Origin of the sequence: Xenophilus arseniciresistens (assembly GCF_028023875.1) — a bacterium.
GTDB classification, from domain to species: Bacteria; Pseudomonadota; Gammaproteobacteria; order Burkholderiales; family Burkholderiaceae_C; genus Xenophilus; species Xenophilus arseniciresistens.
Genome location: NZ_JAQIPB010000013.1, coordinates 1 through 55,032, shown reverse-complemented (window position 1 = coordinate 55,032; position 55,032 = coordinate 1). Strand labels below are relative to the sequence as shown.

Here is a 55,032-nt window from a genome sequence, read left to right as displayed (position 1 = left end):
GCATCGCCGACATGCGCGCCGACCCGGTGGGGCGCAACAGCCGCATGGGCGTGTACACCAACTTCGTGAACCTGCTGGACTATGCGGCCATCGCCGTGCCCAGCAGCCTGCGGCCCGACGGGCTGCCCTTCGGCATCACCTTCGTGGGCCAGGCCGGCAGCGATTTCGCGCTCGCCGCGCTGGGCCAGCGCTACCACCACGCCAGCGGCCTGCCACTGGGTGCCACGGGCCAGCCGCTGCCAGCCACCGAGGCGCTGCCACAACCCCCTGCCGATGGCGACTGCGTGCAGGTGGCCGTGGTGGGCGCGCACCTGTCGGGCATGCCGCTCAACAGCCAGTTGCTTGAGCGGGGCGGGCGCCTGCTGCGCAGCACCCGCACGACGGCCGACTACCGCCTGCATGCGCTGCCGGGCACCACGCCGCCCAAGCCGGGGCTGGTTCGCGTGGCCGCGGGCGAGGGCGCTGCCATCGAGGTGGAGGTGTGGTCGCTGCCCGTGGGCCGCTATGGCTCCTTCGTCGCGCTGATCCCGGCGCCGCTTGGCATCGGCACGCTGAGCCTGGCCGACGGCTCGGCCGTGCAGGGCTTCCTGTGCGAAGCCTCGGCGCTGGCCGGTGCGCAGGACATCAGCCATCACGGCGGCTGGCGGGCCTACATGGCGCAGCGCACGGCCTGAGCGCCGCACCCGTCGATCAATCCCTCCACCAGGATCCCCATGACCCAAGAAATCAACCTGCCCGATGTGCTGGCCGAGCTGACCGAGGTGTTCGCGCAGTACGAAGAGGCGCTCGTGAACAACAAGGTCGAAGTGCTGGACGCGCTGTTCTGGAACAGCCCGCACACGCTGCGCTATGGCGTGGCCGAAGTGCAGTACGGCCATGCGGCCATCCAGGCCTATCGCGCCGCCCAGCCTGCACAGGGCCAGCCCCGCACGCTCACGCGCACGGTGATCACCACCTATGGGCGCGAGTACGGCACTGCGAACGTGGAGTTCCAGCGCGAGGGCGAAAGCCGCATCGGCCGCCAGAGCCAGACCTGGCTGCGCCTGCCCGAGGGCTGGCGCGTGGTGGCGGCGCACGTGAGCCTGATGGGCTGAGCCCCCAGGCACGCAATTTGCGTCCCTTCTTGTATCCAAGTTAGGTCCGGTGCTTTGTGCACCGATCTGAATCGAGCCCCCATCCAACCCCTGTCTTCCCGGAGAACGCCATGTCCATGACCCCGCTGACCCGTCGCGCATCGCTGAAATCCATTGCCGCACTGGGCGCCGCAGGCACCCTGGGCGGCCTGCACGGCCTGGCCGGCGCCCAGGCCAAGGGGCTGACCGTGGGCGTGATCTACGTCGGCCCGCGCGACGACTACGGCTACAACCAGGCCCACGCGCTGGCCGCCGCCGAGCTCAAGAAGGTGGCAGGGGTCAAGGTGGTCGAGGAAGAGAACGTGCCCGAGACCACGGCCGTGCAAAAGAGCATGACCGGCATGGTCATGCAGGACGGCGCGAAGCTGCTGTTTCCGACCTCCTTCGGCTACTTCGACCCGCACGTGCTGGCGCAGGCCGCCAAGTACCCCGAGGTGCGCTTCTCGCACTGCGGCGGCCTGTGGACCGAAGGCAAGCACCCGAAGAACGCGGGCAGCTTCTTCGGCTACATCGAGGAAGCGCAGTTCCTCAACGGCGTGGTGGCCGGCCACATGAGCAAGAGCGGCAAGATCGCCTTCGTCGCGGCCAAGCCCATTCCGCAGGTGCTGCGCAACATCAATGCCTTCACGCTGGGCGCGCGCTCGGTCAAGCCCGGCATCACCTGCAGCGTGATCTTCACGGGCGACTGGTCGATGGCCGTGAAGGAGGCCGAGGCCACCAACAGCCTGGCCGACCAGGGCTGCGACGTGTTCACCATGCATGTGGACGGCCCCAAGGTGGTGGTCGAGACGGCCGCCAAGCGCGGCAAGATGGTGTGCGGCTACCACGCCAGCCAGGCCAGGCTGGCGCCGCAGGCCTACCTGACGGGCGCCGAATGGAACTGGATCACCGCGTACCTGCAGGTGCTGGAGGCCGCGCGCACGGGCAAGCCGCATCCGAACTTCCTGCGTGGCGGCATGAAGGAAGGCTTCGTGAAGATGTCGGCCTACGGCCCGGCCGTGACCGACGCGGCGAAGAAGCAGGCCGACGAGGTCAAGGCGAAGATGCTGGCCGGCCAGTTCGACATCTTCAAGGGCCCGCTCAAGGACAACAAGGGCAAGCAGATCCTCGCCGCGGGCCAGGTGCACAAGCAGACCGATCTGGCGCTGGAGCAGATGAACTACCTGGTCGAAGGCGTCCAGGGTTCGTTCTGAGCCCGAAGGGCCCGACGCCATGATGAATTCGCTGGCCAGGGACATCGGGCTGCCGCTGGCCGCCATCGCGGCGGCCCTGCTGCTGTTCGGCATCTTCGTGTCCTTCGCCGGCGTCGATCCGGTCGAAGTCTGGGTGCTGCTCTTCAAGGGCGCCTTCGGCGACTGGTTCAGCTGGCAGAACACGCTGCAGCGCGCGGCGCCGCTGATGCTCACGGCCCTGTGCGTGGCCATTCCGGCACGCGCGGGGCTGATCATCATCGGCGGCGAAGGCGCGCTGGTGCTGGGCGGGCTGGGCGCCGCGGCGCTGCCTTACCTGCTGCCGCTGCCGGGCCATGGCTGGGGCACGCTGCTGGCCTGCGCGGCCGGCGCGCTGGTGGGCGCGGCCTGGATCATGCTGGCCGGTGCGCTGCGCCAGTACCGCGGCATCAACGAGACCATCAGCAGCCTGCTGCTGGCCTATGTGGCCATCGGCGTTTTCAAGCACCTGGTGGAAGGGCCGCTGCGCGACCCGGCCAGCCTCAACAAGCCGTCCACCCTGCCGCTGCCCGAGGGCGCGCTGCTGACCGGGCTGTGGGGCTCCGACGTGCATGCGGGCCTCTTGATCGGCGTGGGGGTGTGCCTGGCTTTCTGGGTCTGGCTGCGCAGCACGGCTTCGGGCTTTTCAGTGCGCGTGGTGGGCGGCAACCCGCGCACGGCGCAGCTGGTGGGCCTGCCCGCATCCAGGCTGATCCTGCTGGCCTGCGGCCTGGGCGGCGCCTGCGCGGGCCTGGCCGGGGCGGTGGAGGTGGCGGCGGTGCACACCAATGCCAACGCCTCGCTGATCGCGGGCTACGGCTATGCGGGCATCCTCGTGGCCTTCATGGCGCGGCACAACCCGCTGGCCATCATCCCGGTGGCGATCGTGTTCGGCGGCTTTGCGGCCGCGGGCAGCCTGCTGCAGCGGCGCGTGGGTTTGCCCGATGCCTCGGTGCTGGTGCTTCAGGGCATCGCCTTCGTGCTGATCCTGGCCAGCGAGGCACTGCGCGGCACGCAGGGCAAGGTGGTGCTGGCCAGGCTCTTTGCGCGGCCCTTTGAAGACCTGGCGCCGCAGCCTGCTCAGGCCGCGCGCGCACTCCACGGAGGCCAGGCATGACGGCCGATCAATGGATTGCGCTGGCGGCGGCGATCGTCGGCGGTGCGCTGCGCGTGGGCGTGCCCTTTCTGTTCGTGAGCCTGGGCGAATGCCTGACCGAAAAGGCCGGCCGCATCAACCTGGGGCTGGAAGGCGTGCTGGTGCTCTCGGCCATGGCCGCCTTCGGTGGCGCCTACTGGAGCGGCTCGCCGTGGATCGGCGTGCTGGTGGGCGCCGCCGTGGGCGCACTGCTGGCGCTGCTGCACGGGCTTTTGTGCTCGCTCACGGGCGTCAACGACGTGGCCACCGGCATCGCCCTGATGCTGCTGGGCATGGGCCTGGCCTTCTACCTGGGCAAGCCGCTGATCCAGCCGCAGGCGCCGCAGTTGCCCGCGATCCCGCTGGGCGGCTGGAGCGACTCGACGGTGGTGCAAGCCGCGTTGCAGATCAATGCGCTGCTGCCGCTGGGCATCGTGCTCGCCGCGCTCATGGCCTGGGCCTTTGGCCGCACGCGCGCGGGCCTGCTGATCCGGCTGGCCGGCGATTCGGCCAACGCCACGCGCGCGCTGGGCTATTCGGTGGGCGGCATCCGCATCGCGGCCACGGCCGGCGGCGGTTTCATCGCGGGGCTGGGCGGCGCATCGCTCACGCTCTTCTACCCGGGCAGCTGGAACGAAGGCATCTCCAGCGGCCAGGGCCTGATTGCCGTGGCGCTGGTGATCTTCGCGCGCTGGAGCCCGCTGCGCTGCGTGGGCACGGCGCTGCTGTTCGGCGGGGCCGGCGCCATCGGCCCGGCCATGCAGTCCATCGGCGTCTCCTGGGGCTACCACCTGTTCAACACGGTGCCCTACGTGCTGACGCTTCTGATCCTGGTGCTGACCTGCAGGCCCGGCGCGGTGGCCGCGGGCAGCCCGGGTGAGCTCTCTTCCACACGATAGATGAAGGGGAACGCCGAGATGAGTGGTCTGGGTGGATTGAACAAATCGAAGGCCGGCGTGGTGCTGGGCCTGGTGCAGCTGCAGCTGCCGGTCGTCGAGACGCCCGAGCAGCTGGCGGCGCAGACGCAGCGCATCTGCGCGCTGGTGGGCAAGGCGCGCCGCAACATGGCGAACATGGACCTGGTGGTGTTCCCCGAGTACGCGCTGCATGGCCTGTCGATGGACACCAACCCCGCGATCATGTGCTCGCTGGACGGCCCCGAGGTGGCGGCCTTCAAGGCGGCCTGCATCGAGCACCGCATCTGGGGCTGCTTCTCGATCATGGAAGCCAACCCCAAAGGCAACCCCTACAACAGCGGCCTGATCATCGACGACACCGGCGAGATACGCCTGTACTACCGCAAGCTGCACCCCTGGGTGCCCGTGGAGCCCTGGGAGCCCGGCAACGTGGGCGTGCCGGTGTGCGAAGGCCCGAACGGCGTGAAGCTTGCGCTGATCATCTGCCACGACGGCATGTTCCCCGAGATGGCGCGCGAGGCCGCCTACCGGGGCGCCGAAGTGATCCTGCGCACGGCCGGCTACACGGCGCCGATCCGCCATGCCTGGCGCATCACGAACCAGAGCAACGCCTTCCAGAACCTGGCCTACACCGCCAGCGTCTGCATGTGCGGCAGCGACGGCACTTTCGATTCGATGGGCCAGGGCATGTTCTGCAGCTTCGACGGCACGGTGATGGTCGAAGGCGGTGGGCGGCCTGACGAGATCATCACGGCCGAGCTGCGGCCCGACCTGGTGCGCGAGGCGCGCGCGGGCTGGGGCGTGGAGAACAACCCTTACCAGCTCTGGCACCGCGGCTACGTGGCCGTGCAGGGCGGCGCCCAGGACTGCCCCTACACCTTCATGCAGGACATGGTGGCCGGCCGCTACCGCCTGCCCTGGGCCGACAGCGTGCAGGTGACCGACGGCAGCAGCTGCGGCTTTGCCGCGCCCACGCGCCGCTTTGGCGGCAGCGAGCCGAATCCCCTGAACCCCCAGAACCCCCTGACCCCGCCCCAGGAGCCATGAGATGAACGCGCGCACGGTGCAAGCCAACCCCTACGCCTGGCCTTTCGATGCCAGCCTGCGCCCCGACAACACGGCGCTGATCGTCATCGACATGCAGACCGACTTCTGCGGCAAGGGCGGCTATGTGGACGTGATGGGCTACGACCTGTCGCTGACCCAGGCGCCCATCGCGCCGATCAAGGCGCTGCTGGCCGTGATGCGGCCACTGGGCTACACCATCATCCACACCCGCGAGGGCCACCGCCCCGACCTGTCGGACCTGCCGGCCAACAAGCGCTGGCGCTCGCGGCAGATCGGCCAGGGCGGCCTGGGCATCGGCGATGCCGGGCCCTGCGGCCGCATCCTGGTGCGCGGCGAGCCGGGCTGGGAAATCATCCCCGAGCTCGCGCCGCTGCCCGGCGAAGTGGTGATCGACAAGCCCGGCAAGGGCTCCTTCTACGCGACCGACCTGGAGCTGGTGCTGCGCTCGCGCGGCATCGCCAACCTGGTCCTGGCCGGCATCACCACCGACGTGTGCGTGCACACCACGATGCGCGACGCCAACGACCGCGGCTTCGAATGCCTGCTGCTGTCGGACTGCACGGCCGCCACCGACCCCGCGAACCACCAGGCGGCGCTGAACATGGTGACGATGCAGGGCGGGGTGTTTGGTGCGCATGCGCCGTCCAGTGCATTGATTGAAGCACTGCAGCCATGACCCCCACGCTCATCGCTTCGCGTATCGCTGCCCCCCGAGGGGGCGCTGCAATGCCTTCGGGCGGCCGGGCGGCATTGCCATGATTGCTCCGCTCAAAAGCCCGGCCTCTGCGACTGGCGCGCTCGCGCTCGAAACCTACCGGCTCACCAAGCGCTTTGGCGCCTTCACGGCCATGGACCAGGTGAGCCTGCGCGTGCAGCCAGGCAGCGTGCATGCGCTGCTGGGCGAGAACGGCGCGGGCAAGAGCACGCTGGTCAAGTGCGTGGCGGGCTTCCAGCGGGCCGAGGAGGGCGCCATCCTGATCGACGGGCGCGAACGCGAGGTGGCCAACCCCATCGTCGCGCGCGCCATGGGCATCGGCATGGTCTACCAGCACTTCACGCTGGCGCCCGGCATGACGGTGGCCGAGAACCTGCTGCTGGCCGGCGGCCACACGCCGGCCGTGATCGACTGGAAGGCCAAGCGCACCGAGCTCGAAGCCTTTCTGGCCACCACGCCCTTCAGCCTGGACCTGGACGCGCGCCCGGCCGAGCTGGCCGCGGGCGAGAAGCAGAAGCTCGAACTGCTCAAGCAGCTGTACCTCAGGCCGCGCCTGTTGATCCTGGACGAGCCCACTTCGGTGCTCACGCCGCAGGAGGCCGACGAGGTGCTGGGCCATGTGCGCGCCTTCGCGCGCAGCGGCCAGTGCACGGTGCTCATCATCACGCACAAGTTCCGCGAGGTGATGGCTTATGCCGATGCCGTGACGGTGCTGCGCCGCGGAAAGGCCGTGCACCACTGCGCGGTGGGCGACACCACCCCCGCGAAGCTGGCCGCGGCCATGATGGGCACGGCCGCCACGCCCGCCGAGGCGCCGCAGCCTGCCCCGGCGCAGGCCGCCACCGCCGCGCGTGCGCCGGTCGCGGCCGACGCGCCGGTGACCCTGCAGCTGCAGGGCCTGTCGGCCATGGGCGACCGCGGCACGCTGGCCGTGCACGGCATCGACCTCGCCGTGCGGCGCGGCGAGATCCTGGGCGTGGCCGGGGTCTCGGGCAACGGCCAGCGCGAACTCGTCGAGGCCCTGGTCGGCCAGCGCCCGCGCCATGCCGGCAGCGTGCGCGTGATGGGCCAACCCTACCGCGCACGCCGCAGCGAGAACACGCGCCTGAAACTGCGCAGCCTGCCCGAAGAGCCGCTGCGCAACGCCTGCGTGGGCGAGCTGTCGGTGGCCGAGAACATGGCGCTGCGCGACTACGACGCGCCGCCGCTGTCGGCCGCGGGCTGGCTGCGCTTTGGCCAATGGAAGCGCCGCGCCCGCGCCTGGATCCAGGAGTACGGCGTCAAGACCCAGGGCGAGGCAGCGCCCATCAAGAGCCTGTCTGGCGGCAACGTGCAGCGCGCCGTGCTGGCCCGCGAACTGGCGGGCGACATCAACGTGCTGATCGCCGCCAACCCGGTCTTCGGCCTGGACTTCGCGGCCGTGCGCGAGATCCACGAGCGCATCGTTCAGGTGGCGGACAGGGGCGGCGCCGTGCTGCTGGTCAGCGAAGACCTGGACGAGCTGCTCGAGCTGTCGGACCGCATCGTGGTCATGAGCGAGGGCCGCATCGTCCATGAAACCCCCGCGGCCGGCGCGCAGCGCCAGGTGCTGGGCGCGCACATGGGCGGAGGCCACTGATGGACGGCGACACCCCCGTCACGCGCACCGTGCATGCGCAGCCCTTCGACTTCCGCTTCGAGCTGGCCAGCAGCGCGCTGGTCATCATCGACATGCAGCGCGACTTCATCGACCCCGGTGGCTTTGGCGCCAGCCTGGGCAACGACGTCAGCCTGCTCGAAGCCATCGTGCCGGCCTGCCAGCGCACCCTGCAGGCCTGGCGCGCGGCCGGCGGCCTGGTGCTGCACACGCGCGAGGCGCACCGGCCCGACCTGAGCGACTGCCCGCCCGCCAAGCGCCTGCGCGGCAACCCCCGCCTGCGCATCGGCGACGCAGGGCCGATGGGCCGCGTGCTCATCAGCGGCCAGCCGGGCGTGGAGATCATTGCAGCCCTTGCGCCGCTGCCCGGCGAGACCGTGGTCGACAAGCCCGGCAAGGGCATGTTCCACGCCACGCCCGTGCAGGAATGGCTGCAGCGTGCGGGCATCCGCTCGCTGCTGTTCATGGGCGTGACGACCGAGGTCTGCGTGCAGACCAGCATGCGCGAGGCCAACGACCGAGGCTATGAATGCCTGGTGCTGGAGGACTGCACCGAAAGCTATTTCCCCGCCTTCAAGGCGCAGGCGCTGGCCATGATTCGGGCCCAAGGCGGCATCGTGGGCTGGACGGCGCACAGCGATGCGCTGCTGGCCGCATTGGGCGCCGATGTGCCGGATACCATCTGACCGTGACTCCGCTCCCGCGCCCTTCCAGCCCCGCCGCCACCGCCGACACGACCGCCTTCCGCTCGCGCGCCGACGAGGTGTACGCGCAGCTCAAGCGCGACGTGGCGCAGTTCAAGCTGGTGCCCGGCGACCGCTTCACCGAGAACGAGATCAGCGAGCGCCTGGGCGTGTCGCGCACGCCGGTGCGCCAGGCGCTGACCAGGCTGCAGCAGGAAGGTTTTGTCGAAGTGCTGTTTCGCAGCGGCTGGCGCGTGCTGCCCTTCGACTTCGACAAGTTCGAGCAGCTCTATGACCTGCGCATGGTGCTGGAAACCACCGCCGTGCGGCGCCTGTGCGAAAGCGACCGGCGCATCGACCGGGCGCTGCTGGAATCGCTGATGGACATCTGGCTGGTACCCGCGGCGCAGCGCAGCACCGACGGCGTTCAGGTGGCGCGCTGGGACGAGGCCTTCCACTGCACGCTGGTGGAGGCGGCCGGCAATGCCGAGATGGCGCGCGTGCATCGCGACGTGACCGAGCGCATCCGCATCATCCGGCGGCTGGACTTCACCCAGCCGTCACGGATCGCCGCCACCTACGAGGAGCATGCCAAGATCCTGCGTGCGATCCGCGCCAACCGCGGCGACCAGGCCGCCCTCCTGCTGCGCGCCCACATCGACACCAGCCAAGCCGAGGTGCGCAAGATCACTTTGCACCAGGTGCATCTGGCACGGCAGGGTGGCTGAGCGACCCGGATCCCGGCGAAGGCCAGGCTAGCGTGTGTCGCCATCGGGCGGTTCGCGCCCTGGCATGCCGGCCTCGAAGGAGGCTCCCAACGCAAGCAGGCCGTGCGCGAAAGCCTCCCGGATGCGCGTCGCCACCTGTCGCACAAGCCCCATGAGGCCGGAGAACGCATTCATCGGGGCTCCTTCTGTCCGAGGGTGCAGTGAAAGGCTGCGGCCGGACTGCCGTTCAGAGTTTCAAGCCCGGCATCGCCACCGCCTTGATCAACCGCGACTCCTGCGCCGTGATCAGGTGTTCGGACGCCTGGAAGTAGGCGGCGAAGTCCGGATGCGTGTCCCGCGCCAGGCAGCGCCGCTCGTAGTCGGCCAGATCGTCATAGCCCCACAGGTGGACGAACTGGTTCAGCGGACCCACGTGGCTCACGTAAAAGCCCAGCGGCGTTCCCAGCGTCTGCATCAGGATCGGCATGGCCAGCCGGTTGAACACATCCAGGAACTCCGGCATCTTGCGCAGCCGGATGGTGTAGATGCGGTGATCGACCAGGGCCTTAGGCGGGAACTGCATCGGCTTGCCTCACGGGTTCGGGTGCGGAAACGGGGCGGACCAGCGCCGGCTCAAGCCCCGCCAGATAACGGCCGGTGATGTAGCCGAAGGTCATGATGGGGCCCAGCGTGATCCCGGCGCCCGGGTAGTTGCCGCCCATCACGCTGGCCCGGTCGTTGCCCACGGCATACAGGCCTTCGATGGGTGCCTGCTGCGCATCGAGCACGCGGCCCACCACGTCGGTGGCAATGCCATCGAAGGTGCCCAGGTCGCCCATCACCAGGCGCAGCGCGTAGTAAGGGCCCTTGCCAACTGGCGCCACGCAGGGGTTGGGCTTGTTGTCCGGGTCGGCCAGGTAGCGGTTGAAGGACGTGGTGCCACGGCCGAACTGCCGGTCCTCACCATGCACTGCGCCTTCGTTGTAGCTGCGCACGGTCTGCTCCAGGCCATCCGGATCGATGCCGGCGTTTTGCGCCAGCTCGCGCAAGGTGGCGCCCTTGACCAGGTAGCCATTGCGAACCAGCGGGCCCAGCGGCATGGGCGCCGGTTTTGCATAGCCCAGTCCGTACTTGCTGATGGTGGCCTGATCGCAGATCAGCCACATGCCGGTCTCGCGACCCTGCCCGGCCGCCACCATGGCCGCGCCCACGTCGTGATAGGAGTTGGATTCGTTGGTGAAGCGCTGGCCGTTGCCCAGCACGCCGATGATGCCGGGCTTGTAGCGGTCCAGCAGGTGCGGGAAGGCGCCGTACTCGCCGTTTCCCAGCGGCACCTTGGAAGTCGGCATCCACGCCGCCGGCGCGCTGAAGCGGATGTCGACGCGCCCGCCCACGCGCTCGGCCATGCGTGCGCCATCGCCGGTGTTCCCCTTGGGCACGGGCGAGAAATGCTCACCACCCGCGCGCAGATGCTCGTAGGCGCCTGCAATGCGCGCGCGGTCATGCGAGAAGCCGCCGCCGGCCAGCACCACGCCCTTGCGCGCCAGCACGCGCTGCAAACCCTCGGGGCCCTTCACCAGTGCACCGACCACGCGGCCGCCCTCCACGATCAGTTCCTGCGCCGGCGAGCTGGTGCGGATGGGGATCTGCAGGTCCAGCGCCGACTTCGCCAGCCGCGCCGCCAGCGCGTTGCCGCTGGTCACATGGATGCCACGGCGGTAGAGCACCAGCTCCTTGAGGTGGTTGAGCAGGCGCCGCACCACGTAGGCGAAGGACGTGAAGGACCTGGTGAAGCGAAAGAAGTGCTTCAGATCCGCATTGGCGGAATTGAACATCATCCCGATGAAGGTGATGGTCTTCAGTGGCGGTCGCAGCCGCGCCATGTCTGCGCCCAGGCCTCGGATGTCATAGGGCGCCGCCAGGATCGAGCGGCCGATGTCCACCCCGCCCGGCGCGTCGGGGTGGTAGTCCGGATAGAGGGTGGGAATGAAGCGCACCTCGGTCTCGCGCTCGAAGAAGTCCACCATCTCCGGTCCCTTGTCGATGAAGGCCTCGACCGCGGGCGCGTCGTACCAGCGGCCGGTCTCGGCCTGCATGTAGCGGATGACTTGCTCGCGCGAATCGGCGTGGCCCGCCTTCTTCGCGTGTGCAGACAGCGGGATCCACAGCACGCCGCCCGAGAAGGCGGTGGTGCCGCCGAACACAGGCTCCTTCTCGACCACCACCACGTCCAACCCGTTCTTGCGGGCCGTGATGGCCGTCGACAGGCCCCCGGCGCCAGCGCCGATGACCAGCACGTCGCATTCGACGCTGGGGATCTCGCCCGCGTTCATGCCGCCACCTCCTGTGCCGCCATGGCGCCGCGACGCAGCTCATCAAAGTAGTGGCTCATTTCGGATTCGGCGGCATCCGGGTCACGCTCGCGCATGTGCGCCAGGATCTTGCGGCGCACAGGCACGAGATCGGGCCGTGCGCGCAGCGTGGCGTCGGTCTGCAGCACATGGCGCAGCAAGGTGGTCAGCGTTTCGGCCACCACCACCAGCACCTCGTTGTGGGCCGCCTTGGTCACCAGCCGGAAGAACTCGATGCTGGCCTCTGCGCGCTGCGCCGCATCGTCATAGCGTTCGATCTCGCCGATGTTGCGCTCGATCGCGTCGAAGTCCTCGGCCGATCCGTTCTGGCAGGCCAGGCGCAGCAGCATGCAGTTGATCAAGCGCCGGGCCTGGTCGAGGTGGATCGAATCCAGCCTGCCGCTGGCGGCCAGCTCGCGCAGCGACTGCGTGAGCATCATGTAGGCGCCCTTGTAGAAGACCAGCGAGGCTTCCTGGCGGCCATGGTCGAAGCGCGCCACCTGGCCCAGGAAGAGCACATGGTCGCCCGCCAGGTGCTCGGCGAACTTGTCGCATTCGAAGGTGGCCACGCTGCCGGCGATCACCGGCAGCCCGCGGTGGCCGGGCGTCCAGGCCACGCCCTCGAACTTGTCGACGATCGCGCCGCTGGCGAATCGCGCCGACAGCTCCTTCTGGTCCTCGGCCAGGATGTTGATGGCGAAGGCCCCGGACTGGCGGAAGGTCTCCAGGCTCTTGCTGGCCGTGCGCAGGCCCCAGGACACCAGCGGCGGCTCCAGCGACACCGAACTGAAGGAATTGCAGGTCAGGCCGATGGGCCGGCCGTCTTCACCGACGGTGGTGATGATGGCCACGCCGGTGGGGAAGCTGCCCAGCGCGTTGCGGAAGGCACGCGTGTCGAAATCAGTGGCCGGCCCGGCGGGGCGATCGGCAGTCAGTGGGGTCGAGGTCGTCACGGCGGCTCCAAACATTGAATGGTTTGACCATTATATTTATACTGGCCTGCATTTCAACCAATGGGGAACCATCCAATGACTCGTCGAGTTGCCATCATCGGCACCAGCGCGATCCCTGTCGGGCGTCACCAGACCAGGGCGGATGAGCCCCTGCAGGTTCTGGAGCAGGAGATCATGACCCGTCTGGTGGTCGAAGCGGTAGCGGACGCCGGCGTCGAGAAGAAGGACATCGGCAGCCTGGTGCTGACCTTGCCGCGGCCCTACACGCTGCAGAAATACTTCTCCACCTTCCTGGTCAGCCACCTGCGCCTGCAATGCAGCGGCAGCGTGCTGGAGGTGATGGGCAACGGCATGACGGCCGCCGTGTGTTTCGACCGGGCCTGCGACGAGATCCTGCTGGGCCGCACCGACGTAGCGCTGGCCCTGGGCATCAACATGGAAGCGGCGACGCCAGCCTTTGAGCATGCGATGAGCAGCATGCGCACCACGGGCGACGTGGACTTCCATGCCTCGGGCGGCTTCATCCCGATCAGTTGGTACGCCATGGACGCCATGCGCTACATGCACGAGTACGGCGCCACGCGCGAGCAGTTCGGTGCCGTGGCCGTCAAGAACCGCTGGCACGCCTCCATGAATCCGCTGGCCCAGTACCGCAAGCCGATCACGCTGCCCGAGGTGCTGGAGCAGCGCCCCATCGTGGAGCCGTTGGGCCTTTACGACGTGCCCGGCCGCAGCGACGGCGCCGCCTGCCTGGTGCTGGCCTCGGAGGAAGTCGCCAAGTCGCTGGGCCGGCCCTACGCCCTGGTGCGCGGGCGCGGCTTCTGCCACGACGGCTCGCACCAGATCAACGAAGTGCCCAACGACATGACCGAGCTGTTCGCGGCCAAGGAAGCAGCCGCCACGGCCTACCGCCAGGCCGGCATCCAGGCCGGCAACATCGACGTGGCCGAGTTCTATGCCCCGTGCACGGTGGTGGAAGTGCTGGTCAGCGAGGCCGTGGGCTTCTTCGCCCGCGGCGAAGGGGCGCCCGCAGCGGCCGAGGGCCGCACGAAGCTGGGCGGGCAGATCCCGATCTCCACTTCGGGCGGGCTGACCTCCCGCGGCCACCCGGCCTATGTGACCTCGCTCTACAACTACTGCGAAATGGCCGACCAGCTGCGCGGGCGCGCCGGCGAGCGGCAGGTCAAGGATGCCCGTCTGGGGCTGACCACCGGTGAACTCGGCAACTACAACGCCGCCCTCGTGCATGTTCTGGAGGCCCAGCGATGACACTCGAACGCATTCCCGTGGCGCGGCCGCGCGCCTATCCGCCGCGCATCTCGGCCTTCACGCAGCCCTTCTGGGAAGGCCTTCGTGATGGCCAATGGCAAAGCACCTGCTGCGAAAGCTGCGGCAAGTTCACCTTCCCGCCCAAGCCCGTGTGCCCGCATTGCTGGTCGCAGAAGATGCAGTGGAAGCCGCTGGGCTCGCGCGGCACGCTCTATTCCTGGACGCGCATCCACGCCGCGCCCAAGGTCTTCGTCGACGAAGCGCCCTACGCGGTGTGCGTGGTCGATCTGGAGATCGGGTTGCGGATCGCCACCCGCCTGGTCGAACGCGAGGGCGCAACTTTCGAGTGCGGCATGCCGGTGGAGCTGGTCGTGCTGCAGTATGAGGACGGGCCGCTGCTGGCCTCGCGTCCGCTCTGAACCCAGGAGATCGCCATGTTCTACGAGTTCCGCACCTACACCGCCGCGCCGGGCAAGCTGCCCGCGGCGCTCAAGCGCTTCGAGACCGTCACCGTGCCGCTGTTCGAGAAGCACGCGATCCGCCGCATCACGCCCGTGTTCACCGTGGCGGTGGGCGAGGACAACACGCAGCTCAAGTACGTCCTGCAATGGGATTCGCACGAGCAGCGCGAGCGTTCCTGGGCTGCCTTTCGCGCCGACCCCGACTGGCAGAAGGCGCTGGCCGAGTACGACAAGGACGGCCCGGTGGTGGTGAAAATTGCCAACGAGTTGCTGACTGCGGCGCCTTTCTCGGTCTGATGGCTCAAGGGCACAGGGCTAGAATCCGCCCGTGATCCAAGCCGACTTCCGCCCGAAAGAAGCCTCAGACTCCTCACTCGGGTTTGAGCCCATCGCGCCTTCGCGCGCCTTCGAGGAAATCGCGGCGCAGATCCGCGAGCTCGTGGCCACCGGCCGCCTCAAGCCGGGCGACCGGTTGCCCGCCGAGCGCGATCTCTCGGCCAAGTTCAAGGTCAGCCGCAACACGCTGCGCGAGGCACTGCGCGCACTCGAGCTCAGCGGAATGATCGAGCTGCGCAAGGGCGCTGCCGGCGGCGCCTTCGTGCTGCCGGGCAGCTCCGGCGTGGTCGTCAACGGGCTGCGCGACCTGTACCACCTGGGGGCCATCAAGCCCGATCACCTCACCGAGGCCCGCGTGTGGCTCAGCGAGATGGTGGTGCGCGTGGCCTGCGAGCGCATGACGGAAGAAGACCTGGCCGCCCTCGAAGCCAATGTCGCAGCAGCCGCCAAGGCCGACAAGGCCGGCAACTTCCAGGTGCGTGCGGATCTGCACCGCGAGTTCCACAACCTGCTGGCCGCGGCCACCCACAACCCCATCGTCCAGATCACGATGGAAGGCGTGATGGAAGTGATGCGCGAATTCGTGAAGGCCATCGGCCCGAGCGTCAACGCCTACACGCTGCCCTCGCGCCGCCGGCTGCTCAAGCACCTGCGGGCGCGTGACGCCGATGCCGCCGTGGCCGAGATGAGCAAGTTCCTCGAGCGCCTGCAGGCCAACTACATGGAGCTCTGGAACTCGCGCAAGCAGTGATGCCGTAAGGCGAGCCGCCGCGCTTTCACTGTTTCAAGAAGGGGCGCCCGCCGCGAAGCGCCCCGCCCGCCGCCCCGAGGTCACGGCCCAGCAGATGTGATGGCCGTTGCCGGCCAGCAAGGCGCCGCCCTGGCCCGCAGCGCCAGCGGCATAGAGCCGCGCAATCACGCTCCCATCGCCGCGCAGCACCTGGTGTGAGCTGTTGACCGCCAGGCCACCATCGGTGATCACGATGCGGGCCTCCAGGGGCCCGAGCGCATGCCAGGGGCCCTGTTCGCCCCGCGCACTCAGAACACGCTCAAGCGCCGGGGCCGGCAGGCCGGTGGCACGCGCCAGTTCGCCCGGCGTGGCTGCGCTTCGGTACAGATCCTTGCGGTGGCGACGGTAGTCGGGCAGATACGCGAAGGCCACGCCCGGCGCCGTCGAGACCACGTGGGGCGGCGCCGAATAGCGCCGGGCCAGCGCGTCGTGCAGCAACAGCCAGGCCTGTCCGCCGGGCTGCGCCGCGATGGCAAGGCCAGGCGCCTGCTGCTCGTCCACGAAGCGCTCGCCCAGGCTGTTGACCAGCATGGCGCCGCTCTTGAGCAGGCTGGGCTCGGGGCCCAGCGACGCGGTCATGAAGGACATGACGAAAGGCCGGAACAAGCGGGCCGGCAGGACCGCCAGCGCCAGCGACATCAGCTTGCCCAGCCCCCAGGAAGGCGGCAGCCGCTGCAGCAGGCTGGGCCGGGCCGGCGGGCCGAAGCGCAGGCCCGGGCCGTACACCACCTCGCCGTTGACGATGCGCGCGCCAATGGCCTCGGCCATCCGGTGGCCGTCTCCGGTGGCCGACGGGTTGACGCCGGGAACAGGCGCCAGCTCGGGCCTGAAGCGCGCCTTCATCGCCGCACCGTTGCTGTAGTCGCCCGCACACAGCACCACGCCGAGGCGAGCGGCGATCTCGGTGCGCTGGCCTGCCACGCGCGCCACCACGCCAGACACGCCACCGTCGCTCGCCTGAATCAGCTCGAGCACTTCGGTGTTGCAGCTCATCTGCACACCGCGCCGCCTGGCTTCCTTCCACAGGTAGTGGGGATAGGCGCTCGAGTTCGGCAGCACGTTGTGCATGCGCGGGTGCCGGTGCGGCGGGTCGGCCGTGGGCCCGTAGAAGCTCAGGCCCAGGGACATCAGCCAGTGCAGCGTCTCGGCGGCATGGTCCACCAGCAGCCGGCGCAGGGCGAGGTTCTCCTGCGCCCCGAAGGCGCCCACGAAATGCGCCATATCGTCGAAGTGCTCGTCGGGCGTATCGACGATGCCCGCACGCCGCTGCAGCCGTGAGCCCGCAGCGTTGATCGAGCCGACGGACAGCCGGCTGCTGCCGCCGGGCACCGCGTTCTTCTCCAGCACCAGCACGCTGGCGCCGGTGGCGGCCGCTTCGATCGCGGCCGCCAGTCCGGAGGCGCCGGCGCCGACCACCAGCACGTCGGCCGCGTTCAAGCCGACGCCAGGCATGGACTCAGAACTGCAGGCCGTACTTGGAGGCGACTTCCTTGAAGCCGAACACGCGCGCGGCGTTCTCGCCCAGCACCTTGCGGCGAGAGACTTCGCTCAGGTGGCCCATCTGACGCTCGATGGCCTGGGCCGAATGCGGCCAGGTGCCTTCGTGGTGCGGATAGTCGTTGGCCCACATGAAGCAGTCCTGCAGGCCATGCTCCTCCATCAGGCCCAGGCCGGCACGGTCTTCGCCGAAGGTGGCGAAGCCGCGCGCCTTGAAGTAGTCCGAAGGCAGCATCTTGAGCTTGGGTCGCACCCAGAAGTGGTGCTTGAGGTAGGCCTCGTCCATCGCGTCGAGCATCCATGGCACCCAGCCGATGCCGGCTTCGACGCTGCCGAAGCGAAGTTCGGGGAATCGCTCGGCCACGCCCGAGGCACAGATGTTCACCAGCGGCTCCAGCGTGGGCGAAAGCGAATGCACCACGTAGTTGACCACCGCGCCGCCATTGCCGCGCGTGGTGCGCGGGTCCTTGCCGGTGGAGACGTGGAAGGTGACCGGCACGCCGGCCTCGACGAAGCGGGCCCACATCGGGTCGAAATCGACCTTGTTGTAGTTCAGCTCGTTGGTCTTGGGCGGGCCGAAGAGCGGCTTGCAGGGCAGCGTGAAGTGGCGGAAGCCCAGCTTCAGGCAGCGGTCGATTTCCTTGAGCGTGGCCTCGATGTTGCCGGTGGCCAGCGCGGCCGCGGGCGACAGACGCTCCACGTGCGGGCCGAAGTTTTCCCAGGCCCAGGTGTTGTAGACCTCGATCTGCGCATGGGCGAAATCGGGATCGAAGGTGTACCACATGCCCAGGCCCTTGCCGGGGAAGATGATCTCGCCGTCGATGCCGTCCAGCGCGAGGTCCTTCAGTCGCTGCTCGACGCTCGGGCCGCGCTCGGACGCCGTGGCGCCGGCCTTGGAACGGGCCAGGTCTTCACCCTCCAGCTTGGCCAGGATCAGCCGGTCCGGCTGCTCCGACGCCTCCATCTTGCGCCACTGCACGCCCTTGTCGTCGATCCAGACCTTGGGCAGGCGGTCGCGGTACTTCGCGTCGATGCGCTCGGCCCACAGGTTGCCGGGCTCATTGGCGTGCGTGTCCGCCGAAATCATGAGGTACTTGTTGGCAGCGTCCGGATGGGGCGACTTCTCCCAGCCGGCCGAGCCGGGGGTGTTCAGGCGCCATTGGTTGGCTTCGTTGACGACGATCTCGCTCATGACAGGTCCTCGAGTGGGGAATGCGTGGAAGGTTGAACCAGGCAGGCGCCTGTATTTGAATGGTTTGACCATTCTAGATTTGCTTCGAAGCCTGTCAAGCCCTGCATGGCACCCGTCGGATCCGCCCCCCGGATCGGCAACGACGAAAGGCCGGGATCAGCCGGCCAGGAGGAAAGGGAGGGAGAAAGGGAAAGCAGGCGCCCGATGGACGCCCTGCGCTCAGCGCGCCGCCTGCACGGGCCGCGCGCCCGCCTTCTTGCGCGCAGGCGCGGGTGCGGGCGCCGCAGCCACGGCGGGCGCTGCGTCCATGCCTTCCTGGACGATGGTGAGGTATTGGTCCATGTGCCTGACCGCCGCCTTCGCGTCACGCGCGCGCATGGCCTTGAGCAGATTCCGGCGCACGGGTACCAGCTCGGGCCGGGCCTTGCGGCCCGAGGTGTCTATCACGTAGCGGATGATGTCTGACAGCGAATCCACGAGCATGGTCAGCACTTCGTTGCGGGTGGCCCGTGCGATCAGGCCGAAGAAGCGCACACCCGCGTCGGCACGCCGCACCAGGTCTTCGCTCGCATCGATCTCCTCGATGTTGCGCTCGATGGCCAGGAAGTCTTCCTCGGTCGCGCGCTCGCAGGCCAGCTCGATCACCATGCCGTTGATCAGCCGCCGCGCCTCGGCCAGGCCGGCCAGCGTCACGCGGCCCAGGATCATCAGGTCCTGCAGCGACTGGGTCAGCATCGCCGGGTTGCCATCGCGGATGAAGGCGCCGCCCTTGACGCCCTTTTGCAGCGACACGACACCCGAGATCTCCAGCGTGCGCAGGGCCTCGCGCACGGCCGGACGGCTGACCTTGAACTCCACCGCCAGGTCGCGTTCCGCGGGCAGCTTGTCGCCCGGCTTGAGCGCGCCCGAAGCCAGGCGCTTGCGAATCTGTTCGCAGATTTCCTCGAAGACGCGGCGCGTCTTGACCTCCTGAAAGGACAGGGCTGGCGATGTGGACATGAAGATGGAGCGGCAGAACTGTTTGCAGCGAGGATAGCCCATGGGCCCCAACGGTCTGACTTCAAAATCGCATGGACTTGCAATGGACTGACCATTAAACTTTGAAGAATGAACAATCGGTCCACTTCCAACGCCTTTTCTTCGCGCGCCGCCCAGGCCAGCGGCCCGTTGCAGGGCCTGCGCGTCGTCGAGTTCGCCGGCATCGGCCCCGGCCCCTTTGCCTGCATGCTGCTGTCCGACATGGGTGCGGATGTGGTCACCATCGACCGCCCCGGCAAGAAGCTGGGCGAGCCGCACAACCTGACGGGCCGTGGCCGCAGCGTGGTGCTGGCCGATCTGAAGGACGCCGCCGCGCGCGAAGAGGTGTTCGAGCTTCTGGAAAAGGCCGACGTGCTGATCGAAGGCTACCGGCCCGGCGTGATGGAGCGCCTGGGTTTCGGCCCCGACGCCGTGCTGGCGCGCAACCCGCGCCTGGTCTATGGCCGCATGACGGGCTGGGGGCAGGAGGGCCCGCTCGCGCAGGCGGCGGGACACGATCTCAACTACATCGCCATCAGCGGCGCACTGCATGCCATCGGCCCCAAGGACGGCCCGCCGGTACCGCCGCTCAACCTGATCGGCGACTACGGCGGCGGCAGCCTGTATCTGATCGTGGGCGTGCTGGCCGCGCTGCGGGAGGCGGGCCTGTCCGGCCGCGGCCAGGTGGTGGATGCCGCCATGAGCGATGGCGCGGCCTCGCTGATGACCAATTTCGTGAGCCAGCAGATGCGCGGCGTCTTCAGCGAGCGACGCGGCAGCAATCATCTCGACGGCGGCGCGCCCTACTACCGCGTCTATGAAACCCTGGACGGCGAGTACGTCACGCTGGGTGCAATCGAGCCCCAGTTCTTCGCCGAATTCTGCGAACGCGTGGGCGTTGCGGCAGAACTGCACGGCGCGCAGAACGACCGCGCGCAGTGGCCACTGCTGCACGAGGCGTTCACGCAGATCTTCAAGCGCCGCACGCGCGACGAGTGGACGGCCAGGCTGGAGGGCACCGATGTCTGCTTTGCGCCCGTGCTGCCGCTGTCCCAGGCACCTGCGCATCCGCACAACTGTTCGCGCGCGACCTTCATCGAAGTGGATGGGGTTCTGCAGCCGGCGCCCGCGCCGCGCTTCTCCCGCACGCCATCGCGCATCCAGGCCGCGGCGCCAAAGCAGGCCACGCCCGTCATCGAGGTGATCGAGCGCTGGCAGTGATGAGCGCTGCGGCCGGCGCGCCGGTGCACCTGCTGGCAGCGGCGGCCTTCTGCAGCACGGCGGCGCTGCGCGTGTGCGATCCGCTGCTGCCGCGCCTGGCCACCGAGTTCCAGCGCAGCACGGGCGAGACCGCGCGGCTCATCGTCGCCTTCTCCGTCGCCTACGGCCTGGCCCAGCTGCTGTCAGGCCCGCTCGCCGACCGCTTCGGCAAGCAGCGGCTGCTGGTCTGCGCAGTGGCGGCCTGCGGCCTGTGCGCCATGTCGGCGGCACTCGCCGACTCCTTCGACACGCTGCTGGTCTGGCGTGCGGCATGGGGCGTGGCCGCAGCCGGCATCGTGCCGCTGGCCATGGCGTGGATCGGCGATGCCGTGGCCTACGAGGCGCGGCAGGCCACGCTGGCACGGCTGCTGATGGGCACGCTCTCCGGCATGGTCTTTGGGCAGTTGCTGGGCGGCTTCCTGGCCGACAGCGCCTGGGGCTGGCGCGGCGCCTTCGCGGTGCTTGGCCTGGCCTACGGCATGGTCGGCGCACTGCTGTGGCGCAACGCTTCGCAGGCCGGAACGCAGACCCCTGCTGCCGGCGGCGGCGGATTGGGCGCCGTGCTGGCTCAACCCTGGGCCCGCGTGGTCCTGAGCGCCGTCTTCATCGAGGGCCTGTTCCTGCTCGGCGCGCTCAGCTACCTGCCCAGCTACCTGCATGTGCGCCAGGGATTGAGCCTGCCGGTGGCTGCCGGCATCTGCGCGCTGTATGCGGTGGGCGGGCTTGCCTATGTGGCGTGGGCGCGCCGCATCGTCGGCGCCTTGGGCGAAGTGCGCATGGTGGCGCTCGCAGGCCTGCTGATGGCGGCCGCACTGGGTGGGCTGTGGCTGCTTCCGCTGGCCTGGACCGCCGCGGCGCTGGCGCTGCTGCTGGGCTTTGGCACCTATCTCTTCCACAGCACGCTGCAGACGCTGGCCACGCAGATGGCTCCGCTGGCGCGCGGCAGTGCCATGTCGCTCTTCTCTTTCAGTCTTTTCGGTGGCCAGGCCCTGGGGGCGATGGCCTTTGGCGGCACGATCGACCGCCAGGCCTATGCCACCTTGCTGCTGCTGCCTGCCGCGGCGCTTGCCGCCACCGGGCTGGGGTTTGCGGCAAGCCTTCGGCGGCGTCGCGCCCTCAGCGCCGCCGGATAGCGAAGGCCCCCCCGGCGGCCAACAGCGCCGAGACCGCCCAGAACACCGCGGCCATGCCCACGGCCGTGCCCAGCGCGCCGAAGAGCATGGGCAGGAAGGTCTGGCTGGCGCTGGTGATGGTGGAGCGCAGGCCCACCGCCTCGCCGGCACGGTCGCCGGGCGAGTGGCTGTGCACCAGTGCCATCGACACCGGTTGCCCGCAGCCCAGGCTCATGCCCAGCAGGAAGGCCGCCAGCACCAGCGGGCCAAAGTCGCTCAGCAGCGGGAAGGCCAGGTAGCCCAGCGAGGTGACCAGCAGCGCACCGCCCATGGTCGCCCATTCGCCAACCCCGCGCGAGATGCGCGGCAGCAGCAGGCGGATGGCGAAGGTGCCGCTGCTGAAGGCGCCCATCACCAGGCCGGTCAGGGTCGCGCTCAGGCCCGCGCGTACGCCCTGCAAAGGTGCCAGGAAAGTGAACAGATCCCAGCCCATCGACAGCAGGCCGCTGACCACGAACACCGCGCGCAGCGGCGGGTGCGCGAACAGGTCTGCGATGCGCGCAGGCGCCTGCGCCGAGGGCGGCGCGTGGGCGCCCACCCGCCGCGGAGCCACCCTGCACAGCAGAAGCAGGCTGACCAGCGGAAAGGCGCTCAGCGCCAGGTAGGCCCAGCGATGGCCGAGGACGTCGATGGTGGCACCCGCCAGCATGGGCCCGGCGAAACCCGAGAGCGAGAAGGCGATTGCCATGGCCGAGAAGGCGTCGGTGCGCCGATGCGCCGCGCTGGCGCGGCCTATGGCCAGGTTCACGGCCACGTGGGCCGACATGTAGCCCGTGCCGCTGAGCACGCTGGCCACATAGAGCGATGGCATGTGCGGCCACACGGCCACCACCAGGCAACTGGCCAGCAGCAGCGCGAAGCCGCCGATGGCAAAGGGCCGAAAGCCCAGGCGATCCGACCAGCGCCCGATGCGCACGGCCGCCAGCATCGGCACGACCATCACCAGCCCCAGCAAGGTGCCGATGGCCAACGGCGTGGCCTGCAGCGCAGCCGCATGCAGGGTGATGGCGAAACGCACGCCCGCAAAGGCGGCGTGCGCGATGCCCAGCGTGACGATCAGCCCCAGCGGCAGGCTGTCTTGCGGCCTCAGGCTGCTGTCGTGCGGCGCCACTGCAGCAGCGTGAATGCGGGCTGGGCCTGCGGGTGGTGTTCGAACACGCCTTCCACGGGCGCGCCGATCACCACCTCCTGCTGCGGATCGCCCAGCAGATTGCCCAGCATGCGCACGCCGCCCACCTCTGGCAGTTCCACCAGCACGACCAGGTACGGCCCATGCCCCTTGAGGCACGGGTGCACCGGATGCCACACCCGCTCCCAGCTGTAGATGCGCCCGCGCGGCGCCACCTCCACCCATTCGGGGTCGAAGCGGTGGCACCGATGGCAGATCCATTCCGGGCCGAACTGCCAGGTGCCGCAACCGCTGCAGCGCTGCACCTTCAGGCGTTCCTCGCGCAGCCCGGCCCAGTACGGGGCCGACAGGCCGTCGGCTTCGGGCACGGGGATCGGCAGCCCCGGCGGCAGATAGGTTTGCGTGTTCACAGCACGGCCTCCGAGCCCAGCATCAGGTTGCTCACGGGCGTGACCATCGGCCCGCCGATGACCAGCGCCACGTCGTTGCGTGGCGCCTGCGCAGTGGAAGTGCCGCGCACCTGGCGCACCGCCTCCAGCACCAGTTCGAAACCATGCATGTAGCACTCCGCCAGGTTGCCGCCGCTGGTGTTCAGCGGCAGCCGGCCGCCCGGCGCCAGCAGGTTCTCGAGCTTCAGGAAGTCGTTGGCTTCCTCGGGCTTGAAGAGCCCGTGCTCGACCAGCGCCATCAGCACGCCGCCGGTGAAGTTCTCATAGCTCTGCACCACGCCCACGTCCTTCGGGCTGACGCCGGCCATGCGATACAGGTTGGGCGCAACCGTGGCGAAGCTGGAGCTGGCGTAGTTGGGCGTGTTGTGCGGCACTGCGGCCACGCGCTCGTCCGAGCCGGTGGCCGCGCCGAGCACATACACGGGTCGGTTCGGGAAGTCCTTGGCCCGCTCGGCCGGAACCATGATCACGGCCGCCGCACCGTCGTTCTCCATGCAGCAGTCGAACAGGTGGAAGGGCTCGACGATCCAGCGCGAGTCGTCGTACTGGGATTCGGTCAGTGGCTTGCCGTGCATCACGGCGCGCGGGTTGCGCTGTGCATGCGCATAGGAGGCCATGGCGATGGCACGCAGCGCCTCCTGCTTCACGCCATGCTCATGCATGAAGCGGCGCGCCTTCATCGCGAACTTCTGGCCCGGCGACAGCACGCCATAGGGCGCCTGCCAGGCCATGTCGCCAGAGATCGTGGGCGCCGTGGGTGCCTGGCCGAAGCGGCCGAACTGCCCCTGCGCCAGCGCTCTGAAGGCCACCACGCAGTCCGACAGGCCCGCCGCGACGGCGGCTGCACCGTTGGCGATGGCCGCGCAGTTGCCGCCGCCGCCGCCACCCCATTGCATGGTGGTGGAGCGCAACTGCTTGAGACCGAGCGCCGCAGCCAGCCGCGAGGGATCGTTGCGGTCATTGCTGAAGGAGGCGAAGCCATCGATGTCGCGCGGGCTGATCGCAGCGTCCTCGCAGGCGGCCAGGATCGACTTCAGCGCCAGCTTGAACTCGGCATCGGGCGACTGGCCGTGCCGGTAGTAGGCCGTCTCTCCGATGCCGACGATGGCCACCCGCCCGCGCAGCGTGCGTTCAGTGCCGTTGGCCATGGCGGGCCTCTGTCTGGATGGGCCCCGCTCCCGGGATGAACGCCTGCCATTTCATTGCTGGACTCCAAAAGTCAGATAATTGAATGGATGGACCAATCCTAGCACAATCGCCAGCTTATGACCCCACGTTCCGTTCTCGTCACCGGTGGCGCCGCCGGCATCGGCCTGGCCATTGGCAGCAGCCTCGCCGCACTGGGCCACCGTGTGCTGCTGGCCGATATCAGCGATTCCGTGCACGCGGCCGCCGTCCGCCTTGGCGCGTCAGTGCAGGGGCATGTCGCCGACATGGGCGATGAGGCTCAGGTGCTGGGCACGGCGAAAAGCATGACCGAGCTCTTCGGCGGCTGCGACGTGCTCGTCAACTGTGCGGGCGTGTCCCGCAAGCGCGACGGCCAGCCCGTGCCCCCGGTGGAAGTGCAGACCGAGGACTGGGAGCGCGTGCTGCGCATCAACCTCACCGCACCCTTCCTGCTCTCACGCGAGCTGCTGCCCGGCATGCGGCAACGTCGCTTCGGCCGCATCATCAACATCGCGTCGCGCGCGGGCCGCACCTTCGTCGCGCCCGCAGGCGTGGACTATGCCGCCTCCAAGGCGGGGCTGATCGGCCTCACGCGCCACCTGGCCGGCAGCCATGCGGCCGATGGCATCACGGTCAACTGCATTGCGCCGGGGCGCATCGAGACCGCACTGTCCTCGCTGTCGAGCCCCGAGGTCATCGCGGCGGCGGTCAAGGCCATCCCGGTGGGCCGGCTGGGCAGCACCGACGAGGTTGCCGCGGCCGCGGTGTTCCTGGCGAGCGAGCAGGCTTCCTACATCACGGGCGTGTGCCTCGACGTCAACGGCGGCGTATTCATGGCATGAAGGCCCGTGGCAGGCGGCGTCGCGCATGGAGCGCCCCCTATCATGGATCCAACCATTCGGCCGATCGAGTTTCATTGCATGCCTTCCACCGCCACGCGCAAGCCCGTGCCCGCCGCCTCGTCCTTCGAGGTCGCGCCCATCAACCCGCAGCGCATCTTCCAGGAAGTGGCCACTCAGCTGCGGCGGCTGATCTCCGAAGGCAAGCTGCGCACCGGTGACAAGCTGCCGCCCGAGCGTGAGCTTGCCAAGCGCTTCGGCGTGAGCCGCAACACCATGCGCGAGGCGCTGCGGGCGCTGGAGCTCAGCGGCCTGATCGAGCTGCGCCTGGGTGCGACCGGCGGCGCCTTCGTGCTGCCGGGCAGCTCCAACGCGGTGGTGGCGGGCATGCGGGATCTGTACTTCCTCGGGGCCATCACGCCGCAGCACCTGACCGAGGCACGGATCGCGGTGAGCGCGGCGGTGATCCGCGTGGCATGCGAGCGCATCACGGACGAGGAGATCGAGGCGCTGGAAGCCAATGTGGCCGCGGCCGAGCGCGCCCGTCAGCAGGGCGATTTCGAGGAGCGCACCAGGCACCACCAGGCTTTCCACGTGATGCTGGCACGGACCACGCACAACCCGGTGTTGATCGCGACCACCGAAGGGATCATGGAGATCACCCGCCAGTTCGTGAAGGCGATCGGCCCGACCGACGAACAGACCTACACGCACCCCTCGCGCAAGCGGCTGCTCAAGCACCTGCGTGCGCGTGACACCGAGAAGGCGGTGGCCGAGATGGGTTCGGCGTTGACCAAGTTGCACCGGTCGTACATGGTCAAGGCCGACGCGCCGCCGGCAGCGCGTGCGGCTAACGCGCCAGCACCACCCCCGCCGCCTCCCGGTCCCAGGCCTGCGAAAGCCCGGCCTCGAGCTCTTGGCGCAGCTTGAACTTCTCCACCTTCTGGCTCATGGTGGTGGGCAGCGACGCGCGGAACTGCACATAGCGCGGCACCATGAAGTAGGCCATGTTGCGCTGGCAGTGTTCGACCAGCTGCAACTCGTCGAGCGAGGCCCCGGGCTTGGCGACGATCACTGCGGCGACCTCTTCGTCGTTGGCGGGCGTCGCCACCGGGAACACGGCGGCATCGGCCACATCCGGGTGGGTGCAGATGATCTGCTCCACCTCGAAGGCAGAGATGTTCTCGCCACGGCGGCGGATGCAGTCCTTCTTGCGGTCCACGAAGTAGAGATAGCCGTCGGCGTCCTGCATGCCGCGGTCGCCGGTGTGGAACCACAGGTTGCGCCGCGAGTTCAGCGTGGCTTCGGGCATCTTGTAGTAGCCCATGGTGCCGCGCCAGGGATCGTCGAAGCGCAGCACCATCTCGCCCACTTCGCCCGGCGCCAGTTCCAGGTCGTCGTCATCGACGATGGCGATCTGCACGCCGCGCCGCGGCCGGCCGATGGAGCCGAGCTTGTCGCGCGGGTCCCATTGCGTGAACGAGGTCACCATGCCGTAGTCCGACAGGCCGTAGTTGTTCATGGCGCGCAGGCCAAAGCGCTGCTCGAACTCAGCCGCGTACTTCGGTGTGGGCGCCATGCTCACCAGGCGCAGGCAATGGTCGGTGTCGGCGGGCGAAGGCGGCTGGCTCCACAAGAAGCTGGACATCGCGCCCAGGAAGTTGGTGATGGTGGCCTGCGATTCGCGGATCTCGCCCCAGAAGCGCGAGACCGAGAAGCGGCGCGACATCACCACCGACGCGCCGCACACCAGCGCCGCACCGGTGGCGGCGAGCAAGGCGTTGTTGTGAAAGAGCGGCAGGCAGACATAGAAGATGTCCGACGCCCTGTAGCCCTGCGCCTCGGCGGCGCTGGTGCCGTAGGTGAGCGCCGCCGCCTGCGACAGCATGCTGCCCTTGGAAGGCCCCGTGGTGCCCGAGGTGTAGGCGATCAGCACCAGGTCGCAGAAGCGCGGCTGCACCGGGGGCACGAAGGCTGCAGCGGGGGCTGCGTCGACCAGCGCATGGAAGTCGGCGACCGCCATCCCGGCGCCCGGCTCGATGCCGCTCTCGCCCTCTTCCCCGGTCCGAAGCACCAGCACGCGCCGCAAGAGTGGCAGCTCGCCCAGCACCTCCTGCAGCCGCGCGGCCAGCGCGGCATCGACGATCACCGTTTCGCAGTCCGACTGCGCCAGGTAGTAGCGCAGCAGCTCGCCGCGCGCCGCGGTGTTCACCGGCACGGACACGGCGCCGATCTTGCTGATCGCCAGAAAGGCGGCTAGATGCTCGGCGGAATTTCCCATCAGCAGCCCGACGTGCGAACCGCGCGAAACGCCGAAGCCCGCGAGAGCGTGCGCCACGCGGTCCGTCCAGGCGTTCAGCTCGCCATAAGTGAAGCTGCGGCCGCTGGCGGTTTCGGTGAGAAAGACCTTGTGGGGCGAACGCTGGGCCCAGCGAGCCAGAACCTGGGGAAAGGTCAGCTCCTGCAGCGCGTAGCTTTGGGCGTTGACCGCGTGGGGCTCCAGGGCGACGGCTTGTGTTTTCATTCGATCGAGATGTTGTTGCGCTTGATGACGTCGAGCCAGCGCTCGTTGTGACGCTTGAGCAGCGCCGCGAATTCCTCCGGCGAGCTGCCGGTGGCGCTGACACCGGCCTTCGCCATGGTGTCGCGATAGTTGGCGTCGGCCACGGCGGTCTTCATCGCGGCGGCCAGCCTGTCCACCACGGCCTTGGGCGTGCCCGCCGGCGCCACCAGGCCAAAGAAGATCTCGAAGGTCAGCTCGGGCTTTCCGAGCTCGGCCATGGTCGGGTAGTCGGGCAGGGCGCTCTCGCGTTTGGGCGTGGTCACGGCATAGCCCTTGAGCTTGCCGGCCTTGAGCTGCGGCGTGGCGGCCGAGGTGGAGGTGAACATCAGGTCCACCTGTCGGCCCAGCTGGGCGTTGACGCCGTCGATCTCGCCCTTGTACGGCACGTGCAGCAGGTCGATGCCGGCCGACTGCTTGAGCATTTCCGCCAGCAGATGTGGCGCGCTGCCGTTGCCCGAAGACGCAATGCTCACCTTGCCCGGCGAGGCCTTGGCGAGCTTCACCAGCCCCTCGAAGTCCTTGGCGGCGAGGTCAGGCCGCGAGGTGAGCGTCCATGACGAGATCGCCGCCAGGCTCACCGGCGCAAAGGCGGTGCGCGGGTCGTAAGGCGGGCTCCTGGTCAGGTGGGGCGTGACGCTCATGGGGCTGTTCCCGCCCCAGCCCAGGGTGTAGCCGTCGGCCTGGGCGCGTGCGACTGCACCCATGCCGATCATCCCGCCGGCGCCGGCCCGGTTCTCGACCACGAAGGGCTGGCCAAGCTGCCTGGACAGCAGCGTGGCGATCATGCGCGCCGACAGGTCGGTGGCGCCGCCCGCAGAGAAGGGCACCACGATGGTGACCGCGCGCGAGGGATAGGCAGCGGGCTCCTGGGCGTGGGCGCCCATGGCGGTGACGAGCAGCGCAACGGCTGCGAGAAGGCGAGCGATCTTCACGAAGGGTCTCCTGGTCTCTATCAATAACGCGGAAACATCCGCGCGACCCTATAATAGTTCAAATGGTCCAACCATTCAATCATTCCTTCAATCGAGGCCTGTTGCAGGGACTGCGCGTGCTCGAGCTGTGCGAACCCGAGGCCGAGTACTGCGGCCTGCTGCTCGCCGGCCTGGGCGCGAAAGTCACCAAGGTCGAACCCCTGCCGGGTGCGGCCTCGCGCCGCATGCCGCCTTTCGCAGCCGATGGGAGTTCGCTGTACTTCGCGGCCTACAACCGCGACAAGGACTCCGTGCTGCTGGACGTTCCGGACGCAGCTGCGCGCGAAGCGCTGCTCGCGCTTCTTGCACAGGCCGACCTGTTCCTGTGCGGCAGCCTCGCGCAACTCGAAGCCGCGACGGGCCTGCCGCTGCCCGCGCTCGCCCAGCGATTTCCCTCGCTGGTCACTGCGCGGATCACACCCTTCGGCGACGACGGTCCCTGGAAGGACCTGCGCGGCAGCGACCTGATCCACCTCGCCCTGGGCGGGGTGATGATGAACACCGGCTACGACCCCGATCCTCAGGCCCGCTACGACCTGCCGCCGATCGCGCCGCAGGCCTTCCACGCCAGCCACATCGCGTGCGAGCAGGCACTGGTGGGCATCCTGGCCGCATTGATGCACCGCGCACGCACCGGCGAGGGCCAGGACGTGAGCTGCGCGATCCACACCGCCGTGTCGGTCTCGACCGAGATGGACCTGATGTCGTGGGTGATGCGCGCCGCCCCCCAGCAGCGCCAGACCTGTCGCCACTCTGCCGAGCTGCTCAACCCTGTCACGCCGCTGGCGCAGACCAAGGACGGGCGCTGGAACCTGGGCTGGATGGTGACTGCGGCCGACGAGCAGAAGGTGGTCGATTTCCTCGCATCCCGCGGCATGGCCTATGACCTGCGCGGCCCGGACCCAATGCGCGACCCGAAACGGCGCGACGTGCCCGGCGCCACCCCCTTCGACGAGCACAAGGCCCATGTCTTCGAGGTGGTGCAGCGCTTCGTGCGCAGCTTCCGCCTGCGCGATCTGCCCTGGCAGGATGCGCAGGCGCAGGGCCTGATGTGGGCGCCGCTGCGCAAGCCGCACGAGAACCTGGACGACCCCCACTGGGCCGCGCGCGGCAGCTACGCCTGGATCGACGGCCTGCCCTATCCGCGCAGCAAGTGGGTCGGCTCCACCACGGCCTGGATCGCCGAGCGCGCGGCGCCGGCGCCAGGCCAGCAAAGGCCTTCGCCGCAGGATGGCCCCGCAGCGCCTCCCACCGCCGGGCGTGCCGAGGCCGCGCGCGCCGCGCCGATCGCACGCTCGGCTGCCGGTCGGCCCTTCGCGCTTCAGGGCGTCCGGATTCTTGATTTCTCGTGGTTCCTGGCCTCGGCCGGCGGCACGCGCATGCTGACGGCGCTGGGCGCGGAATGCATCAAGGTCGAATGGAAGGACAACCTGGACAGCCGCCTGGGCGCGATGGCGCCGGTCGGCGGGCGCGAGGCGCGCCGGCAGGCCGCAGGGCCGCTGCCGGGCATCGACGATCCGGCCATGGGCGGCCACTACAACCACAAGAACGCCGGCAAGCGCGGCCTGTCGCTCAACATCCGCGACCCGCGCGGGCTGGAGATCGCGCGGCAGCTGATCGCACGCTGCGACGTGGTGGCCGAGGGCTTTTCGCCCGGCGTGATGGAACGCTGGGGCCTGGGCTACGAGACGATGAAAAAGATCCGCCCCGATCTCATCTATGTGCAGCAGTCGGGCATGGGCGCGCACGGCCTCTACGGCCGCATGCGCACCGTGGGCCCCATCGCCGCGGCCTTCACGGGCCTGAGCGAAATGTCCGGCCTGCCCGAGCCCGCGCCGCCGGCCGGCTGGGGCTATTCGTATCTGGACTGGATGGGCGCCTACGGTTTTGCCCAGGCCATTCTGGCGGGCCTGCTGCACCGGGAGCGGACGGGCGAAGGCCAATGGATCGACGCCTCCCAATGCGAGGCCGGGCTGATGCTCACCGGCGTGCAATGCCTTGAATGGGCGCTGCAGCGCAAACCCTTCTCGCGCACGGGCAACCGCTCGCCGTACCTGGCTGCCGCCCCGCACGGCGCCTACCGCTGTGCCGGCGAAGACCGCTGGATCGCGATTGCCTGCTTCGACGACGCCGACTGGCATGCACTCGTGCGCGCCGCGGGCGAGCCCGAGGCTCTGCGCGACCCGCGCCTGGCCACCCTGGCCTCGCGCATCCAGCACCAGGACCTGCTCGACGAAGCCGTGCAGGCCTGGACAAGCACCCAGGAGCGCTACGCCTGCATGGCGCTGCTTCAAGCGCACGGCGTGGCGGCCGGCGTGTGCCAGAAGGCCGAGGACCGCTGCGAACACGATCCCCAGCTGGCCCAGCAGCAATGGCTGACCGAGGTGACGGCGGCGCGCATCGGCACCTGGCCGATCACCGAGCTGCCGGCGCGGCTGTCGAAGACGCCCAGCCATGTGGGCGGCCTGCCGCAGCGCGGGGCGCCGCTGTACGGCGAGGACAACGAATACGTGCTCGGCGAGCTGCTGGGCTATGGCAGCGCCCAGATCCAGACCCTGGCGCGCGACGGCGTGATCTGAACTGAATGCGCGCCGAAGCGGCGGCGGCTCAATCCAGCCGGATGTCGGTCGACTGGATGAACTTCTTCCAGCGCGCGCTGTCGGCCTGGATGGTGCGCTGCAGGTAGGCCGCGCTGGTGTCCTCGGCCGGGTCAACGCCGATGTCGCGCATGCGCCGGCGCACCGCGGGGTCGGCCAGCATCTTCGCGATCTCCTCGTTGAGCCGCCGCACGGCCTCGGGCGGGGTGCCGGCCGGGGCGCAGATGCTGTACCAGGTGTCGACCACGAAGCCCTTCACGCCTTCCTCCTCCATCGTGGGCAGCTCGGGCGCCGCGCCCAGGCGCTTCGGCCCGGTGACGGCCAAAGCCCGCAGCTTGCCTGCACGCACCTGCGGCAGCACGGAGGTGTCGACGAACAGGAAGTCGAGCTGGCCCGCCAGCAGATCGACGATGGCCGGGCCGCTGCCGCGATAGGGCACGTGCACCACCGGCGAGCCCGTGAGCTGGCGGAACATCTCGCCCGACAGGTGTGGGGTGGAGCCGTTGCCGGCCGAGCCATAGTTCACCTTGCCGGGGTTGGCCCTGGCATGGGCGATCAGCGCCTTGACCGATCGCACCGGGCTGGCCGCATTGACCACCAGCACGTTGGCGTTGGTGAAGATCATGGACACGGGGCTGAAGTCCCGCAGCGGATCGAAAGCCAGCTTCGAATACAGGTGCGGATTGATGGCCATGGTGCTGTTGACGGCCATCAGCAAGGTGTAGCCATCGGGATGGGCCTTGGCCACCTGGCCCGCGCCCAGCGCACCGTTGGCGCCAGGCTTGTAGTCCACCACGATGCGCTGGCCCAGCCCGGGCGAGAGCGCCTCACTGACGATGTTGCCGAAGGTGGTGCCCATGCCGCCCGGCGGATAGGGCACCACCAGCACGATGGGCTTGTCCGGATAGGCGGCCAGCGCGGGCCAGGCGGCACCTGCCGCCAGGGCGCCCACCGTCAGGCGCAGGAAGTGCTGTCTGTTCATGGCTCGATCCCCAAGGCACGGCGTTGCTGGAAGATGAAGTCGTCGGCGTCGCGACGGCCGGTCTGCTGCGATGCGGGCGGCGTGGGCTGGCCCTCGGGCACGGGCACGAACTGCTTCCAGTCCGCCACCAGCGTGCGGTGCGCGATCTTCCAGCGCCGGTCCTCGCGCCGCTCGAAACGGTCCACGTAGCGAGAGCAGGTCATCAGGTCCATGCCCCCGTCGCCGGCCCCCGCCTTGCCCCCGGCCAGCTGGTCGAGCGCGGCGCGGGCCTGCGCCGGGTAGCGCTGGGTGGTGCGCACATAGGTCTCCACCAACGCCAGGTCGGGCCCCGCGAACTCGATCAGCAGGTTGCTCACCGCATGCATCGAGAAGGGGATCGCCGCATGGCGCTGGCGAATCCAGTCGACCAGGCCGTCCACCGGCCCGTCGTAGGCACCGTGCATGTCCATCGCGTCGGCGTGGAACACATCGCGGATGCCGCTGAAGTCCAGGCGGTCCACGGCGCGGCACCAGCGGTACATGCAGTCCTGGATCTGCATGCGGTCGGCCAGGCGCTCGGGCGAGTAGTCGTCGAGGCGGCTGCTCACGGGGGCGCCTTCGCGCTGGCCCGCTGCGGTGCGGGCGCCTTCGGGCGGCCGGGCGGCGCTCATGCTCATTCGGCCTCGATGCCGGCCTTGGTGATCACGCTTGTCCACAGCGCATGGTCACGCTTCATCATCTGCGCGAAGCTGTCGGCGTTGGCCGGCCGCGGGAACATGCCCAGGGCCTTGAGCTTGGCCTGCATGGCGGGCTCGGCCAGCGACTTGTTTAGCGCGTCATTGAGCCGGGCGACCACTGGTGCGGGCGTGCCCGCGGGGGCCGAGATGCCGAAGAAGGCGTTGATCGAGAAGTTCGGCAGCGTCTCCGAAATGGCCGGCACGTCCGGCAGCAGCGGGCTGCGCTTCTCGCTCGAAACCGCCAGCATGCGCAGCCGTCCGGCACTGACGAAGGCGTTGATCGCATCCGAGGGCGTGGTCAGCGCCACCTTCACCTCGCCGGCCAGCACGGCATTGACCGCCTGCGCCGCGCCCTGGTAGGGCACGAACACCATCTTCAGGCCGGCGGCCTGGTTGAAGGACTCGGTGGCCAGGTGCGCCAGCGAGCCGCGGCCCGCCGAGGAGAACTCCAGCTTGCCCGGATTCGCGCGCGCATGGTCGATGAGCTGGCGCAGGTCGGTGGCGGGCACCACCGGATTGACCAGGAACACCATCGGGGTTGTGGCGATCAGGCCCACCGCCGCCAGATCCTTCTGCGAATCGTAGTTGGCCGACTTCTGCAGCATGGGCGTGGTGACGGTGGAGTTGCCCACCTGCAGCAGCGTGTAACCGTCGGCCGGCGCGTTCCTGACGAAGACCGTGCCCATGGAGCCGCTGGCGCCCAGCCGGTTCTCCACCACGATGGGCTGGCCCAGGTGCCGCTGCATCGGCTCCTGAAGCGAACGGATCAGCACGTCGCCGGTGCCGCCGGCCGCGAAGGGCACGACGATCTTGATCGGACGGCTGGGAAAGGTGTCGGCCTGCGCCGCGCAGGGCACCAGCGCACAGAGCGCGAGGGCGGACAGGGCCAGCCATTGGCGTCGGAACATCATGGGTTGTCTCCTTTTCTTTGGAAATGGGGATCGCCGTGCGCCGCACGGCGCTGCTTCAATCGGCCGGCTTGAACACCGGGAAGGTGCCTGAATCGGGATGCCGCCAGTCCACCACCAGCCGCTGGCCGATGGCGAGCTGCCCGGGTGGCGCATCGATGCGCGCCAGCAGCCGTGGGCCTTCGTCCAGTTGCACGAGCGCCAGCACATAGGGCAGTGCGTCGGCAAGATGCGGAGGGGCCACGCGGCTGAGCGTCATCGCGAAGAGCATGGCGCGGCCGCTGGCCTCGCGCCATGTCACGCCGGCCTCGCCGTACAGGCTCTGCGGCCGCGGATAGAACTGCGCACGTCCGTTGCTGCGGTCGAACTGCAGCATCAGACGGCCCTGCCGGAGGCCTTCGACGAAAGGAGCGCCCACATCGGGCCGGGGCGCGCTGTGGTTGCGGCTCATTGGCTGCGCTCCAGCAGCATCACGCTGCTCGTGCCCCAGGTGCGGGCGTACTGGATCACGCCGATGCCGGTGAGCATGGCGTTGCCGGCATCGCGCACCTGGCGCGCGCCCGCATCGCCGAACATCTGGCGCAGGCACTCCACGAGGTTGACGCCGCCGCCGGCCAGGCCGGGCTGGCCGGCCGAGATCTGTCCTCCGCCGGTGTTCAGCGGCAGCTCGCCGCTCCAGCGCATGTCGTGCGCCATCACGAAGTCACCGCCCTCGCCCGGGCCGCAAAAGCCCGTCTGCTCCAGCTGCAGGATCAGCGCGATCAGGAAGTCGTCGTACCAGTGCAGCATCTTCACGTCGGCCGGCTTCCACCCCACCGCGCCGAAAGCGCGGGGGCCGACGTCGGTGAAGCCGGTCTTGAGCATGTCGCCGCTGGTTTCGGCAGGATCGAAGTTGATGCGCTCGGCATAGGAGACGGGGTGCACGAGCTTCTGGAAGCCCAGCTCGCGCGCGCGCCGGGTGGACATCACCAGCACGGCGCTGGCGCCATCGCAGCGCATCACGCAATCCAGAATGCGCAGCGGGTCGGAGACCAGCCTGGACTCGAGGTAGTCGCGCGTCGTCAGCGGCTTGCGCAAGACCTCACAGGCGTTCTCGTTGAGCAATGCGCCCTCGCGCTGGGTGACGGCCAGCCTGGCCAGCGCCTCGTGAGGCAGGCCATGGCGCTGGTCGTACAGGTTCGACAGCAGCGCGAAGGCGGACAGCGGCCCGGCATAGCCTGCCGGATCGCAGTATTCGGTGCGGTGGCCCGATTGTGCCGAGCGGTCGATGGTGGACACGGCGTCTGCAGCCAGACACAGAACGATGTCGCACAGCCCGGCCTGGATGGCCGCCGCCGCACGCGCGATGTTGCCGCCCGCGGATGCGCCGCCGATCTCGGTGGCCTGGCACCAGCTCAGCGACAGGCCCAACCCTTCGGCCAGCAGGTTGCTGAAGAAGGGATTGCCGCCTTCGCTCATGGCCAGGGTGGTGGCGAAGCCGTCGATGCGCGCGCGCTCGATGCCGGTCTGCGCCAGCAAGGCGTCCACGGCCTGGCCGGCCAGCGACAGCGCGGTGCGGCCGCTCCTGCGCACCAGGGGCGTCTCGGCATAGCCCACGATCGCAATGCTGCGGTCGGCAAGCGTCTTCATGCGCGCCCGTGCCTCAGGCGTCCACGAACTGCACCGCCTGCGCCAGCGGCGCGCGCGGCGTGCGAAAGCCGTTGGCGGGGTGCGCGGTGTCCTCATAGCCGAAGGAGATGCCGCAGACCATCAGCCGGTCCGGCCCGATGCCGAGTTCGCGTTTGATCAGCGCGCCGTGGTGAGCCAGCGCGGCCTGCGGGATCGCGGCAATGCCGTGGGCCTGCATGGCCAGCAGCACCAGCTGGACATAGCCGCCGACGTCCACGGCGCCGTACACGCCCAGGCCCGCGTCGCTCGTCAGGATGGCGACATGCGGCGCGCCGAAGAGCCGGAAGTTCTCCAGCGTCTGCTGCGCATAGCCCCCGCGGTCGCCCCGCTCCACGCCCACGGCGCCGTACAGGCGGAACCCGCAGTCGCGGCGCCGCTCCAGGTACACGCCCTGGTAGTCGTGCGGGAAGGGGAAGTCGGTGGCGCCGCCTTCCCCCGCGCGCGCGGCCGCCACCAGCTTTTCGCGCAGCCGCTCGGTCGCTGCGCCGGAGAGCACGCTGACCTGCCAGGCCTGCGAGTTGCACCACGAGGCAGCCCGCTGGGCCATGCGCAGCACGGATTCAAGGGTGGCGCGGTCAACGGGCTGCGGCAGGAAGGCACGGCAGCTGTGACGCTCGCTGGTCAGCGTCTCCAGCACCTGGGCGGGCGATTCGTTCATCGTTGCAGGCGACATTGGTTGCGTAATTGAATGGTTAGACCAATATAATTCCAGCCGTTTGCGGTGTCAATCGACCGGCCTGGCCGGCGCGCTGCAAACCCCATTCAATCGATGAAGGAGACACCCATGACCGAGAGCCACATCCGGCGCCGCACCCTGCTTGCCGCCGGCGCGGCAGCGCTGGCCACCCCGCCGCTTTGGGCCCAGGCAAGCTACCCCTCGCGCCCGATCAGGATCCTTGTGGGCGCGGGCGCCGGCGGGACCACCGACCTCACCGCACGCCTGGTCGGCGAGAAGATGGGCCACCTGCTGGGCCAGCCCGTGGTGATCGAGAACCGACCCGGCGCCTCGGGCACGCTCTCGGTGGCACAGACCCTGCGCGCGCCTGCCGACGGCCACACGCTGGTGTGGGTGGGCAACAGCGTGATGGCGATCTCGCCCTATCTGTACAAGAACCCGGGCTACGACGTGAAGACGGTGATCACCATCGGCCAGGCCACCACGTCCGGCTTCATCCTCGTGGCCTCGCCCTCGCTGGGCGTGAACAACGTCAAGGAACTGGTGGCCTACGGCAAGGCCCATCCCGGCAAGCTCAGCTTCGGCTCCAACGGGGTCAACGGCAGCCTGCACCTGCTGGCCGAGCTGCTCAAGAGCGAGGGCGGCTTCGATGCGCTGCATGTGCCCTACAAGGGAGGCGCGGAGTCAGCGGCCGCCATCATGGGCGGCAACATCCACTTCCTGTTCGATGCGCTGTCGTCCAACATCCCGCTGGTGCGCTCGGGCAAGCTCAAGGCCCTGGCCGTGACCGGCCCGCAGCGGGAAAAGGAACTGCCCGAGGTGCCGACGATGGCTGAACAGGGCTTTCCGGGCATGACCACCGAGGTGTTCTTCGGCCTGGTCGCGGCACCGGGCACGCCAGAGCCGATCGTGTCCAGGCTCAATGAAACGCTCAAGACCGCGCTGGCGGACCCGACGGTCAAGGACGCCCTGGAGCGCTCCGGCAACCAGCCCAAGTACAGCACGCCACAGCAGTTCCGCGCACTGGTGGACAAGGAAGGCGCGCGCTTCGAGGCCTTGCTCAAGGCCAAGGGCATCAACCCCGAGTGACGGACCAGGCCGCCACCCGCACGGGGTGCGCGGCTCGGGCTTCAGCCCCCGCGCGCACCCCAGCGGACCACCGCTGCATGCCCGCCGCGCCGAAGCCCGTGGCAGCTGTCGAGCAGGCGGTCGGCCGACTTTGGATCATCCGCCGGTTCGCCGCGAAGCGCCCTGCGGCGCTCCATGGCCGGGTTGATGGCCTGGAAGGCGGTGGTGGCCATCGGGCCGAGCAGCTCCGTCAGGTGCGTGCAGCCCTGCTGGCCCGCGAACAGCGTCTTCACGGCCTTGGTGAAACCGCCCCGGATCTGCAGGCCGACCAGCTGCGCGTAGGCGGCGTTGATGCCGTCGCAGTCCGCATAGGGCACCTGGTGCGAGCAGGCCTCGGCCGCCACGATGGTGAAGCTCTCGTCGAGCGTGATGCGCAAGCTCATCAGGTGGATGGGCTCGCCCGCGCGGCGCGGCGCGTTGCCGCGCGAGCCGTCGAGGTCATGCGCGCGCACATCCGACAGACGCCCCTCCACGTCGAACAGGCCATCTTCGCGCTCCCAGCCGGTGCACTCCACGCGCCGCGTGTGCAGCAGCAGCCGGGGCGCAGCGGGCGAGAGCGTCTTCATCCCGCTGCCGCCTCGGCCGCGGCAGGCGCCGCCGGCCGGGGTTGGGCGGCAGCCGGGTCCAGCGCGCCGCTGGCCTGCAACGCGGTCAGGCGCGCCTCGTCGTAGCCCAGCACTTCGGCCAGCACTTCGCGGGTGTGCTGGCCCACCGCGGGTGCGGCCTTCGGGTCTGCCAGCGGCGTCCCCGAATAGAGGATGGGCAGGCGCACGTTTGGAATGGCGCCCAGCGTGGGATGCGGGATGCGCGTGACCAGCTTGCGCTCCCTGGCTTCGGCCGAGCGCAGCGCATCACCGACGCTGCGGACCTCGCCGCAGGGGATCTGCGCGGCACGCATGCGCGGCTGCCAGTAGGCCCAGGGTTGCTGCACGAACAGCTCCTCGAGCAGCTTGAAGATCTCGTCGCGCTTGGCCATGCGTCCGTTGCGGTCCGAATAGACGGGGTCGTTCGCCAGGTCCGGGCGCTCCAGCACCTGGGCGGCCAGGCGATGGAAGATCTTGTCGTTGCCGCAGTTGATGTAGAAGGGCTTGTCCTGGCTCATGAAGACGCCCGAGGGGCAGGTGTCGGGGCTGGTGTTGCCGTGCCGCTGCGGCTGCGCGCCCGAGTAGAGATGCTGCAGGGCCGCATAGCCGGTCATCAGCACCGCGTTGTCGAACAGCGCGATCTCGATCTGCTGGCCCTGCCCCGTGCGTCCGCGGGCCACCAGCGCGCCCAGGATGGCGTTGCTGGCCATCATTGCGGTGCTGATGTCCACCACCGGGGAGAGCGTGCGCACGCCCTGGCGGTCGTTGTAGCCGTTCATCGAGATGAAGCCGCTTTCGGCCTGCGCAATCGGATCGAAGCCCAGCCGGTCGCTGAAAGCGCCTTCGCGGCCATAGGCCGAGACCGAGCAGTAGATGATCTTCGGATTGAGCTTCTTCACGCTGGCGTAGTCCAGGCCGAAGCGCTCCATCACGCCGGTGGAGAAGTTCTCGCACAGCACGTCGGCCTGCGCGATCAGCGCCTTCACCACCTCCACGCCTTCTGCGCTCTTGAGGTTCAGTGCCACGCTGCGTTTGTTGCGGTTGCCCCAGGTGTAGGGCGCACCCTGCGCGGGCGCCTGCTCGGGCACGGGCGGGTAGTGGCGGAACTCGTCGCCGCGGCCCGGCGTCTCGACCTTGATCACGTCCGCGCCCATGTCGCCCAGGATCATGGTGGCGAAGGGGCCGGCCAGGAAGTGGCTGAAATCGATGACCCGAATGCCTTCGAGCGCCATGGGCGCATCGGCAGGGCGCGGCGTGTGCAGCGGGAAGTCGGTGTCGAGGCGTTCGAACATGGCAATCGGCCTTAGAGTGTCATTGGTAAGACCATTATATTTATGACGCGGTGCCGCGGTCAACGCATTCATCACCGGAGAAACGCGCACGAGCGATCCCGGATCCGCACTGGCTGGCCGGCGCCAGGCCACACCGGGGTGTCTTGGGGGGGCCCGATCCGGGCGTGCAGCCTGGTCAGGCCACGACGCCGCGCGCGGCCAGGGCGCCGATGTCTTCGCCTGACAGGCCCCAGCCCTCGAGCGCGGCCTGCACGTCCACGCCCGGCGCCACGCCCGGCTGCGGCCGGGCGCTGGGTGTGCGCGAGAAGCGCGGCGCGGGCGCCGGTTGCAGGTGCCCGTCGATTTCCACGAAGGTCTGGCGCGCCACGTTGTGCGGGTGCGCCGCAGCTTCGCGCAGGTCCAGCACGGGGGCGAAGCACACTTGCGAGCGGCCCAGCAGCGCGTCCCACTCGTCGCGCGTGCGGGTGCGAAAGACAGCCGACAGCCGCTCGCGCAGGGCCGGCCACTGGGCCGGGTCGGCACGGTCCGGAAGCTCTTCCTGGTCCAGGCCGGTGGCGCGCAGCAGTTCAGCGTAGAACTTGGGCTCGGCCGATCCGATCGAGATGTACTTGCCATCGCGCGTTTCATACACGCCGTAGTGCGGCGCCGCGCCGCCCAGCGTGCCCTGCCCGCGCCCCTGCCACTTGCCGCCCGCGAGGTAACTGTAGAAATAGGTCATGAGCGAGGCCGCGCCGTCGACCATCGCGGCGTCCACCACCTGGCCCTTGCCAGAGCGCGCCGCCTCGATCAACGCGCAGGCGATGCCGAAGGCCAGGTACATGCCGCCGCCGCCGAAATCGCCCACCAGGTTCAGCGGCACGACCGGTGCGCCGCCAGCCGGACCGATGGCGTCCAGCGCGCCGGCCAGCGCGATGTAGTTGATGTCATGCCCGGGCGCCTGGGCCAGCGGGCCCTCCTGGCCCCAGCCGGTCATGCGGCCATACACCAGGCGCGGGTTCAGCGCCAGGCATGCGTCGGGGCCCAGGCCCAGGCGTTCCATCACGCCCGGGCGAAAGCCCTCGATCAAGGCGTCGGCCTGGCCGATGAGTCTGCGCGCCAGCGCGGCGCCCTCCTCATGCTTGAGGTCCAGGGCGATCGAGCGGCGGTTGCGGTCGGTGAACCAGAACTGCTGCGGCATGGCACGTGCGGCTGGATCGGGCCGGTCGATGCGCAGCACCTGCGCGCCCATGTCGGCCAGCATCATCGCGGCGAAGGGCCCCGGGGCGAGGCCGGCCATCTCGACCACGCGCAGGCCCGCGAGCGGCCCTTGGCCAGTGCCGGACATCAGTGCGCCCCTGTGGCGCCGACCGGAACGACTGCATCCATTTCCTTCGACGCCCGCGTGCGCACGCTGCCGGGCACCTCGCGCACCAGGGTGGCGGTGCCGTCGACGCAGTAGCCGCTGCCATCGGGCAGCGGATCGACCAGGCCGCCATTGGCCGTGAGCAGCATGTCCCACAGCTCGGTCCAGGCGCCGTCCTGCTCTTCTTCCCACACATAGCGGGTGACACGGTAGGTGCGGCCGCGCGCGTCCTCGACATCGAACTGGCGCTCGGCCACGGTACGGGTGGCGGGGTTGGTGTTCATCACCCCATCATACGCGGCCCTTGGTCTTTTGGTAAGACCTATAGACATTTAGGTCAAACCATTCGATCATCGGACGAAAAGGAGACACCCCACATGCATCGCCGAACCCTGATTGCGGGCGCCCTGCTCGCCCTCGCCGCCACCGTTCCCGCACAAGCGCGCGACAACTGGCCGGAGCGCCCGATCCGCTTCATTGTCCCCGCCGCCGCGGGAGGCACCAACGATGTGCTGGGCCGCTACATCCAGGAGCCGCTGCAGAAGCTGCTGGGCCAGCCCGTGGTCATGGAATACAAGCCCGGGGCGGGCGGCGCCATCGCCTCCCAGTACGTGGCACAGCAGCCGGCCGACGGCTACACGTTCCTGCTGCACGGCAGCGGCCTGGTCACGGTGCCGCTGGTGCAGAGCAAGCCCAGTTACAGCGCCATCAAGGATTTCGAGCCGGTCTCGCTGCTGGGCAGCTCGCCGATGGTGCTGATGGCGCACCCCTCCACGGCCGAGACGCTGACGCAGTTCGTGCAGCAGGCCCGCGCCAAGCCCGGTTCGCTCGAATGGGGCGCCTCGGCGCTGGGCGGCGTGGGGCAGCTCGCGATGGTGGCCTTCCACGATGCGGCGGGCATCCGCGACATGGTGATGGTGCCGTATCCGGGCGCAGGCCCTGCGGCGCAGGCGCTGCTGTCGGGCCAGACGAAGTACATGCTGTCCACGCCTTCGTCGGTGACGGCGGGTTTCGTGAAGGAGGGCCGGATGCGCATCCTGGGTGTTTCCACGGCCCAGCGAAGCCCGCTGCTGCCCGACGTGCCCAGCATCTCCGAAGCGGTGCCGGGCTATCACACCGAGACCTGGTTCGGCCTGGTGGCCCGCACGGGCACGCCGCCTCAGGTGGTCTCCAAGCTGGCCGACGCCGTGGCCAAGGTGCTTGCACAGCCCGACATCCAGCAGAAGTTCCAGGCCATCTACGTGGTGCCCAAAAGCGGCACCCAGGCACTGGGCGACATCATCCGCAGCGACAACGCGCTGTGGGAGAAGGTGGTCAAGGCCAACCACATCACGATGGACTGAGCTGGCGCCAGGGGGCAGCCCGTCAGGCGGGCCTGCCCTGCACCAGCAGGGTGACGATCCCGCCCAGCAGCGCACGGCCGTCGTCGCGCAACGGCAGTCGCGCATCGCTCGCATAGGAGGCCTGCATGGCCGCCTCATCCGCGAAGCACAGCTCGGCGATGCCGTCGACACAGATCGCAGGCCGGCCCAACGGCCGCCCGTCGGCACCAAAGGATTCCGACACCAGGTGCTGCACATAGCCGTCCACACCCGGCAGCTGCTTGACCAGGTCGGCATGGCGGCCGAACCAACCCTCCTTGAACGCGGCTGGCGTGGCCGCTGCCCGCTCCAGCAGCATCCAGCGCCTGAAGCCGCCGGCCGCCGCCGCGCCCTTGGGCACGATGGGCAGGTTGGGCGCCGTGTCGAACGCAAAGAGCCGCTCGCCCGAGGCGCCGAGCGCGGCCTCGAAGTCACGCCAGGCGGGCTGCGCCAGCACCCGGGCCTGCGCTGGCGCATCGGCAAAGCCGATCTCGACGATCCATGCGATGCCTTCCGCGCCGGGGACGATGGGCCGCTGCGCCTGTTCTGCGCTCACCGAATCGGTGGGGATGTGGCGCAGCACCTGGTACAGATGCACAGGCAGCTCTGGCGAGTATTTCGGCAGCGCGGCGCGCACGGCAGCGTCGCCACTGAGGCAAAGGAGATGGGCTTGCATGGTGAAAGGTGGGTGGCAACTTTGGCCTTTTTATTGTATGGTCTTACCATTTACACAACAACGCCCACGACATGAAAGCGATCATCTGCAGGCAGTTCGGTTCGGTTGATCAACTGGAGCATGCCGAGCTTGCGCTGCCGCCCCTGATGCCGCACGAAGTGCGCGTGCGCGTGCATGCGGCCGGCGTCAACTTTCCCGATTCGCTCAAGGTCGAGGGAAAGCACCAGATCAAGCCACCGCTGCCCTGGGTGCCCGGCAGCGAGACCGGCGGCGTGGTGGAAGCCGTGGGCGAAGAGGTGCGGGGGCTGCAGCCCGGCGAGCGCGTGATGGGTGTCTCCGACGCCCGCGGCGGCGGCTTTGCCGAGCAGATCGTGCTCGATGCGGCGCGCGTGTTCACACTGCCCGCGGGCATGAGCTTCGAGGAAGCCGCGGCCACCCCCGTGGTCTATGGCACGACGCTCTACGCGCTCAAGCAGCGCGGGCGCCTCGCGGCCGGTGAATGGCTGCTGGTGCTGGGAGCTGCCGGCGGCGTGGGCCTGGCAACCGTGCAACTGGGCAAGGCCATGGGCGCACGTGTGATCGCCGCGGCCAGCACGCCCGAGAAGCGCGCCCTGTGCCTGGCACATGGCGCCGACCATGCCATCGACTACACCCAAAGCGACTGGCGCGAGGAAGTGAAGGCGCTGACCGGTGGCCACGGCGCCGACGTGATCTACGACCCGGTCGGCGGCGACGCCTTCGACGAGGCCGTGCGCTGCATGGCCTTCGACGGTCGCTATCTGGTGATCGGCTTCACCTCCGGCCGCATTCCGCAGATCCGCATCAACTATCCGCTGGTCAAGGGCTTCGACATCCTGGGCGTGCGCTACGACGTCTGGCGCGACGGCTGCTGGAGCGAGGCCCGCGCCAACCTGCAGCAGGTGCTGGACTTCTACGCCCAGGGGCGCGTGCGGCCGCTGGTTTCAGGCAGCTATGCGCTGCCCCGTGCGGTGGAAGCCATGCGCAGCATCACGTCGCGCAACGTGACCGGCAAGCTGGTGCTGGTGAACGGCTGAGAGGCTGAGGCTTACTGGCCCGGGCGCTGCGCGGCGCTGCGGCCCTTCTTGTCACGCTCGCTGACAAGGTATTTCGTCACCCGGCGCAGGTAGGCGGCCATCGCGTCCGAAGCCGCCTGCGCGTCTCGCTTGCGCATGTGGTCCAGCACCTGCTGGCGCACGACCATGATGTCCTTGTTGGGCCGCGGGTCCACGCTGGCGAGCATGGCGCGGTACACCTGCGACAGCGCATCCACCATCATCAGCACCAGCGGGTTGTGCGCGGCCTGCGCAATGATCCGGTAGAACTCGATCACCGACTGCGTGTTGCGCGAGGCACGGCCCAGGCGGAACAGGTCCGCGTGCAGGTCGATGTCGCGCTGGATCGCGTCGAACTCCTCTTCGGTCGCGCGCGGGCAGGCCAGGCGGATCGCCACGCAGATGATCTCGGTGCGCGCCTCCATCACGTTCTCCAGCGAGGCCTGGGCCAGCGACACCATGTCCTGCACCGTCTGCGCGAGCCCGCCGCCGCCGCCGCGCTTGATGAAAAAGCCCCCCTGAACGCCCTTTCGGGCCTCCACCACGCCGGACACCTCCAGGCTGCGCAGCGCATCGCGCGCCGCCGCGCGGCCGATGCCGAAGCGCTCGGCCAGCTCGCGCTCGCCCGGCAACTGGTCGCCGGGCTTGAGCTCGCCGTTCATGAGCTGGTCGCGGATGCGGTCGCACACGGCCTCGAAGCCGCGGCGCGTGCGCACCGGTTGAAAGAGCAGGTCGTCCTTGGACATGGGTGGGATCCTTTCGGGGTTCCACAGTATTGCATAGTCATTGGTTGAACCATACTATGTTTGCCATGGACCTTGAACTGACCTCCGAGCAGCGCGCCTTCAGGGACGAAGTGCGCGCCTTCATCCAGGAACGCCTGCCTGCAGACATCCGCGAGCGGCTGCGCGCAGGCCACCCGCCGCGCAAGCAGGACACCGTGACCTGGCAGCGCATCCTCAACGAACGCGGCTGGGCTGCACCGCACTGGCCACGGCGCTTTGGCGGTGCCGACCTGGGGACCATGGAGCGGCTGATCCTGCTGGACGAGATCTACCGCGCACCCGCGCCACTGCCGCAGGTGTTCAACGTGGGCATGCTGGGGCCGGTGCTGATGAAGTTCGGCACACCGGCGCAATGCGATTACTTTCTGCCGCGGCTGGCCAACCTCGATCTGTGGTTCTGCCAGGGCTTCTCGGAGCCCGGCAGCGGCTCGGACCTCGCGTCGCTGCGCACCGCGGCGCGGCGCGAGGGCGACCACTACATCGTCAACGGCCAGAAGATCTGGACCACCACGGCGCACTTGGCGGACTGGGTCTTTGCGCTGGTGCGCACCGACGCCGAAGCGCGCAAGCAGGAAGGCATTTCCTTCCTGCTGATCGACCTGCGCACGCCGGGCATCACCATCCGGCCCATCCTTTCCATCGACGGCGAGCACCACCTCAACGAGGTTTTCTTCGACGAAGTGCGCGTGCCGGCGGCCAACCTGGTCGGCGAGGAAAACAAAGGCTGGGACTGCGCCAAGTTCCTGCTCACGAACGAGCGCACCGGCATTGCCAACGTGGGCCTGTGCCGCGAGCGCCTGGACTATGCGCGCGAGCTCGCATCGCGCCACACGCAGGCCGGCCGGCCCCTGCTGGACGACCCGAAGCTGCGCAGCGAGATCGCCGTGCTGCAGGCCGAGACGCGCGCGCTGGAGATCACCAACTGGCGCTTCCTGCTCACGCCCGGCGAGCAGCAGCGCCTGGGCGCCTTCGCTTCCGTGCTCAAGCTCAAGGGCACCGAGCTGCAGCAGGAGATCAATGCCCTGCTCGCGCGGATCGTCGGCCCCGCAGGGCTGGAGCGCCGCAGCGCGGATGACGTGGAACACGGCCCGCTCACGCCGCGCTACTTCTATTCGCGCGCCGCGTCGATCTACGGCGGCACGACCGAAGTGCAGAAGGACATCCTGGCCAAGGCCATCGTCGGATAGGACACGAGACAACAGACCCATGATCTTCGAACTCGATGAAGACCAGGCAGCGCTGACGCAGAGCCTGGAGCGCCTGCTGGCAGACCGCTACGCCTTCGAACAGCGGCGCGCGCTCGTCGCCTCGGGCGCGGCACACGATGAACGCAGCTGGGCGCTGCTGGCCGAACTGGGCCTGATGGCGCTGCCCGTGCCACAGGCGCACGGTGGCTTTGGCGGTGGCATGCGCGCGCTGCTGCCGGCCCTGCAGTCCCTGGGCCGCGCGCTGTCGCTGGAGCCCTACCTGGCCAGCGCCGTGCTCGCCGGCACGGCGCTGCGGCTGGGCGCGGACGCGCAGCACCAGGCCGAGCTGCTGCCGCGCCTGGCCGACGGCACGCTGCGGCTGGCCTGGGCGCACGACGAGCCGGGCGGCCGCCACGCGCCACTGTGGGTACAGACGCGCGCCGAGCAGCGCCAGGGCCGCTGGGTGCTGGACGGTGTCAAGTCCACGGTGCTGGCGGCCGGGCTGGCACAGCAGTACGTGGTCAGCGCGCGCGTCAGCGGCCAGAGCGACGATGCAGAGGGCTGCGCGCTCTTTCTGGTGGATGCCGCGCAGACCGGCACCACGCTGCGCGAGTTCAGGCTGGTGGACGACAGCGCCGCCGGCGAGCTGACCCTGGAAGGCGTGAGCGCCCGGCCGCTGCACGATCCGCACGATGGCGCGACCGCCCGCCGCGCCATCGCGGGCACCGTGGCCGCCGGCATCGCGGCCGCCTGTGCCGACATGACGGGCGCCGCGCAGGCCGCCCATGCGCTGGCCGTCGACTACCTGGGCACGCGCCGCCAGTTCGGCCGCCTGATCGGCGAATACCAGGCCATGCGCCACCGCGCGGCCGACATGCTGGTGGCGCTGGAGATGTGCCAGAGCATGGCGCTGGCCGCCGCCACGGCGGCCGACGACCCTGAAGCGCAAGACAGCGCCTTCGATCTGCACGCGGCCAAGCTTTCGGTCGGGCGCAACGCGCGGCTGGTGGCGCACGGCGCCATCCAGCTGCATGGCGGCATCGGCATGACCGAGGAATACGCGGTGGGCCATTGCCTGCGCCGCATCCATGTGCTCGACCAGATGTTCGGCGATGCCGACGCGCATGCCGCACGCCTCGCGGCCACCCTTTGCTGAGATTGCCATGAGTTCAACCCCCATGATCTACCTCGACGACGTCGGCATCCCGCGCGACGAAGTCCTGCGCGTGGCCCAGCAGGCTGCGACCGGCTTCGAACAGCTTGGCGTGCGCGAGGGCGACACCGTCGCGCTGCTGCTGCGCAATGACTTCGCCTTCTTCGAGGTGCAGCAGGCCGCCGCGGCCATCGGCGCCTATGGCGTGCCGCTGAACTGGCACGGGCGCACGGATGAACTGGTCTACGTGCTGCAGGACGCGAGGCCCAAAGTGCTGGTGGCGCATGCCGATCTGCTGGCGCCGCTGCGCGCGCTGGTGCCGGCAGACATCCGGGTCTTCGTGGTGCCGACGCCGCCCCAGGTCCAGCAGCGCTACGGCGTGAGCGCCGATGCGGCCGCGCCGGTGCCTGGCGACACGGTCTGGCGCCCGTGGGCCGAAAGCTTCGAGCCTCTGCAGGCGCCGCCGCCGCGCGCACGCGCGACCATGATCTACACCTCGGGCACCACGGGCCATCCCAAGGGCGTGAAGCGCCAGCCCGCCACGCCCGAGGAGAGCAAGGCTTATGCCGAGCTGTTCGCCAGCGTCTACGGCCTCAAGCCCGGAGTGCGCGCACTGGTCAGCGGCCCGCTGTACCACGCCTCGCCCAACGCCTATGGCCGGCAGGCACTGATGACGGCCGACGTGCTGGTGCTGCAGTCCAAGTTCGACCCCGATGAGACGCTGGCGCTGATCGAGAAGCACCGCATCGACAACGCGGTGATGGTGCCCACCATGTTCATCCGCATGCTCAAGCTGCCCGCCGAGGTGCGTGCGCGCTATGACGTGCGCTCGCTGAAATGGGTCACGCACACCGGCGCCCCTTGCCCGCGCGAAGTGAAGAAGGAACTGATGGACTGGTGGGGCCCGGTGGTCTACGAGACCTATGGCGGCACCGAGGTGGGCACGGCTACGCTGGCCACGCCGCAGGACTGGCTGGAGCACCCCGGTTGCGTGGGCATGCCCACGCCCGGCACGCGCATGGCCTTCTACGACGAGCAAGGCCGCCAGCTGCCCGAAGGCGAGACCGGCGAGATCTTTGCGCGGGTGCCCGCCTATGCCGACTTCACCTACCTGAACCACGAAGAGAAGCGCAAAAGCGTGGAACGCGATGGCCTGATCAGCCTGGGCGACGTGGGCTACATGAAGGAAGGCCGCCTGTACCTGTGCGACCGGCGCTCGGACATGGTGATCTTCGGCGGCACCAACATCTACCCGGCCGAGATCGAGATGGTGCTGACGCAATGCCCCGGCGTGAAGGACTGCGCGGTGTTCGGCATCCCGGACGAGGACTTTGGCGAATCGCTGGCCGCGGCGGTGGAGCTGATGCCCGGCGCGCAGCTCACGGCACAAGAGATCCATGCCTGGCTGCTGGAGCGCCTGGCCAAGTTCAAGGTGCCCAAGCGCATCGACTTCCACCCCTCGCTGCCGCGCGAGGACAGCGGGAAGATTTTCAAGCGCCGCCTGCGCGACCCCTTCTGGCAGAACGCCGGTCGCCGGATCTGAGGACGCCGCATGGCCAAGTGGTTGCAATCGACCGAACACCTGCGCTTTGCGGTGCAGGGGCGCGTGGCGCGCATCGCGCTGAACCGCCCCGACCGGCGCAACGCGCTGTCGTGGGAGATGCTTTGCGAACTGCGCGCGGCGCTGCTCGAAGCCGATGACCTGCGCGCGGTGAGCGTGATCGTGCTCGAGGGTGCAGGCCCCGACTTCTGCGCCGGCTACGACATGAAGTCGGCCTATGCGCGCTATGCCGCGGAAGGCAGCGCCGCACCCGACTACCGCAGCGGCAGCGGCTCCTTCGACGACGACGCGTGGAAGCTGGAGCGCTTCCAGGAGCTGCTGCGCACTGCCTTCGTGCTGCACAAGCCCGTGATCGCGAAGGTGCACGGCCATTGCGTGGCCGGCGGGACCGACCTCGCGCTGTACTGCGACATGGTGATCGCGGCCGACGATGCGCGCATCGGCTTTCCGGCCACGCGCGCCATGGGTTCGCCGCCCAACCACATGTGGATCTACAACGTCGGCCCGCAATGGGCCAAGCGCCTGCTGCTCAGCGGCGACGTGGTCAGTGGCGCCGACGCAGCGCGCATCGGCCTGGTGGTGGCGAGCGCGCCCGCCGACAGGCTGGAGGAAGAGGTGATGGCGCTGGCCGGCCGCCTGGCCAGCGTGGAGCCCGAACTGCTGGCCACGCAAAAGCGCATCGTGAATCTCGCGCTGGAGCTGGCCGGTGCCGGCACCCTGGCCCGCCTGGCGGCCGAGATGGACGCGCGCGCCCATCTTTCGCGGGCCAAGCAGCAGTTCGATGCCGATGTGGCGGCCCACGGCTTCAAGGCCGCGGTGCAAAAGCGCGACGCGCCTTTTGGCGAGGGCGTGGCGCGACCGAGCTGGTGAGCAGATTCCCCGTTCCGAAGAAAACAAGCAGGAGACAAGCATGCACAAGCACTTCACGCGCGCACGCCGCGCGCTGCTGGCGGCCGCCCTCGTTCTGAGTGCGGCCCTGCCGGCGACGGCGCAGACCCCGCCCTTTCCCACCAAACCCGTCCGCATCGTGATCCCCACGGCGCCCGGCGGCAACATGGACGTGCTGGCGCGGCTTTACGCCGCCAAGCTCACCGAAGCCTGGGGCCAGCAGGTGATCGTCGAATCCAGGCCCGGTGCCAACACCATCCTGGCCACCACGGCCGTCGCCAAGGCACCTGCCGACGGCTACACGGCCCTGTTCACTATCAGCGGCTTCATCCAGAACCTGGTGCTGCAATCGAACCCGCAGTACAAGCTGGGCGACCTGGCGCCGGTGTCGCTGGTGGCCAGCTTCCCGATCGCGATGGTGGCCAACGCAGCCCTGCCCGCGAACGACCTGGCCGGGGTGGTGGCGCTCGCCAGGCAGTCACCCGAGAAATACACCTTCGGCAGCTACGGCGTGGGCTCGGGCGCGCACCTGATCGGCGAAGGGCTGAACAAGGCCGCGGGCATCCGCATCAAGCACGCGGCGTACAAGGGCGAGGCGGCTTCGTTCACCGACGTGGCCAGCGGAGACATCGCGCTGGCCTATGGCTCGGTGGGCTTTTACGCGAACCAGCTCGGCGCCAGCAAGGTCAAGCTGATTGCGGTGGCAGCGCCGCACCGGCTCAAGACCTTCCCCGACCTGCCCACGCTGGCGGAACTGGGCTACCCCGACATCAACCTGCCCGGCTGGGGTGCGCTGTTCCTGCCGGCCGGCACGCCCGCACCCATCGTCGAGAAATACGTGCAGGAGGTGCGCCGCATCACCGCCCTGCCCGAAGTCCAGGCCCGCATCCATGCGCTGGGCTTCGAGCCGGTGGCCAACACCCACACCGAGTTCGCGCAGTTCCTGCAGGAGGACCTCAAGCGCTGGACCCGGATCGCCCGCGAAAACGACATCCGTCTGGATTGAGAAGCAAGCCCATGAACAACCGCGTCACCGAACTCCTGGGTATCCGCTACCCCATCATCCAGGGCGGCATGCAATGGGTGGGCCGCGCCGAGCTGGCCGCGGCCGTCTCCAACGCCGGGGGCCTGGGCACGCTGGGCGCGCTGACCCAGCCCACGCCCGAGGCGCTGGGCCTGGAGATCGAGCGCTGCCGCGCGCTGACCGACAAGCCCTTTGGCGTGAACGTGACCATGCTGCCCACGGTCAACCCGCCGCCCTATGCGCGCATCTTCGAGGTGATCATCGAGCAGGGTGTGCGCATCGTGGAAACGGCGGGCAACGTGCCCGAACAGGTGTTCCAGCAACTGCGCGATGCGGGCATCGTGATCCTGCACAAATGCACCTCGGTGCGCCACGCGCTGGCGGCCGAGAAGCGCGGCGTGCATGTGGTCAGCATCGACGGCTTCGAATGCGCGGGGCACCCGGGCGAGGAAGACGTGCCGGGCCTGGTGCTGATTCCGGCCGCGGTGTCGGCGCTGAGCGTGCCCGTGGTTGCGTCCGGCGGCATTGCCGATGGGCGCGGCATGGCGGCGGCGCTGGCCCTGGGCGCCGAAGGCGTGAACATGGGCACGCGCTTCGTCGCCACGCAGGAGGCGCCGGTGCATGCCAAGGTCAAGCAGGCGCTGCTCGATGCGCGCGAGAACGACACGCGGCTGATCATGCGCACGCTGCGCAACAGCTCGCGCGTGCTGCTCAACCCGGTCTCCGAGGAAGTGCTCAAGCTCGAGGGCCGCAGCGGCGGCGCGAGCTTCGAGGTGCTGCGACCGCTGGTCAATGGCCAGCGCGGCCGGGCCGCGCTGGAAAGCGGCGACATCACGAACGGCGTGATCTGGGCCGGCATGGTGGCGGGCCTGATCGACGACATCCCGAGCTGCGCCGAGTTGATCGAACGCATGATGGCGCAGTGCCGCGACAGGCTTGCGGCGGCGGCCGCGCAGGTGGGTGCCTGAGCAAGCCTGGCGTCCCATGAGTGACGAACAGACCCGCGCCGCGCTGGCGGCCACGCTCACGCGCGTCCTGCGCCCCGGCGAGCTGCAATCGCTGGCCCGCCTCACCGGCGGCGCCACCAAGGCCACCTGGTCCTTCGACTGGATCGATGACCAGGGCCGGCACCCGCTGATCCTGCAGCAGACACCGCCGCGCGCGCAGGACGTGGGCGCCGGCACGCGCCGCCCGCCCAAGCTCACGGCCGAGGAAGATGCGGCGCTGATGGTCCAGGCCCGCGCCGCAGATGTGCCCGCCCCCCGCGTGCTGCATGTGCTGCAGGCTGCGGACGCGCTGGGCAGCGGCTACATCACGGAGCGCATCGACGGTGAAACGCTGGGCAAGCGCATCGTGGCCGATGCCGCCTTCGATGCGGCGCGCCCGCGGCTCGCGGCCCAGTGCGGCGAGATCCTGGCGGCCATCCACCGCGTGCCCACGCAGGGCCTGCCCTTCCTCGCGCGGCTCGATGCCGCGGACGAGTTGGCCATCTACGGCGGCCTGCTCGCCGAGCATGCCTTCGTCCACCCGGTGCTTTCGTATGCGCTGCGCTGGATCGGCGAGCGCCTGCCGGCCGACGCGCCTTCGACCCTGGTGCACGCCGACTTTCGCACCGGCAACCTGATCATCGACCCCGAAGCGGGCGTGCGCTGCGTGCTGGACTGGGAGATTGCGCGCGTGGGCGACCCGATGCACGACCTGGGCGTGCTGTGCATGCGCAGTTGGCGCTTCGGCGGGCCGGGCGAAGCCGGTGGCTTCGGCTCGCGCGAAGACCTGTACGCCGCCTATGAGCGCGCGAGCGGCACGCGGGTGGACCCGGGCCGCGTGCGCTTCTGGGAGGCCATGTCCAACCTCAAGTGGGCCATCTCCTGCGTGCGCCGGGGCCTGGCGCGCGGCGCCGACGGACAGCCCGCGAGCAGCGAACTGGCGGCCGTGGGGCGGCGGCTGGAAGAGCCGCTGTGGGACTTCATGACGCTGGCCACGGCCCGCGACTGAAAGGAGCGACGACCATGCCCGCCTTCGTGCCTTCCGCGGCCACCTTGCTGCAAGCCGCCGCCACCGACCTCGAGCGCGAGGTGCTGCCTGTGCTGTCGGGCTTCCCGCGCTTTCGCACCCGCGTCATCGTCAACATGCTGCGCCTGCTCACGCGTGAACTCGCGCTGGGCGCCGCGGCCGATGCGGCCGAACAGGCGCGGCTGCAGGCGCTGCTGGACACAGACAGCGAAGACCTGACGCAGCTGCGCGCGCAACTGGCGCAGCGCATCGAAGCCGGCACCCTCACGCTGGACGACGAGGCGCTGCTGCGACACCTGCGCGAGACCCTGCGCGACGCACTGGCCATCGACAACCCGGGCTGGACTGGCGGGCGCGGCTGAATCACGCAGGCGCCGCAGCTCGCTCGGAGATCGGCACGCCGTCGTTCATCACATCGCAGTACTCGGTCATGCCCAGCACCGTATGGCCCTCGCAGCTGTACTCGCTCAGGCTCTCGGTGATGCGGGTGTAGCTGCTGAAATCGCTGGCGCCCACCTTCCTGTGCCGCAGCGGCACGGTGGTCAGCACGCGGCCCTTGAGCACATAGGTCTGGCGCTGCGTCGTGACCCAGGCGGTGAGCGAACGCGGAATCCAGGCTTCGTCGTAGTCGGTCTCGATGCGCCCGTCGATGACGCTCTCGTACACGCCATCGCGCAGCACATTGCCGCTGATGCGGTTGGGCCCGCCTTCGGGCCGGCCCTTGATCGACAGCAGGATGCCGAAGTCGCGCGAGAAGGTGACGGGCAGCCACTTGTACCAAAAGAAGCTGTGCCAGTGCCGCGGCCCCCATGACTTGTCGCGGTAGCCCGTGCCGTTCTGGAACGCATGCCGCTGGCCATCGACCGTGATGTGGCCGTTCACCGCCATGTTCTGCTCGGTGTGGCCGCGGTACACCGCATGCGCGGGGTCGAGCACGATGGGCTGGCCCTGCAGATCGACGATCTCGCCGCCATGCATGGGCGAGATGCCTTCGAAGTCCAGCTCGATGAGGGCCGGCCGCTTGGGGTAGCGCTTGAAGGCCGAACTCGGGTCGGCCATGGCCAGCGCGTCATCCATGATCAGCAGCTCGCCCTCGTAGCGCACGCGGTGGCGCTTGAAAGGCTCGATGACCTCGAAGCACATGCCGGCCGCGGCCATGCGCTCGTTGCCCGTGATGGCCGGGCGGCCGAACATGAAGCCCACGCGCCCGTCGGGCAGGTAGACGCAGCAGCTCATCTCCGCATGCCCTTCGTTGGGCCGGTTGCCGATGCGCACCCAGGCCCCGACGCGGCGCACCGAGTCGAAGGCATTGAAGTACATGCTCTCGTTGTAGTGGCCCACAGGCTCGGGCGTGTGGGTGTATTCGTCCTGCGGGTCCAGCTTGAGCCGGGTGTCGGGTGGCATGTACATGAAGTGATCCTTTCAGTGGAATGTCGGCTCAAGGCGAGCGATGGGGTTGCGAGGCGCTTCCTTTGGGCCTTCGCAGACGCGTGAAGAGCAGTTCCAGGCACCCGGCGGCGCGGCCACTCAGTGCGGCACGCGCAGCCAGGCCTTGCCCACCGTGGCACGCCCCTGCAGGGCCGCCAGCGCCAGCGGGGCTTCTTCGAACGCGAAGGCCGTTCCGGGCAGCAGATGGATGCGTCGCTGCGCATGCCAGGCGTAGGCCTCATGCGTGAGGCTCGCGGCCAGCGCCGGTTCGCGCCTGCGCACCTCGCCCCACAGCACGCCCACCGCGCTCGCGTTGTGCAGCAGCAGCCGGTTGGCCGCGAGCTGCGTGAGCTCGCCACCGGCAAAACCGATGACCAGGTAGCGCGCGCCATAGGCCAGGCAGCGCAGGCTCTGCACGCCCACCTCACCGCCCACCGGGTCGTAGACCACATCGGCGCCACCGGGCACCTGTTCGCGCAGGGCCTGCACCCAGGTGGGGTCGGTGTAGTCCAGGGCCAGGTCGGCCCCGGCATCAAGGCAGGCCCGTACCTTGTGCGCGCCACCGGCCGTGGCAATCACGCGCGCCCCCATCAGCCTGCCCAGCTGCAGGGCGGCGCTGCCCACGCCACCGGCCGCCGCATGCACCAGCAGCGTCTGGCCCCGCTGCAGCCGGCCCGCGATGCGCAGCGCATACAGCGAGGTCGGGTAGTTGCTGCGCAGGGCCAGCGCGGCACCGGGGTCGATGTCCGGCGGGATCGCGACGGCCTCGCTGCGCGGCACCAGCGCGTATTGCGCAAAGCCGCCCTGGCGCGACGAGCTCGCCACGCGCGTGCCTACCGCCAACTCACCGCCCTCGCCGGCCACGATGGTGCCCAGCACCTCGGAGCCCGGCGTGAAGGGCAGCGGCGGCTTGATCTGGTATTTGCCACGCACGATCAGCGTGTCGCCGAAGGCCAGGCCCGCGGCTTCGACACGCACCAGGTACTGGTCCGCGCCGGGCCGCGGCAGCACCACGTCGCGCAGGTGCATCTGGCCATCCTCGCTGAGCGCTTCGACGCGCCAGGCGCGCATCGTCCTGGGCAAGGCGCCGGTCATCGGGCCTCGCCTGCAGCGGCATGCGCCATGTCTGCGCCGCCTGGACGTGGCGCACCGTCCGGGTCCAAAGGGGTGGATGAATGGCTCACTTTGCTATTTAATCTATGGTTGAACCAATGATGTTCACGTGCATCGTAGAGCAGCCTGATCCATCACACAAGCAACCATCTTGAATGACTAAGTCAAACAGCTTCCGCAAGCTCGTCGCGCCAGGGCGACCTGGTGCGAGCGATTGCGTTCAAGATGACCAGCAGTTTGTGCGTGCAGGCCACCAGCG

The 55,032-nt window shown here is 69.2% G+C and carries 55 protein-coding genes (1 of these 55 only partly in view); 30 read left to right on the top strand and 25 right to left on the bottom strand.

Translation table 11 applies throughout. The features are described from left to right. The 10 genes from atzF to PGB34_RS21820 form a co-directional block, all read left to right on the top strand. Nucleotides 1-674 carry the 3' end of an allophanate hydrolase gene (gene atzF, locus PGB34_RS21865; RefSeq protein WP_271430225.1) on the top strand. Its footprint begins 1,057 nt before the window's first position, so 674 of the gene's 1,731 nt are visible here — the last part of the coding sequence; the start codon falls outside the window, past its left edge; the stop codon is at nt 672-674. A 39-nt stretch (nt 675-713) separates the two neighbouring features. Then, entirely contained in the window at nt 714-1,094 is a 381-nt protein-coding gene (gene hpxZ / locus PGB34_RS21860) for an oxalurate catabolism protein HpxZ (RefSeq protein WP_271430224.1), read from the top strand. Between the two features lie 110 nt (nt 1,095-1,204). Continuing rightward, nucleotides 1,205-2,326: a BMP family ABC transporter substrate-binding protein gene (locus PGB34_RS21855; protein ID WP_408647938.1), complete on the top strand. Its 1,122-nt coding sequence runs from the start codon at nt 1,205-1,207 to the stop codon at nt 2,324-2,326. A 22-nt stretch (nt 2,327-2,348) separates the two neighbouring features. Continuing rightward, nucleotides 2,349-3,458, top strand: coding sequence for an ABC transporter permease (locus PGB34_RS21850; protein WP_271430294.1), 1,110 nt, complete (start codon nt 2,349-2,351; stop codon nt 3,456-3,458). Next, a complete protein-coding gene (locus tag PGB34_RS21845) occupies nt 3,455-4,375 on the top strand; it encodes an ABC transporter permease (RefSeq protein WP_271430223.1) in 921 nt (306 codons plus the stop codon). Before PGB34_RS21850 ends, PGB34_RS21845 begins: the two co-directional genes overlap by 4 nt. Nucleotides 4,376-4,393: 18 nt before the next feature. Further along, nucleotides 4,394-5,440 carry a formamidase gene (locus PGB34_RS21840; RefSeq protein WP_271430222.1) on the top strand — a complete coding sequence of 349 codons (1,047 nt, stop codon included), beginning with the start codon at nt 4,394-4,396 and terminating at the stop codon, nt 5,438-5,440. A gap of 1 nt (nt 5,441) precedes the next feature. Continuing rightward, nucleotides 5,442-6,137 (top strand): biuret amidohydrolase, encoded by a 696-nt coding sequence (biuH, locus tag PGB34_RS21835; RefSeq protein WP_271430221.1) that lies wholly within the window; start codon nt 5,442-5,444, stop codon nt 6,135-6,137. Nucleotides 6,138-6,216: 79 nt separating this feature from the next. Continuing rightward, nucleotides 6,217-7,794 carry an ABC transporter ATP-binding protein gene (locus PGB34_RS21830; RefSeq protein ID WP_271430220.1) on the top strand — a complete coding sequence of 526 codons (1,578 nt, stop codon included), beginning with the start codon at nt 6,217-6,219 and terminating at the stop codon, nt 7,792-7,794. Further along, nucleotides 7,794-8,498 (top strand): cysteine hydrolase family protein, encoded by a 705-nt coding sequence (locus PGB34_RS21825; protein ID WP_271430219.1) that lies wholly within the window; start codon nt 7,794-7,796, stop codon nt 8,496-8,498. The genes PGB34_RS21830 and PGB34_RS21825 overlap by 1 nt, the downstream gene beginning before the upstream one ends. Nucleotides 8,499-8,500: 2 nt before the next feature. After that, complete coding sequence (locus tag PGB34_RS21820) at nt 8,501-9,223, top strand: GntR family transcriptional regulator (RefSeq protein ID WP_271430218.1); 723 nt, start codon at nt 8,501-8,503, stop codon at nt 9,221-9,223. Between the two features lie 226 nt (nt 9,224-9,449). Here PGB34_RS21820 and PGB34_RS21815 read toward each other — a convergent pair whose 3' ends face one another. The 3 genes from PGB34_RS21815 to PGB34_RS21805 are packed head-to-tail and all read right to left on the bottom strand — an operon-like array spanning nt 9,450 to nt 12,506. Then, entirely contained in the window at nt 9,450-9,785 is a 336-nt protein-coding gene (locus PGB34_RS21815) for an NIPSNAP family protein (RefSeq protein ID WP_271430217.1), read from the bottom strand. Beyond that, the gene (locus tag PGB34_RS21810) at nt 9,769-11,535 is read right to left on the bottom strand and encodes an FAD-dependent oxidoreductase (protein WP_271430216.1); all 1,767 of its coding nucleotides are present in this window, start codon (nt 11,533-11,535) and stop codon (nt 9,769-9,771) included. The genes PGB34_RS21815 and PGB34_RS21810 overlap by 17 nt, the downstream gene beginning before the upstream one ends. Then, nucleotides 11,532-12,506 (bottom strand): flavin reductase, encoded by a 975-nt coding sequence (locus PGB34_RS21805; protein WP_271430215.1) that lies wholly within the window; start codon nt 12,504-12,506, stop codon nt 11,532-11,534. Before PGB34_RS21805 ends, PGB34_RS21810 begins: the two co-directional genes overlap by 4 nt. A gap of 75 nt (nt 12,507-12,581) precedes the next feature. Here PGB34_RS21805 and PGB34_RS21800 point away from each other — a divergent pair, with 75 nt between their 5' ends. The 4 genes from PGB34_RS21800 to PGB34_RS21785 are packed head-to-tail and all read left to right on the top strand — an operon-like array spanning nt 12,582 to nt 15,323. Further along, entirely contained in the window at nt 12,582-13,775 is a 1,194-nt protein-coding gene (locus PGB34_RS21800; protein ID WP_271430214.1) for a thiolase family protein, read from the top strand. Next, entirely contained in the window at nt 13,772-14,194 is a 423-nt protein-coding gene (locus tag PGB34_RS21795) for a Zn-ribbon domain-containing OB-fold protein (protein WP_271430213.1), read from the top strand. Before PGB34_RS21800 ends, PGB34_RS21795 begins: the two co-directional genes overlap by 4 nt. A 15-nt stretch (nt 14,195-14,209) precedes the next feature. Next, nucleotides 14,210-14,533: an NIPSNAP family protein gene (locus tag PGB34_RS21790; protein ID WP_271430212.1), complete on the top strand. Its 324-nt coding sequence runs from the start codon at nt 14,210-14,212 to the stop codon at nt 14,531-14,533. Nucleotides 14,534-14,564: 31 nt separating this feature from the next. Further along, the gene (locus PGB34_RS21785; RefSeq protein WP_271430211.1) at nt 14,565-15,323 is read left to right on the top strand and encodes a FadR/GntR family transcriptional regulator; all 759 of its coding nucleotides are present in this window, start codon (nt 14,565-14,567) and stop codon (nt 15,321-15,323) included. 33 nt (nt 15,324-15,356) lie between these two features. On the opposite strand, the gene PGB34_RS21780 is transcribed toward PGB34_RS21785, so the two are convergent. From PGB34_RS21780 to PGB34_RS21770, 3 genes are all read right to left on the bottom strand, one after another. Continuing rightward, the gene (locus tag PGB34_RS21780) at nt 15,357-16,814 is read right to left on the bottom strand and encodes an FAD-dependent oxidoreductase (RefSeq protein ID WP_271430210.1); all 1,458 of its coding nucleotides are present in this window, start codon (nt 16,812-16,814) and stop codon (nt 15,357-15,359) included. Nucleotides 16,815-16,818: 4 nt separating this feature from the next. Beyond that, on the bottom strand, nt 16,819-18,051 hold the full coding sequence (locus tag PGB34_RS21775; RefSeq protein ID WP_271430209.1) for an amidohydrolase family protein: 1,233 nt from the start codon (nt 18,049-18,051) through the stop codon (nt 16,819-16,821). A 219-nt stretch (nt 18,052-18,270) separates the two neighbouring features. Then, nucleotides 18,271-19,050 carry a FadR/GntR family transcriptional regulator gene (locus PGB34_RS21770; RefSeq protein WP_271430208.1) on the bottom strand — a complete coding sequence of 260 codons (780 nt, stop codon included), beginning with the start codon at nt 19,048-19,050 and terminating at the stop codon, nt 18,271-18,273. Between the two features lie 108 nt (nt 19,051-19,158). Between PGB34_RS21770 and PGB34_RS21765 the strand changes: the two genes are divergently transcribed. Together PGB34_RS21765 and PGB34_RS21760 are read left to right on the top strand one after the other, a co-directional pair. Further along, the gene (locus PGB34_RS21765) at nt 19,159-20,289 is read left to right on the top strand and encodes a CaiB/BaiF CoA transferase family protein (protein WP_271430207.1); all 1,131 of its coding nucleotides are present in this window, start codon (nt 19,159-19,161) and stop codon (nt 20,287-20,289) included. Beyond that, complete coding sequence (locus PGB34_RS21760; RefSeq protein ID WP_271430206.1) at nt 20,289-21,461, top strand: MFS transporter; 1,173 nt, start codon at nt 20,289-20,291, stop codon at nt 21,459-21,461. The genes PGB34_RS21765 and PGB34_RS21760 overlap by 1 nt, the downstream gene beginning before the upstream one ends. Here PGB34_RS21760 and PGB34_RS21755 read toward each other — a convergent pair. Genes PGB34_RS21755 through PGB34_RS21745 form a run of 3 tightly spaced genes read right to left on the bottom strand, consistent with a single transcriptional unit; the run spans nt 21,445 to nt 24,226 of the window. After that, nucleotides 21,445-22,611: an MFS transporter gene (locus tag PGB34_RS21755; protein ID WP_271430205.1), complete on the bottom strand. Its 1,167-nt coding sequence runs from the start codon at nt 22,609-22,611 to the stop codon at nt 21,445-21,447. The genes PGB34_RS21760 and PGB34_RS21755 overlap by 17 nt on opposite strands. After that, nucleotides 22,587-23,039, bottom strand: coding sequence for a Zn-ribbon domain-containing OB-fold protein (locus tag PGB34_RS21750; protein WP_271430204.1), 453 nt, complete (start codon nt 23,037-23,039; stop codon nt 22,587-22,589). Before PGB34_RS21750 ends, PGB34_RS21755 begins: the two co-directional genes overlap by 25 nt. Then, nucleotides 23,036-24,226: a thiolase C-terminal domain-containing protein gene (locus PGB34_RS21745; RefSeq protein WP_271430203.1), complete on the bottom strand. Its 1,191-nt coding sequence runs from the start codon at nt 24,224-24,226 to the stop codon at nt 23,036-23,038. The genes PGB34_RS21750 and PGB34_RS21745 overlap by 4 nt, the downstream gene beginning before the upstream one ends. Nucleotides 24,227-24,343: 117 nt before the next feature. Between PGB34_RS21745 and PGB34_RS21740 the strand changes: the two genes are divergently transcribed. Continuing rightward, entirely contained in the window at nt 24,344-25,087 is a 744-nt protein-coding gene (locus PGB34_RS21740; protein WP_271430202.1) for an SDR family NAD(P)-dependent oxidoreductase, read from the top strand. A gap of 78 nt (nt 25,088-25,165) precedes the next feature. Continuing rightward, the gene (locus PGB34_RS21735) at nt 25,166-26,014 is read left to right on the top strand and encodes a FadR/GntR family transcriptional regulator (protein WP_271430201.1); all 849 of its coding nucleotides are present in this window, start codon (nt 25,166-25,168) and stop codon (nt 26,012-26,014) included. Here PGB34_RS21735 and PGB34_RS21730 read toward each other — a convergent pair. Next, nucleotides 25,935-27,608 carry an AMP-binding protein gene (locus PGB34_RS21730; protein WP_271430200.1) on the bottom strand — a complete coding sequence of 558 codons (1,674 nt, stop codon included), beginning with the start codon at nt 27,606-27,608 and terminating at the stop codon, nt 25,935-25,937. The genes PGB34_RS21735 and PGB34_RS21730 overlap by 80 nt on opposite strands. After that, nucleotides 27,605-28,579, bottom strand: coding sequence for a Bug family tripartite tricarboxylate transporter substrate binding protein (locus PGB34_RS21725; RefSeq protein WP_271430199.1), 975 nt, complete (start codon nt 28,577-28,579; stop codon nt 27,605-27,607). The genes PGB34_RS21730 and PGB34_RS21725 overlap by 4 nt, the downstream gene beginning before the upstream one ends. Before the next feature lie 62 nt (nt 28,580-28,641). Here PGB34_RS21725 and PGB34_RS21720 point away from each other — a divergent pair, with 62 nt between their 5' ends. Further along, nucleotides 28,642-31,197 (top strand): CaiB/BaiF CoA-transferase family protein, encoded by a 2,556-nt coding sequence (locus tag PGB34_RS21720; RefSeq protein ID WP_271430198.1) that lies wholly within the window; start codon nt 28,642-28,644, stop codon nt 31,195-31,197. Nucleotides 31,198-31,225: 28 nt separating this feature from the next. On the opposite strand, the gene PGB34_RS21715 is transcribed toward PGB34_RS21720, so the two are convergent. From PGB34_RS21715 to PGB34_RS21690, 6 genes are read right to left on the bottom strand one after another with little or no spacing between them, the layout of a single operon-like run. After that, on the bottom strand, nt 31,226-32,197 hold the full coding sequence (locus PGB34_RS21715; protein ID WP_271430197.1) for a Bug family tripartite tricarboxylate transporter substrate binding protein: 972 nt from the start codon (nt 32,195-32,197) through the stop codon (nt 31,226-31,228). Beyond that, nucleotides 32,194-32,847, bottom strand: a complete 654-nt coding sequence (locus PGB34_RS21710) for a nuclear transport factor 2 family protein (RefSeq protein ID WP_271430196.1) — start codon at nt 32,845-32,847, stop codon at nt 32,194-32,196. Before PGB34_RS21710 ends, PGB34_RS21715 begins: the two co-directional genes overlap by 4 nt. A gap of 2 nt (nt 32,848-32,849) precedes the next feature. Beyond that, nucleotides 32,850-33,824, bottom strand: coding sequence for a Bug family tripartite tricarboxylate transporter substrate binding protein (locus PGB34_RS21705; protein WP_271430195.1), 975 nt, complete (start codon nt 33,822-33,824; stop codon nt 32,850-32,852). 55 nt (nt 33,825-33,879) lie between these two features. After that, nucleotides 33,880-34,272 carry a Zn-ribbon domain-containing OB-fold protein gene (locus tag PGB34_RS21700; RefSeq protein WP_271430194.1) on the bottom strand — a complete coding sequence of 131 codons (393 nt, stop codon included), beginning with the start codon at nt 34,270-34,272 and terminating at the stop codon, nt 33,880-33,882. After that, the gene (locus PGB34_RS21695; RefSeq protein ID WP_271430193.1) at nt 34,269-35,450 is read right to left on the bottom strand and encodes a thiolase family protein; all 1,182 of its coding nucleotides are present in this window, start codon (nt 35,448-35,450) and stop codon (nt 34,269-34,271) included. Before PGB34_RS21695 ends, PGB34_RS21700 begins: the two co-directional genes overlap by 4 nt. Before the next feature lie 13 nt (nt 35,451-35,463). After that, entirely contained in the window at nt 35,464-36,147 is a 684-nt protein-coding gene (locus PGB34_RS21690) for a nitroreductase (RefSeq protein ID WP_271430192.1), read from the bottom strand. Nucleotides 36,148-36,273: 126 nt separating this feature from the next. Between PGB34_RS21690 and PGB34_RS21685 the strand changes: the two genes are divergently transcribed. Next, the gene (locus PGB34_RS21685) at nt 36,274-37,254 is read left to right on the top strand and encodes a Bug family tripartite tricarboxylate transporter substrate binding protein (RefSeq protein WP_271430191.1); all 981 of its coding nucleotides are present in this window, start codon (nt 36,274-36,276) and stop codon (nt 37,252-37,254) included. A 41-nt stretch (nt 37,255-37,295) separates the two neighbouring features. On the opposite strand, the gene PGB34_RS21680 is transcribed toward PGB34_RS21685, so the two are convergent. The 4 genes from PGB34_RS21680 to PGB34_RS21665 all read right to left on the bottom strand — a co-directional run bounded on the left by PGB34_RS21680 (nt 37,296) and on the right by PGB34_RS21665 (nt 40,795). Then, nucleotides 37,296-37,859, bottom strand: coding sequence for a DUF2889 domain-containing protein (locus PGB34_RS21680; RefSeq protein WP_271430190.1), 564 nt, complete (start codon nt 37,857-37,859; stop codon nt 37,296-37,298). Then, nucleotides 37,856-39,169: a CaiB/BaiF CoA transferase family protein gene (locus tag PGB34_RS21675; protein ID WP_271430189.1), complete on the bottom strand. Its 1,314-nt coding sequence runs from the start codon at nt 39,167-39,169 to the stop codon at nt 37,856-37,858. Before PGB34_RS21675 ends, PGB34_RS21680 begins: the two co-directional genes overlap by 4 nt. 175 nt (nt 39,170-39,344) lie before the next feature. Further along, the gene (locus PGB34_RS21670; protein ID WP_271430188.1) at nt 39,345-40,493 is read right to left on the bottom strand and encodes a CaiB/BaiF CoA transferase family protein; all 1,149 of its coding nucleotides are present in this window, start codon (nt 40,491-40,493) and stop codon (nt 39,345-39,347) included. Further along, nucleotides 40,493-40,795 carry a hypothetical protein gene (locus PGB34_RS21665; RefSeq protein ID WP_271430187.1) on the bottom strand — a complete coding sequence of 101 codons (303 nt, stop codon included), beginning with the start codon at nt 40,793-40,795 and terminating at the stop codon, nt 40,493-40,495. Before PGB34_RS21665 ends, PGB34_RS21670 begins: the two co-directional genes overlap by 1 nt. Nucleotides 40,796-40,888: 93 nt before the next feature. On the opposite strand from PGB34_RS21665, the gene PGB34_RS21660 reads away from it, so the two are divergent. Next, nucleotides 40,889-41,854 carry a Bug family tripartite tricarboxylate transporter substrate binding protein gene (locus PGB34_RS21660; RefSeq protein WP_271430186.1) on the top strand — a complete coding sequence of 322 codons (966 nt, stop codon included), beginning with the start codon at nt 40,889-40,891 and terminating at the stop codon, nt 41,852-41,854. Nucleotides 41,855-41,876: 22 nt separating this feature from the next. On the opposite strand, the gene PGB34_RS21655 is transcribed toward PGB34_RS21660, so the two are convergent. Then, the gene (locus tag PGB34_RS21655) at nt 41,877-42,548 is read right to left on the bottom strand and encodes an EthD domain-containing protein (RefSeq protein WP_271430185.1); all 672 of its coding nucleotides are present in this window, start codon (nt 42,546-42,548) and stop codon (nt 41,877-41,879) included. 71 nt (nt 42,549-42,619) lie between these two features. Here PGB34_RS21655 and PGB34_RS21650 point away from each other — a divergent pair, with 71 nt between their 5' ends. Then, nucleotides 42,620-43,603, top strand: a complete 984-nt coding sequence (locus tag PGB34_RS21650) for an NADPH:quinone oxidoreductase family protein (RefSeq protein ID WP_271430184.1) — start codon at nt 42,620-42,622, stop codon at nt 43,601-43,603. An 11-nt stretch (nt 43,604-43,614) separates the two neighbouring features. Here the strand turns inward: PGB34_RS21650 and PGB34_RS21645 are convergent, their stop codons facing one another. Then, nucleotides 43,615-44,367, bottom strand: a complete 753-nt coding sequence (locus PGB34_RS21645; protein ID WP_271430183.1) for a FadR/GntR family transcriptional regulator — start codon at nt 44,365-44,367, stop codon at nt 43,615-43,617. A 65-nt stretch (nt 44,368-44,432) separates the two neighbouring features. On the opposite strand from PGB34_RS21645, the gene PGB34_RS21640 reads away from it, so the two are divergent. Genes PGB34_RS21640 through PGB34_RS21605 form a run of 8 tightly spaced genes read left to right on the top strand, consistent with a single transcriptional unit; the run spans nt 44,433 to nt 52,594 of the window. Then, on the top strand, nt 44,433-45,593 hold the full coding sequence (locus PGB34_RS21640; protein ID WP_271430182.1) for an acyl-CoA dehydrogenase family protein: 1,161 nt from the start codon (nt 44,433-44,435) through the stop codon (nt 45,591-45,593). Nucleotides 45,594-45,612: 19 nt separating this feature from the next. Next, nucleotides 45,613-46,749: an acyl-CoA dehydrogenase family protein gene (locus tag PGB34_RS21635; RefSeq protein ID WP_271430181.1), complete on the top strand. Its 1,137-nt coding sequence runs from the start codon at nt 45,613-45,615 to the stop codon at nt 46,747-46,749. 7 nt (nt 46,750-46,756) lie between these two features. Beyond that, nucleotides 46,757-48,289: an acyl-CoA synthetase gene (locus PGB34_RS21630; protein ID WP_271430180.1), complete on the top strand. Its 1,533-nt coding sequence runs from the start codon at nt 46,757-46,759 to the stop codon at nt 48,287-48,289. A 9-nt stretch (nt 48,290-48,298) separates the two neighbouring features. Further along, nucleotides 48,299-49,177 (top strand): crotonase/enoyl-CoA hydratase family protein, encoded by an 879-nt coding sequence (locus PGB34_RS21625; protein WP_271430179.1) that lies wholly within the window; start codon nt 48,299-48,301, stop codon nt 49,175-49,177. Between the two features lie 40 nt (nt 49,178-49,217). Further along, nucleotides 49,218-50,201 carry a tripartite tricarboxylate transporter substrate binding protein gene (locus PGB34_RS21620; protein WP_271430178.1) on the top strand — a complete coding sequence of 328 codons (984 nt, stop codon included), beginning with the start codon at nt 49,218-49,220 and terminating at the stop codon, nt 50,199-50,201. Between the two features lie 11 nt (nt 50,202-50,212). Further along, the gene (locus tag PGB34_RS21615; protein WP_271430177.1) at nt 50,213-51,187 is read left to right on the top strand and encodes an NAD(P)H-dependent flavin oxidoreductase; all 975 of its coding nucleotides are present in this window, start codon (nt 50,213-50,215) and stop codon (nt 51,185-51,187) included. A gap of 16 nt (nt 51,188-51,203) precedes the next feature. Beyond that, nucleotides 51,204-52,214, top strand: coding sequence for a phosphotransferase family protein (locus PGB34_RS21610; RefSeq protein WP_271430176.1), 1,011 nt, complete (start codon nt 51,204-51,206; stop codon nt 52,212-52,214). 14 nt (nt 52,215-52,228) lie between these two features. Beyond that, the gene (locus PGB34_RS21605) at nt 52,229-52,594 is read left to right on the top strand and encodes a DUF6285 domain-containing protein (protein WP_271430175.1); all 366 of its coding nucleotides are present in this window, start codon (nt 52,229-52,231) and stop codon (nt 52,592-52,594) included. 1 nt (nt 52,595) lies between these two features. Here the strand turns inward: PGB34_RS21605 and PGB34_RS21600 are convergent, their stop codons facing one another. Together PGB34_RS21600 and PGB34_RS21595 are read right to left on the bottom strand one after the other, a co-directional pair. Then, entirely contained in the window at nt 52,596-53,642 is a 1,047-nt protein-coding gene (locus PGB34_RS21600) for a DUF7064 domain-containing protein (RefSeq protein ID WP_271430174.1), read from the bottom strand. A 117-nt stretch (nt 53,643-53,759) separates the two neighbouring features. Next, on the bottom strand, nt 53,760-54,755 hold the full coding sequence (locus PGB34_RS21595) for an NADPH:quinone oxidoreductase family protein (protein WP_271430173.1): 996 nt from the start codon (nt 54,753-54,755) through the stop codon (nt 53,760-53,762). Nucleotides 54,756-55,032: the final 277 nt, after the last annotated feature.

Coding starts and splice junctions, on each gene's coding strand:
- PGB34_RS21735 (WP_271430201.1), top strand. CDS start 25,166: ATGCCTTCCACCGCCACGCGCAAGCCCGTGCCCGCCGCCTCGTCCTTC.
- PGB34_RS21635 (WP_271430181.1), top strand. CDS start 45,613: ATGATCTTCGAACTCGATGAAGACCAGGCAGCGCTGACGCAGAGCCTG.
- PGB34_RS21790 (WP_271430212.1), top strand. CDS start 14,210: ATGTTCTACGAGTTCCGCACCTACACCGCCGCGCCGGGCAAGCTGCCC.
- PGB34_RS21675 (WP_271430189.1), bottom strand. CDS start 39,169: ATGTTCGAACGCCTCGACACCGACTTCCCGCTGCACACGCCGCGCCCT.
- PGB34_RS21650 (WP_271430184.1), top strand. CDS start 42,620: ATGAAAGCGATCATCTGCAGGCAGTTCGGTTCGGTTGATCAACTGGAG.
- PGB34_RS21855 (WP_408647938.1), top strand. CDS start 1,205: ATGTCCATGACCCCGCTGACCCGTCGCGCATCGCTGAAATCCATTGCC.
- PGB34_RS21655 (WP_271430185.1), bottom strand. CDS start 42,548: ATGCAAGCCCATCTCCTTTGCCTCAGTGGCGACGCTGCCGTGCGCGCC.
- PGB34_RS21605 (WP_271430175.1), top strand. CDS start 52,229: ATGCCCGCCTTCGTGCCTTCCGCGGCCACCTTGCTGCAAGCCGCCGCC.
- PGB34_RS21765 (WP_271430207.1), top strand. CDS start 19,159: ATGAACAATCGGTCCACTTCCAACGCCTTTTCTTCGCGCGCCGCCCAG.
- biuH (WP_271430221.1), top strand. CDS start 5,442: ATGAACGCGCGCACGGTGCAAGCCAACCCCTACGCCTGGCCTTTCGAT.
- PGB34_RS21690 (WP_271430192.1), bottom strand. CDS start 36,147: ATGAACGAATCGCCCGCCCAGGTGCTGGAGACGCTGACCAGCGAGCGT.
- PGB34_RS21610 (WP_271430176.1), top strand. CDS start 51,204: ATGAGTGACGAACAGACCCGCGCCGCGCTGGCGGCCACGCTCACGCGC.
- PGB34_RS21695 (WP_271430193.1), bottom strand. CDS start 35,450: ATGAAGACGCTTGCCGACCGCAGCATTGCGATCGTGGGCTATGCCGAG.
- PGB34_RS21745 (WP_271430203.1), bottom strand. CDS start 24,226: ATGGCCAACGGCACTGAACGCACGCTGCGCGGGCGGGTGGCCATCGTC.
- PGB34_RS21800 (WP_271430214.1), top strand. CDS start 12,582: ATGACTCGTCGAGTTGCCATCATCGGCACCAGCGCGATCCCTGTCGGG.
- PGB34_RS21810 (WP_271430216.1), bottom strand. CDS start 11,535: ATGAACGCGGGCGAGATCCCCAGCGTCGAATGCGACGTGCTGGTCATC.
- PGB34_RS21775 (WP_271430209.1), bottom strand. CDS start 18,051: ATGAGCGAGATCGTCGTCAACGAAGCCAACCAATGGCGCCTGAACACC.
- PGB34_RS21645 (WP_271430183.1), bottom strand. CDS start 44,367: ATGTCCAAGGACGACCTGCTCTTTCAACCGGTGCGCACGCGCCGCGGC.
- PGB34_RS21740 (WP_271430202.1), top strand. CDS start 24,344: ATGACCCCACGTTCCGTTCTCGTCACCGGTGGCGCCGCCGGCATCGGC.
- PGB34_RS21710 (WP_271430196.1), bottom strand. CDS start 32,847: ATGAGCGCCGCCCGGCCGCCCGAAGGCGCCCGCACCGCAGCGGGCCAG.
- PGB34_RS21715 (WP_271430197.1), bottom strand. CDS start 32,197: ATGAACAGACAGCACTTCCTGCGCCTGACGGTGGGCGCCCTGGCGGCA.
- PGB34_RS21770 (WP_271430208.1), bottom strand. CDS start 19,050: ATGTCCACATCGCCAGCCCTGTCCTTTCAGGAGGTCAAGACGCGCCGC.
- PGB34_RS21780 (WP_271430210.1), bottom strand. CDS start 16,814: ATGCCTGGCGTCGGCTTGAACGCGGCCGACGTGCTGGTGGTCGGCGCC.
- PGB34_RS21625 (WP_271430179.1), top strand. CDS start 48,299: ATGGCCAAGTGGTTGCAATCGACCGAACACCTGCGCTTTGCGGTGCAG.
- PGB34_RS21685 (WP_271430191.1), top strand. CDS start 36,274: ATGACCGAGAGCCACATCCGGCGCCGCACCCTGCTTGCCGCCGGCGCG.
- PGB34_RS21825 (WP_271430219.1), top strand. CDS start 7,794: ATGGACGGCGACACCCCCGTCACGCGCACCGTGCATGCGCAGCCCTTC.
- PGB34_RS21730 (WP_271430200.1), bottom strand. CDS start 27,608: ATGAAAACACAAGCCGTCGCCCTGGAGCCCCACGCGGTCAACGCCCAA.
- PGB34_RS21705 (WP_271430195.1), bottom strand. CDS start 33,824: ATGATGTTCCGACGCCAATGGCTGGCCCTGTCCGCCCTCGCGCTCTGT.
- PGB34_RS21615 (WP_271430177.1), top strand. CDS start 50,213: ATGAACAACCGCGTCACCGAACTCCTGGGTATCCGCTACCCCATCATC.
- PGB34_RS21640 (WP_271430182.1), top strand. CDS start 44,433: ATGGACCTTGAACTGACCTCCGAGCAGCGCGCCTTCAGGGACGAAGTG.
- PGB34_RS21795 (WP_271430213.1), top strand. CDS start 13,772: ATGACACTCGAACGCATTCCCGTGGCGCGGCCGCGCGCCTATCCGCCG.
- PGB34_RS21670 (WP_271430188.1), bottom strand. CDS start 40,493: ATGTCCGGCACTGGCCAAGGGCCGCTCGCGGGCCTGCGCGTGGTCGAG.
- PGB34_RS21850 (WP_271430294.1), top strand. CDS start 2,349: ATGAATTCGCTGGCCAGGGACATCGGGCTGCCGCTGGCCGCCATCGCG.
- PGB34_RS21760 (WP_271430206.1), top strand. CDS start 20,289: ATGAGCGCTGCGGCCGGCGCGCCGGTGCACCTGCTGGCAGCGGCGGCC.
- PGB34_RS21700 (WP_271430194.1), bottom strand. CDS start 34,272: ATGAGCCGCAACCACAGCGCGCCCCGGCCCGATGTGGGCGCTCCTTTC.
- hpxZ (WP_271430224.1), top strand. CDS start 714: ATGACCCAAGAAATCAACCTGCCCGATGTGCTGGCCGAGCTGACCGAG.
- PGB34_RS21840 (WP_271430222.1), top strand. CDS start 4,394: ATGAGTGGTCTGGGTGGATTGAACAAATCGAAGGCCGGCGTGGTGCTG.
- PGB34_RS21830 (WP_271430220.1), top strand. CDS start 6,217: ATGATTGCTCCGCTCAAAAGCCCGGCCTCTGCGACTGGCGCGCTCGCG.
- PGB34_RS21845 (WP_271430223.1), top strand. CDS start 3,455: ATGACGGCCGATCAATGGATTGCGCTGGCGGCGGCGATCGTCGGCGGT.
- PGB34_RS21600 (WP_271430174.1), bottom strand. CDS start 53,642: ATGTACATGCCACCCGACACCCGGCTCAAGCTGGACCCGCAGGACGAA.
- PGB34_RS21660 (WP_271430186.1), top strand. CDS start 40,889: ATGCATCGCCGAACCCTGATTGCGGGCGCCCTGCTCGCCCTCGCCGCC.
- PGB34_RS21595 (WP_271430173.1), bottom strand. CDS start 54,755: ATGACCGGCGCCTTGCCCAGGACGATGCGCGCCTGGCGCGTCGAAGCG.
- PGB34_RS21620 (WP_271430178.1), top strand. CDS start 49,218: ATGCACAAGCACTTCACGCGCGCACGCCGCGCGCTGCTGGCGGCCGCC.
- PGB34_RS21720 (WP_271430198.1), top strand. CDS start 28,642: ATGGTCCAACCATTCAATCATTCCTTCAATCGAGGCCTGTTGCAGGGA.
- PGB34_RS21630 (WP_271430180.1), top strand. CDS start 46,757: ATGAGTTCAACCCCCATGATCTACCTCGACGACGTCGGCATCCCGCGC.
- PGB34_RS21815 (WP_271430217.1), bottom strand. CDS start 9,785: ATGCAGTTCCCGCCTAAGGCCCTGGTCGATCACCGCATCTACACCATC.
- PGB34_RS21680 (WP_271430190.1), bottom strand. CDS start 37,859: ATGAAGACGCTCTCGCCCGCTGCGCCCCGGCTGCTGCTGCACACGCGG.
- PGB34_RS21665 (WP_271430187.1), bottom strand. CDS start 40,795: ATGAACACCAACCCCGCCACCCGTACCGTGGCCGAGCGCCAGTTCGAT.